Genomic DNA, 55,227 nt, shown 5'->3' with positions numbered 1-55,227 from the left:
GGACGGGGCGGGCCGAGCGGGAGCGTGATGTTGTAGCGGCTGCGCGGTTCGGGGGCTTGGCCGCATCCCGTGCACAGCATGGCGACGAGCAACGGCACCGTCATGGCGCGACGCATGGCGAACATCACTGGAAGCTCCCCGCCCAAATCCCCATATCCGCGGAATGACAGGCAATGCGCGCGGAATCGAGCGAAATTTTCGGCGCGTATCCGACCGCGCGCTCGCAGGCTCGCCAGGATGAACGGCTTTTTGTTGCCCCTGTGGTCGTGCGATGCTAGCGGTGCAAGTCGCTGACGGACCGTGGGGTCCGATCAGCGGTTTTGGATCGTCCCTCGGGGCGATAGTTTCAGGTTGACGCTGCATGAGGCATTTCTCCCCCGCACCGCATTCTGCCCGATGGGCCGGCAATGCTTCGGGCTTGGGGGCGGTTCCGGCACCGATTGCCGGACGTGCGCACGCAGCAACAGCACAGATTTTCATTGCAACCCGGGCGAACGCGACGCGGACCACAGGCTTCCGCGCGCCGTCCCCACAATTTGGCGCGCCGCCGGCCTTGAGTGCCGGCACCGGGCGCGCCCGGAGTATTTTTAATGACCATGCGCATGCTGATCGACGCGCGCCACCGGGAAGAAACCCGCGTGGCGGTCGTCAAGGGAAACCGGATTGAGGAGTTCGATTTCGAGTCCGCCGAGCACAAGCAGCTCAAAGGTAATATCTATCTCGCGAAGGTAACGAGGGTCGAGCCGTCGCTACAGGCGGCGTTCGTCGACTATGGCGGCAATCGCCACGGCTTCCTGGCCTTCAGCGAAATCCACCCCGATTACTACCAGATCCCCAAGGAAGACCGCGAAGCGCTGCTTCGCGAGGAGGCCGAGCACGCCGCCGAGGAAGAGGCGCTGCGCGCCAAAGCCGAGGATGAGGAGGACGAGGCGCACGAGGGCGAGGACAGCGACGAGCATCACGGCGTCGAGGAGGTCTACAATGGCGACCATGGCGACGAAGAGGGTGAGGGCGACGCCGAGGGCAATGGCGAATCCGCCGGCAATGGCGATCGCCGCCGCAGGCGCGGCCGCGCGCAGGCCGATGACGGCGCGGTCGAGGCACTGCGCCAGAAGCGCATGGCGCTGCGTCGCCGCTACAAAATCCAGGACGTCATCCGCCGCCGTCAGGTGCTGCTCGTCCAGGTCGTGAAGGAAGAGCGCGGCAACAAGGGTGCGGCACTCACCACCTATCTCTCGCTCGCCGGACGTTACTGCGTGCTGATGCCCAACACCTCCAACGGGGGCGGGATCAGCCGCAAGATTTCCAATGCCGGCGATCGCAAGCGTCTCAAGTCGATCATGGCCGATCTCAAGCTGCCGAGCACGATGGGCTGCATCGTCCGCACCGCGGGGCTCCAGCGCACCAAGACCGAGATCAAGCGCGATTTCGACTATCTCGCGCGGCTGTGGGACGAGATTCGCGACAAGACGCTGCAATCGAGCGCCCCCGCTTTGGTCTACGGCGACAGCGACCTGATAAAGCGCGCGATCCGCGATATCTACAATCGCGATATCGAGGAAGTGATCGTCGAGGGCGAGGAGGGCTATCGCCAGGCGAAGGACTTCATGAAGCTGCTCATGCCCAGCCATGCGCGGCGTGTAAAACCCTATGCGGATGCGGTGCCGCTGTTCCAGCGATCCAATGTCGAGGATCAGCTCGCCGCGATGTACCACCCGACCGTCCAGCTCAAATCGGGCGGCTATCTGGTGATCAACCCGACCGAGGCGCTGGTGTCGATCGACATCAACTCAGGAAGGTCGACGCGCGAACACGGCATCGAGCAAACCGCGGTCGCGACCAATCTCGAGGCCGCACACGAGATCGCGCGCCAGCTGCGCCTGCGCGACATGGCGGGCCTCGTCGTTATCGACTTCATCGACATGGAGAACAACTCCAATATCCGTAAGGTCGAAAAGGCGGTGAAGGCCGCGCTTTCCAATGACCGCGCACGCATCCAGGTCGGCCGGATCAGCTCGTTCGGCCTGATGGAGATGAGCCGCCAGCGGCTGCGCACCGGCGTGCTCGAGGCATCGACGCGCCAGTGCCCGCATTGCGAGGGCACCGGGCTGGTGCGCACCGCATCGTCGGCGGGCCTCTCGGCGCTGCGCATGCTCGAGGACGAGGCGGCACGTGGACGCGGCAGCAAGCTAACGCTGCGTGCGAGCCAGGAAGCCACGATCTATGTGCTCAACCGCAAGCGTGCCGAGCTTGCCGAGATCGAGGATCGCTACGGCGTCGCCATCGACATCCTGCCCGATGGCGAGACCGAGGGCGCGCGGATGAGCGTCGAATCGAGCGGCCCGCCGCCCGAGCACGCGCCGCGCTTCGAGCCGGTGATCATCGAGGAGGATGAGGATCTTCCGGTCGAGGACGAGGAAGAGTTCGACGAGGAAGAGGAAAGTGAAGGCGGTCGCGAGGAACGTGGCGAGCGGGGCGAGCGTGCCGAGCGCGAGGCTGGCCGCCGCCGCCGCCGCCGTGGCCGTGGGCGCCGCGGTCGCCGCGAGGAAGGGGAGGGCCGCGGCGAGGCCGAGGGTGAGGTTGAGGCCGAGGGCGGTGCCGAAGCCGCCGAAGCCGAAGTGTCGGGCGAAGAGGCCGAGCACGTGACAGCGGAGAGCGAAGCGGGCGAAGGCAAGAAGCGTCGCAACCGCCGTGGTCGCCGTGGCGGCCGTCGCCGGCGCGAAGGCGAAGAGGCGCAGGCTACCGTGGCGGAGCCCGCTGAGGCCCAGGCGCCTGCCGAAGTCGAGGCCGTCCCCGCCGAGGTCGTGGCCGAGTCCGAGCCGGTCGTCGAGGAAAAGCCCAAGCGCACGCGCCGTCGCCCCAAGGCCGAGGCGAAGATCGAGGCTGTTGCCCAGGCTGCTGCCGAGCCGGCGCCCGCTGTCGAAGCACCGGCTGCCGAGGCGGAGCCCGCCAAGCCCAAGCGCACGCGCAAAAAGGCTGCGCCCAAGGCCGAAACCGAGCCTGCCGCCCCCGCTGCCGGAGCTGTGGCGGACGAGCCCGAGGGCGAAGCCGCACCTGCCAAGCCCAAGCGTACGCGCAAGAAGGCGGCGCCCAAGGCGGCTGGCGAAGCGCCCACCGCTGAAGCGCCCGCTGAAGAGGCCGCGGAGCCCGCCGTCGCACCCGCCAACGATGCTGCCGACGAGGGCGAGGATGGCCCGCGCCGCGGCTGGTGGCAGCGGACCTTTGGAGGACAGGAATAGGATCCGGTTCACGGAAGGGTGCGGTCGTCGCGCCGCGCCCTTCCGGAACCCCGCATTTCATCCGGGGTTCATGTGCGGGGGGAGAGGTAGAGGGCAAATGGCCATTCAATTCCGCTCCTTGGTACATGTCGTGCGCGCCGCGGTCGCGTTGCTCGTGTCGCTGGTGCTGCTCGTCCAGCCCGCCATGGCGCAGTCGATCCTGCGCGACGCAGAGACCGAGGCGGTGCTCGACGAAATGTCCGCGCCGCTGATCAGTGCAGCGGGGCTCGATCCCAAGAACGTCAAGGTCGTGCTGGTCGGCGATCCCACGATCAACGCCTTCGTCGCGGGCGGACAGATCGTCTATATCAACTCGGGCACCATCATGCAGGCGGACAACGCCAATGAGGTGCAGGGCGTCATTGCGCACGAGCTCGGCCACATCACCGGCGGCCACATCATCCGCTCGTCCGAAGGGATGAAAACCGCGACGGGCATCACGCTGCTGAGCCTGCTCGCGGGCATTGCCGCGGTCGCCGCGGGTGCGGGCGAGGCGGGCATGGGCATCATGGCGGCGGGTCAGCAGGCCGCGCTCGGCAAATATCTCGCGTTCAGCCGCACGCAGGAATCGTCGGCCGATGCCGCGGGCGTCAGCTTCCTCGAAAAGGCGGGGATCAGCGGCAAGGGTTCGCTCGCCTTCTTCAAGCGCATCCAGAACCTGGAATATCGGCTCGCGATCCCGCAGGACGACAGCTACGGCCGAACCCACCCGCTCAGCGGCGAGCGCCTCGCGGTGCTCGAGCATCAGTACATGGCATCGCCCAACTGGAACAAACCGGTCGATCCGGGGCTCGAGGCGCGCTTCGAACGGATCAAGGCCAAGCTCAAGGGCTTCGCGTCGGAACCCGCAGAGACGCTGCGCGACTATCCCGAGCGCGACAAGACGGAGCCCGCACGCTATGCGCGCGCCTATGCCTGGCACAAATCGGCCTATCCCGACAAAGCGCTCGACGAGGTCAATGCGCTGCTCGCGGCGCAGCCGCACGACCCCTATTATCTCGAGCTCAAGGGCCAGGTCCTGCTGGAGTCGGGCAAGCCCGCAGAGGCATTGCCAGCCTTGCGCGAGTCGGTGGAGCGCACGCGCGCGCAGCCGCTGATCGCGGCGCTGTTCGGCCATGCGCTGATCGCCACCGAGGATCCCAAAAATTTCGACGAGGCGCGCACCGTGCTGCGCGCCTCGGTAACGCGCGACAACGAAAATCCCTTCGCATGGTACCAGCTCGGCGTGGTTTATGAGCGCGAAGGCGATCTGCCGCGCGCGCAGCTGGCCACCGCCGAGCGCTACACGCTCGAAGGGCGTCCGCAGCTCGCACTTGCCAATGCGCGCCAGGCGATGCAGGGGATCAAGGAAGGCACCCCCGACTGGCTGCGCGCGCAGGATATCGCGATGGTCTCGGAAGCCGCCGTACAACAGGAACGCCGCAGGCGATAAACATGTCCAAGGGAAAATCGATCATGATCGCCGTTGCCGCGTTCCTCGCGGGTGCCGCCGGCACCGCGCTCGCCACGGGTGCGCTGTCCTCCGCTCCGCAGGTGAGCGACGCCGAACGCGCCAAGATCGAGGCGGTGGTGCGTGACTATATCCTCTCGCATCCCGAGATCATCCCCGAGGCGATCCAGAAGCTGCAGAACCGCGAGGCCGCAAAGTCGATCGACGCCAGCCGCAAGGCGCTTGAAACCCCGTTCGCCTCGGCCTGGGCGGGCAATCCCAACGGCAACGCCACGCTCGTAGTCTTCTTCGACTATGCCTGCGGTTTCTGCCGCCGCAGCCTGCCCGATATCGAGCGTCTGCTGAAGGAGGACAAGAATCTCAAGATCGTCTTCCGCGAACTGCCGATCCTGAGCGAGGACAGCGAAAAGGCAGCGCGCGTCAGCCTCGCGGCGGCTGAGCAGGGCAAGTTCAAGCATTTCCACGACGCCCTCTATGCGTCCGGCCGGCCGAGCGCTGCGGCAGTCGAAAAGGCGTCGCGCGATGCGGGGCTCGACGTGGCGTCGGTCCAGACCGCGATCAAGTCCGACGCGGTCCAGCGCGAGATCGACAGCAATGTCGCGCTCGCCCGCGCGCTCGGCTTCAGCGGCACGCCGAGCTGGGTCGTTGGTGATCAGGTGCTCAACGGCGCGGTCGGCTACGACACGCTCAAGGAGGCGATTGCCGAGGCGCGCAAGTCCTCGGGCGACTGACGTCCCGTTTGGACCCAGTTACGGGTATGGCGCTTCCGCCCTCTCCCGCTTTCGCGGGAGAGGCAACGGAGACTTGGCCACTTGCGGCCTAGTCGTAGTCGGTGAGGGCTTTTCCGGCCTTACGGCGGGCTCGGCGCGTTGGTGAAAAGGGAAGAAGACCCTCACCCCACCCTCTCCCGCAAAAGCGGGAGAGGGCTCAAGGTCGCGTCCGCTTTCCACCCCATCCACTATCCCGCCAAACGGCAAATGCCTACGCTCAGCTGAAGCTGAAATTGACCGGTGCCGGGTCGGGCTGGCCTTCGAATGCCTGGTCGCCATAGGGGCCCTCGCGATCGACCCAGTGCAGGAAGAGGTGCGCCGACCAGCCATTGGGGTTGGGCGTGATCCGCCCGTGGCGGTGGTGCACCCCCTGATAGAGCACCGCGTCGCCCACCTGCATCGGGATCGCCGCAAAGTCCTCACCGCCGAAATCGAGGTCCACCTTCGCCGAGGGTTCGCTGCGCCGCTTCTCGAGTTCGAGCGGCCATGGTTCTCCGTCGCTGTAATCGAGCGTCAGCGACAGGCTGTGCTCGCAGGCGTGGCGGTCCGAATGCACGTGGCAGACGTCGCCCTCGCGATAGATGCGGAAATAATCATAGGTCGGTAGCAGGTCGCGGCCGGTCAGCTCGCGCATGATCGCGGTCAGGCCCCACAGAAAGAAGCGCATCGGCTTGTAGTGGTTGCCATAGACCTCGAAGGCCGGACGATTGAGCAGGTTCACATGGTTGGTGACGCCGCTCAGCGGGATCGCGCCGGGGCCCATATCGGCTTTCAGATCCTGCAGGAAGGCGCGTGCCACCTCGGGCGGAACAAGGCCCTTGAGATGCGCATAACCCTGCTCGTGATAACCGCTCGCGTTCATATCCCGATCGCTAGAACGGACGCTGGCGCCGCGCAAGTTCAGCCGAACTGCCCGGCGAGAAGGTAGAAGCCGGCGCCGATCGCGGCAGCCGCGGGCAACGTCACCACCCAGGCGACGACGATGCTGCTCGCCACGTTCCAGCGCACCGCCGACAGACGGCGCGATGCGCCGACGCCGACAATCGCGCCCGTGATCGTGTGCGTCGTCGACACCGGCACGCCCAGCCCCATCGCCGTCTGGCATGAGATACCACCCAGAAGGGCACATGGAAGCTGCCGCCGAGCATCCCGGCGCGTCAGGCGTGGTCGATGACGAGACCCTGGATCTCGTTCGCGACGTCCTCGAAACGGTCGGTCACCTTTTCCAGATGGCTGTAGATCTCGCGCCCGACGATGAAGCCCATCGGATGCGTCTCGCCTTCCTTCTTGAAGAGCGCCTTCAACCCCGCCTCGTGGATTTCGTCGGCATGGCCTTCGAGCCGCACGAGCCGCTCGGTAAGGTCGTGCAGCCGCGCCGCATTGTTGTTGAGCGAGCGCAGCAGCGGCATCGCCTCGGCGGTGATGCGCGCGGCCTCGACGATGATCGCGCTCATGTCCTGCATCTGCGGCGCGAATTCGGTGACCTCGAACAGCTGGATTGCCTTGGCGGTCTGGTTCATCTGGTCGATCGCATCGTCCATCACCCCTATCAGCCCGGTGATCGCGCTGCGGTCGAAGGGGGTGATGAAGGTGCGGCGCACGTCCTGTAGCACCTCGCGGATGATGTCGTCGGCCTCATGCTCGCGGTCGAAGATCTCGCGGCAATGCTCGGCCATGTCGGGACCGCCCTTGAGCAGCTTGGCGAGCGCATCGGCCCCCGCCACCAGCGTCGCGGCATGATCCTCGAACTGCTCGAAGAACCGCCCCTGCTTGGGCATCAGGGCCTGGAGCCAGCGCAGCATCGATATTCTTTCTCCCCCCTGGATGCGCAACCACAGAATCGCGCGGGTCAGCGCACTGGGCTCGTTGGGCGGCTCACGAAAAGCCGCAATGATCGATTTGAGATCGGGCTCGTCGACCGCATTGGCGGCGTCGGGCACCGAGAACCAGCGCTGGTCGCGCTGCTCGCGCTCGGGCCAGTCGATCGACTGGTGCGTCACCGCCAGCGGGAAGACGTCGACCGTCGCGGTGCGCGCGCTGCCATCCCGCTGTCGCTTGCGATAGCTGTAGCGGCCGAGCGGGGCGGGGCAGGCGATGCCCCCAATGCCCGCTTCCTCGAACGCCTCATGCTCCGCCGCACGATGCGCCGCCAACCCCTTGATGCGGTTGCCCTTGGGAATCACCCATCGCCGCGTCTCGCGCGAAGTGATCAGCAGGATCCGCATGCTCCCGCTTTCGTCCATCGTATAGGGAAGGGCGGCGATCTGCCGAATGGTCATGACTCCCGTGCTGCAACGGAACTGTCACAAAACCGTCACGCAATTGCAGCATGTGCAACGAGACGCGCGTGCCCGCAAGGGGCAAGTTCGGATGTCGCACAAACAGCCGCGATATGCGCTATTCCTTCTCTGCCCGCCCCTTGAAGCCCTGCGCGATCACATACCATTCGGAGGAATCCTTGCGGCTCGCGGGCGGCTTGGCGTGCTTCACCGTCGTGAAGTTGCGCTTGAGCATCGCGAGCAGCTCGTGATCGGTGCCCCCCGCAAAGACCTTGGCGACATAGGCGCCGCCGGGCTCAAGCACGTCGACCGCGAAATAGGCCGCCGCCTCGACCAGCGCCATGGTGCGCAGGTGGTCGGTCTGTGCATGGCCTACGGTGTTGGCTGCCATGTCCGACATCACCAGGTCGGCGGGGCCGCCCAGCGCATCGTTAAGCATCTCGGGTGCGCGATCGTCCATGAAATCGAGCTGGAAGATGGTGACGCCATCGATCGGATCAGTGGGCAGCAGGTCGATGCCGACCACCGCCGCGCCGGGTGCCTTCTTGCGCGCGACCTGGCTCCAGCCACCGGGCGCGATGCCGAGATCGACGATTCGCCTGGCGCCTTTGAGCAGCCCGAATTTCTCGTCGAGCTCGATCAGCTTGTAGGCCGCACGGCTGCGATAGCCTTCGGCCTTGGCCTTGCGCACATAGGGATCGTTGAGCTGGCGCTCGAGCCAGCGCGTCGAGGCGGCGGTGCGCCCCTTGGCGGTGCGGACTCGCTGCCGCCCGCCGCTCCCTCCACGGCTCATGTCGGTTTTCCGTCGCGTGCCATCAGTCGCCGCAAAATGCCCTCACGAATCCCTCGATCGGCGACGCCTAGCCGCTCGGCGGGCCAGATGTCGATGATTGCTTCCAGGATGGCGCAGCCCGCGACGACCAGATCGGCGCGCTCTGCGCCGATACAGGGCTGGATCTGGCGCTCCGGGAGCGACATGCGTGAAAGCCGGTCGCTGATCTTGCGCATCGCCGCGGCGGGCACGATCAGCCCGTCGATCGCGCTGCGATCGTAGGAACTCAGCTCGAGATAGAGGCTGGCAAGCGTCGTCACCGTGCCGCTGGTGCCGAGCAGCCGGATATCGGCGGGGGGATGCGCGGGCAGGCGCGCCGCAAAGGAGGCGAAGCTTTCATGCACGCGCTGCTTCATCCGCGCATAGGCCGCCAGCCGCACCGACAGGTCTGTATGGCTCGCCTCAGGCTCGTGTTCGGTCAGTGAGACGACGCCCCAGGGGGCGCTCAGCCAGTCTACGATGCGCGGATGCCCATCCTCGGTCTCCACCAGCACCAGCTCGGTCGATCCGCCGCCGATGTCGAAGACCAGCGCGGGCCCGTCGCCGGGCTCGAGCAGCGCATGGCAGCCCATCACCGCCAGTCGCGCCTCTTCCTCGGCGGTGATGATGTCGAGCGCGATCCCCGTCTCGCGATAAACCCGGTCGATGAACTCGCGGCCGTTGGAGGCCCGCCGGCACGCCTCGGTCGCGACCGAGCGCGCCAGCGTCACATGTCGGCGCTTGAGCTTTTCGGCACAGACCGACAGCGCGGCGATCGCGCGCTCGATCGCGGCGTCGCTCAGCTTGCCCGACGCCGCGAGCCCTTCGCCCAGCCGGACGATTCGCGAAAAGGCATCGATCACGACGAAGCCGTCGCCTTCGGGCTTCGCGATCAGCAGCCTGCAGTTGTTTGTGCCAAGATCGAGCGCCGCATAGGCGCGGCGTTGCGGCCACCGCGCACTGGTTGTCCGTCTCGTTGCCGCGCTGCCCGCCGGAAAACTGGCGGGTTGCTGCGGCGATGGCAGGGAACTCTCACCCATTGCCGTCAGTCACTCTTATGTTCTCCGGCAGGGATACCGCCGGTACTTGGCCGTGAGACTATCGGCAGGTTGGATTTACTGCAAGGCGGCGTTGACAGCGTGCGGCGAGCCGCCTATCTGCCGCCTCCGCACTGCCCCGTCGTCTAAAGGTAAGACTACGGACTCTGACTCCGTCAATCGAGGTTCGAATCCTCGCGGGGCATCCAAGCGCTTGACAAATTTCACCAGAGACCGCTTATTTTTGCATTTTGAGCGGTCGAGTGCCGGCTGGCGGCAACACCCCATCTTACCTGCTCGACGATCCGGCTATGCGATTCGCTGGGATCTGTATTGGCGAGTGATGAGGTGTCGCTAGCGAATTCAGTCACTTGTAAGTTTCGACTTGCCGATGTTCCCTGTGATTTCACTGATGATGATGGGCTCGCTCGATGCACTCGGCGATCTTTGACGGGAACAGGAACCTGCTAGCAACTGCGCCGAGTACGGCTCCGACGAGCTGCGCCATTATGAAGGCAGCAGCGTCCTGCGGGGCGATGCCAGCGAAGCTGTTGGATAGGCTCCGCACCATCGTGATCGCCGGATTGGCAAAGCTCGTGGAAGAAGTGAACCAGTATGCGGAGGTGATGTAGAGCGCCACCGTTGCTGGCACCAAGCTGGGGCGATGGCGGACGGTTCCCAAGATTGTGAGAATGAGGCCGAAGGTTGCTACGGCCTCGCCGGTCCATTGGCCGAGGCCAGTCCTCTCTTTGAGTGAGTATTGCCAGATCGGCAGATCGAACATCAGGTGTGCGGCCAAAGCCCCGACGAGGCCACCCAATAGCTGCATGACGATATAAGGAGCGACGTCTTTCCAATGTAAGTCGCCTCGCGCTGCCATAACCAGCGATACGGCTGGATTGAAATGTGCGCCTGAGATCGGGCCGAGCATGGCGATAAGCACGAACAGGATCGCCCCGGTCGCAATCGTATTCGCCAAAAGCGCAATGGCGACGTTCCCGCCTGCTAGTGCTTCGGCCATGATGCCGGAGCCGATGACGGCAGCGAACAAGAAGAAGGACCCGACCGCTTCTGCTGCCAGTCGTTGGCTTCTTGGATGGATCACGGCTCGTTGCCCGGCGCTGCGCTATCACCAGGGCCCAAGGCTCGCTGCATGTAGAGCGTATCCAGCCACCCTCCGAACTTCCGGCCGACTGATCGCATCCGCCCGGCCTCGACAAATCCCGCTTTGACATGAAGGGCCACGGAGGCTGGCTCGGCCCCTCCTATGACGGCGATCATCTGACGAAAGCCCGCTTGTTCGGCCGCCTCCAAGAGAGCAGTTAGCAACTCACTGCCAACGCCCTGCCCGAGATGCGAGGCGGCAACATAGATGCTGTTCTCGCACGTCGAGGCGTAGGCTGGCCTGTCGCGAAACTGCGTGGCGTAAGCGTAGCCCACAACGCCCTCGTCTTCGGCAATCAGGAAAGGCCAGCCGCGTTCATCGCACTCGACGATCTTCGCCACAGTCTCCGCCTCGGTGCGCGGCACCGTGTCAAAGGAGGCAGTGCCATGGGCAACGTGATAGGCATAGATCGCAGTGACAGCGGCGGCATCAGCAACTCGGGCTTGCCGGATGCTCGGAGCCCGCCGTTCAGCCATCAGCTCGCTCGTTCGCTCCGATGCTCGCGCCTGCAATCCTGCCAATCTCGCGTACCTGCTTACGGCCTTCGAGTGTCGCCAGTGCCTCCTCCGGCAAGCTAAGCAGAAGCGAGATGCGGCGCTGTAGGTAGCTCATAGCAGTGACGAAGGCTTGGCGTTGACCTTCCCCCTCGACCACAGCCGGGTCCTCGATACCCCAGTGGGCAGTGGTGGGATGGCCGGGCCAGATCGGGCACGTCTCACCCGCCGCGCTGTCGCAGACGGTTATGATCAGGTCCATCTGCGGAGCATCGGCACCGGCGAACTCCTCCCAGCCCTTGGACCGCAGGTCATCAATCGGGAAGCCTTGCTCGGACAGCAGGGACAGTGCCGCAGTGTGAGGAACGCCCTTGGGCTGGCTCCCCGCGGAGTAGGCGCGAAAGCGGCCAGCGCCGTCGCGGTTCATCAGCGCCTCGGCCAGAATGGAGCGCGCCGAGTTGCCGGTGCACAGGAAGAGGACGTTGCGGATGCGATCGGCCATGGCGATCAACCGCAGCTAGCGTTGCAAGCCGCAACCTTTGGCATCGTTGGCACGCAGCAGGTGTCAGTGGAGGCATTGGGCGATAACGAGGCAAGGAATGGGCTGTCGCCGTAAACGGTTGCCTCCCCATTGGTGTAGAAGGCTTCCCACACCACGCCGTCAGGGTCGCTGATCCAAGACTTCTCGCTCGTCGCATAGCAACACGTAGTCGCGCCCTCCTCAAGCACAGGGCGATCGGCAGCCTTGAGCCGACCATAGACTTCAGTCAGCTCCTCGTTGCTTTCTACCTGGATGCCCAGGTGCTCGATGCCCTTGGCCACATGGTCACCCGCCGAGATGGCGAAGTTCACACGCGGATCTTCCAGCATCCACTTGGCATAGTCTTCCTTGGTCACGGTCGGCTCCGCACCAAACAGCGAGGAGTAGAACCGAATGGACTGGTCGAGGTCCTTCACCCCGACATGGACATGCAGACGCTTCATGCGGATTTCCTTTCAGCGTTTGGGGGGGCCGCAGGAGCGCAATCCGCACCGCCGCAACAGTTCTCCATGAGGTACCCGACCAACGCGTTCATCGCGTCATAGTTGGCGGTATAGATGAGCGAGCGTCCTTCACGCCGCTGCTCGATCAGTCCGGCCCTGTGGAGGTGCGCGAGATGGAAAGAGAGCGACGAGTTCGGGACTGACAGGGCGTCAGCGAGCGCACCAGCCGACATGCCACCTTGGCCCGCTTGGACAAGAAGCCGGAACAGGGCCAAACGATGCTCCTGTGCCAGTGCGCCTAGTGCGTCGATGGCTTTGGCAGATTGCATGGCAACCTCTTGGACGTTTCGAGTTTAATCGAAATGACATGCCGCCCAGCCGCTTGTCAACAACATTTCGAGAGGAGTCGAAAGGTAGTCGTTGGAGCGCCACGCCACGACCCGCATTTGAGCCTCAGCAATGAGGACTTCTGAGCACAAATGGTGCATCAGCGGAAAGTCATGCCTGCGAGTGTTTCAGAAAATCGTACGAAGATGGAAAAAAATTTCGTCCCCTTTGAGGGGTAAGGGATTTGGCTGCGTATTCTTAGGGTGGAATGCAACCTGCGAAAATTGATCTAAACTATTGAAAAAACAGTAAGAATCTGGGTTGACCTGTATATACAACCAGTGCTCTCTGTCCCCAACTAGAAGACGGGACAGGGAGCAATCGCATGAAGAAGAGGACGGCGCTGCTACTCGGCGCGACCATTTTGGGGGGACTGTCGACGCCGGCTTTGGCGCAATCGCAAGCTTCAGAGAGCGATACCGCCGAGAGCGTAAGCAGCGGCGCAGGCGAAATCATCGTAACGGGCTCACGGATTCGCAGGCAGGATCTGGCAGGCGTCGGGCCAGCGACCGTCGTCTCGGCCGAGCAGATCGAGAATACCGGCGTGGTCAACATCGAGACCGTCCTGCAGCGGCTCCCCGCCAATGCCGGCTTCGCGGGCAACCAGAGCTCGGCCTATTGGACGAACAACGGCTACGGCACCGCGCAAGTCAATCTGCGCGGCCTCGGCATCAAGCGCACGCTCGTCCTGCTGAACGGCCGACGGCTTGTGGCAGGCGGTACGGGCGCCAATTCCTCGCCCGACCTCAACATGATCCCGGTCGTCGCACTCGCGCGCACCGATGTGCTGAAGGACGGGGCCTCGGCGATCTATGGCGCGGACGCGATGGCGGGCGTGGTCAACCTCGTCACCCGCACAGATTATGAGGGGCTGGGCGTCAGCGCGCGCTACGGCATCACCGAGCGCGGCGATGGCTCCGACTTCTCGGCCGACCTGATCTGGGGAATCCGCAACGACCGCGGCGGCTTCATGGCCGCGGTCACCTATCAAAAGACGAGCGCGGTTAACATGGCGAGCCGCGCGCCTTGCTCGCTCGCCGAGACGACGCCCGGCACGCTGTCCTGCGTCAACAGCGCCTCCACGATCGGCGGGCGCGCGGTGCTGCCCAACGGCCAGCAGATCAACTTCAACCAGGTGCCGGGCGGCAACGGCAATTTCTTCGAGCCCTACAACGCCGCCAAGCACAACTTCAATTCGGCGCCATTCCTGAATGCGGTGAGTCCGGTCGAGCGCGTCAGCACCGCGTTCTTTGCGGACTATGATCTCACCGACGACATCGCAGCATTCGGCGAATTCCTCTACACCTTCCGCAAGTCGAACCAGATCGCGACGCCGGGTACGCTCAGGAACCTCGCGATCTCGGCGAGCAATCCCACCAATCCCACCGGCCAAAACATCGTCCTCATCCAGCGCCGGCTCGCCGAGCCGGGCCCGCGTCAATTCTTCCAAGAAACCGATACCTGGCAGGGCACGATGGGCCTTCGCGGCACGTTCGCCAATGACTGGGCCTGGGAAGTGGCGGGCAGCTTCGGCCGCAACACCGCGGTCGACGGCTCGACCAACATCGCCAATCTCGAACGCGTGCGCAACACGATCGACACCAGCAAGTGCAGTCTCGCTGCAGGGGCGGCCATTCCCTGCGCCGACTATCTGGGCTTTGGCGATCTGACCCCGCAGGTGCTCGACTATATCCTCTTCACCTCGCGCGATCGCGGCGGCAACGAGCTTGCGACCGCCACTGCCGATCTGACCGGCAGCCTTTTCGAGCTGCCCGCCGGACCCGTCTCGTTCGCGACGGGCGCGGTGTACCGCAAGGAAAAGGGCTGGCGCGATCCCGACCCACTGACGGTGCTCGGCGTCGCCAATACCAACCAGCAGGATCCGATCTCAGGATCGAGCACCGCCAAGGAAGCCTATCTCGAACTCTCCGTGCCCGTGCTCGCCGATGCGCCCTTCTTCAAGGCGCTGACGATGGACGGTGCGGTGCGCTATTCGAACTACAACCTGTTCGGCAGCGACTGGAACTACAAGCTCAGCGCCGACTGGATGATCAACGACGATATCCGTCTGCGCGGTACCTATGGCACTGGCTTCCGCATCCCCAATGTCCCTGAGCTGTTCGGCGGCGTTTCCGAAGGCAATCTGACGACGACCGATCCGTGCAGCCGCTATTCGACCAGCGGCAATGCGACGCTGATCGCCAACTGCCAGGCTTCGGGCGTCCCCGCCAACTATGTCCAGTTGGGCACCACGATCCTGACGACCGTCGGCGGTAACGAGGATCTTCAACCCGAAAGCTCCACCACCTGGACGATCGGAACGGTGATCCAGCCGAAAGGCCTTGTGCCCGGCTTGTCGCTCACCGCCGACTGGTTCGACATCGACATCAAGGACGCGATCCGCGCGATTCCGGGCTCGACCAAGCTGGCGGTCTGCTATGCCAGCACCAATCTCTCGAGCGAATTCTGCGACGATTTCACGCGCAGCCCGCTGACCGGCGAGGTCACCTTCCTATCAGCGCAGCCGATCAACACCGGCCGCGAGCAGATGAACGGGCTTGACCTCGGGCTCGTCTACAACCGGACAATCGGCGATGTCGCGGTGTCGCTCGACCTCAATGTCACCTACCTCAACAAATATGTCGTGCTGCCCTTCCCAGGGGGTGATCCGATCAACTTCGACGGCTTTATCGGCGGCGGCAATGGCGGATATCCGAAGTGGCGCGGCTACGGGGTGCTGACCGCCGAGAAGGATGGCTTCAGCGCGACCTGGTCGACCCAGTGGATCGGCAAGGCAACCGACTTCAACGCGTCGCCCGGCGAGATCGGCTACAAGACGCCCAATGTCTTCTACCACAACGCCCAGCTCGCCTTCGAGGTGGACGAGAAGACCCGCTTCCAGATCGGCGTCGACAACATCTTCGACAAGAAGGCGCCCTATATCCAGAGTTTCACCGATGCTAACACCGACACCATGACCTACGACCTGCTCCGCCGACGGTTCTATGTCGGTTTCCGCACCGCGTTCTGAGGCAAGGAAGACGGACTTGGCAAAGATACGCTGGCCGCTCGTCGTCCGACGGACGCACAAATGGATCGCCCTGTTCATGGGGCTCCAGGTGGTGCTCTGGACGCTGACGGGCTTCTACATGGTGGTCGTTCATATCGACACAATCCATGGCGACCACCTTGTGCAGGCACCCGCCGTGCGAGCCTTCGACCTTGCCGGCCTCGCGCCGCCGTCACGCATTGTGACGGCGGGGCCGGGGACTTCGGAAGTGCGGCTCCTGCGCCATTTCGACAAGCCCGTCTGGCGCGCTGAGACGCCTGAGGGTCCCGCGCTCTACGACGCAAGGACCGGCAACCGTCTCGCGCCGCCCAGCGAGCAGGACATCCGTGTGCTCGCGAGGCGCGTCTACACGGGGCAAGGGGGCATCGTTGCGGTCAAGCTACTGACCGAGGCACCGCGGGAGATGCAGGCGCGCAAGCCGCCTTACTGGCAGGTCGAGTTCGAAGGCTGGAACCGGCCGACATTCTATCTATCGCCCGCGACGGGCGAGCTCATCTCGCGGCGGCACGCGCTCTGGCGCGTGTTCGACTTCGCCTGGATGCTCCACATCATGGACTATGACGAGCGTACCAACGTCAACAATCCGCTCCTTCGGGTCGCAACCTGGAGCGCGTTTGCAATGGCCGTGAGCGGCGCATGGCTGCTCATCTGGTCTTTCCCGCGGCGCAAGAAGAAAAAGAAGGCTACGGCATGAAACGCATCCGTCTCTCCCCGCTGTTCTTCCGCCGCATCCACAAATGGGTGGGGCTGATCCTGGGGCTCCAGTTCCTGCTCTGGGCGCTAAGCGGCTCGGTGATGGCGCTGCTCGACATGGACGAGGTCGGTGGCCATGACATGGCGGCGACGCACGCCCATCCGCTGCCGTCCGATACCGTCTTCATCGATCCGGCGAAGATTGCCGGGCTCGGGCCTATCTCGGGGGTGACCTTGCGCGATCTCGCAGGCCGACCGGTCTATGAGCTTCGTACCGCCAAGGGAATGCGGCTGGCTGACGCCACTGATGGAACACCCGTCACCATCGACGCCGATACGGCGCGCGCAGTCGCGTCGATGATGAACGAAGCGTCGATCCGCGACGTCGAACCCCTCTCCAAGCCCAATCTCGAGGCGCGCGAGCATAAGGGTGCGATGTGGCGCGTGAATTTCGCGGATGCGGCCAACAGCAGCGCCTATGTGTCGGCCGAAACCGGTCGCTTCCTCGTCATGCGCGGCGACACCTGGCGGACCTGGGACTTCTTCTGGATGCTCCACAATATGGACTATGTGAACCGGACCAACTTCAACCATCCGCTCATCATCTTCATGGCTTTCGGCGTACTCTGGCTGTCGGGCACCGGCTTCTATCTGCTTTTCAAGAGCTTCAGTCGCGCGGATTTCCGCTGGCTGCGCCGCCGCAAGCCCCCGGTCGCGAAACCCGTTACCTACATCTAGGCGGTCAGGGCAGGGTCAGGAACTCGATACCGAAAAGCTCGCCGACAGCTCGAAACGGCTCGCCGGATGGGTCAGCCACGCATGCGAGACCAGGCGCGCACGGCTCCACGTCTGGCGGGTGAGACGAAGCACGGGCTCAAGCTCCGCCATGCCAAGCAATTCCCGAGTGCGCTGATCCGGCATGGCTGCGCAAACCCGGTGCTCCACGCGTTCGAGTGGGGCGATTCTGGTCAGATATTCGTTTGGCGTGGTCTGCGTGAAATCCATGTTTCCATAGTCCGGAGCGATCGAGGCGAGCACGAGACGTTCCTCGAGCTGGATGGGAAATTCGGCCTCGTGATGGACGATGATCGAGTGAAAGATTCGCGTGCCCGCGGAAATGCCTAAAAAGGCCGCAGTCTCAGCGGTCGCTTTTTCGGTCAGGTTCTGCACCACGCGGGCGCGATATTCATGCCCCCTCGCGCGAACCTCGTCGGCAATGTTCCGGATCTCGATCATATGGCCGATCGGTCGGGGCTCGGCGACAAAGGAACCGCTGCCCGTCCGGCGCACAAGCACTCCGGCACTCTGCAATTCGCGCAGCGCTCGATTGGCGGTCATTCGCGATACGCCGAAGCGGGATACGAGTTCAGCTTCCGAGGGAACGCGGTCGCCAGACTTGAGCGCACCCGTGCCGATCGCATCGGTGATGAACGTCTTGATCGCGGCGTAGCGTGGCGGGCCACCTGTGCCGTCAGCCGCTATATCATTCTCGGGGCTGCCGTCCGCCGCACCTGTCGTTGCGTTGGATCGATGTCTTGCGGGGGCGGCTGCGGTCAATTTCATGACCTGTCTATACAATCGCAATCCGCGATAAGCCATGTCTTCGCGCGCCACGACCGCCAGATTTGAACCACATCGGCGACATGACGATAACGGCCGCTGTGCCATCCAGGCAGATGGCACAGCGGCACTCGATCATTGCTTGGCGATGGCGGTGATCTCGCCGGCGCCGTCCTTCAGCGCGAGGTCGAATGCAACCTTGTCGCCAGGCTTGACGCTATCGGTGAGTTCGGGCTTCGCCTTGAGGCCCATGGTCATCGCCGGCCAGTTGGCTTCCGGAATCGGACCATGGTCCAATGTAATTGTGCCGGCTGCCTTGTCGACCTCGGTCACCGTGCCGGTCCCCTTGGCCATCTTCGCAGCAGCGCCTTCGGACATGGCCATATTGCCCATGTCCGCCGACGTCTCGTTGACCGACGCATTCATGGCGTCTGCCGTCTCTGCCGCTGCATTTACGGAAGCCGTCTCGCCATTTTCGGCCTTCGGTCCACATGCAGCGACGAGCAAGGCAAGTCCAAGGCCCGCTACAGTGTAGGTATGTCTCATGGTCTTCTCCTTCAGTTTTGACCGGGTTGGGAAACGGGACGCGCCTGCCGCCGGCGCATGAGCAGATAGGCAGCAGGAATGACGAACATCGACAGCAGGGGCGCGGTGACCATGCCGCCAACCATGGGCGCCGCGATCCTGCGCATCACTTCGGAGCCGGCGCCCGAGCCGACGAGGATGGGCAGCAAGCCGGCGATGATCACCGCGACCGTCATGGCCTTGGGCCGCACGCGCAGCAGGGCACCTTCGCGGACCGCAGCGTCGACGTCGGCCGCGGCCGGATCGGGGCCCTTCTCCACCAGCGCGCTCTTCAGATAGATCAGCATCACCACGCCGAACTCGGCAGCGACGCCGGCGAGCGCAATGAACCCGACACCCGTTGCCACCGACTGATGGTAGCCGAGCAGATAAAGGATCCAGAACCCACCAGTCAGCGCGAACGGCAGCGTGCCCATGATCAGCGCGGCTTCGTCGAAGCGGCGGAAGATCAGGAACAGCAGAACGAAGATGATCGCGAGCGTCGCGGGAATGACGAGCTTCAGCCTGTCGAGCGCGCGCTGAAGATATTCGAACTGGCCCGAATAGGCGATGCTGACGCCCTGGGAGAGCTTGACCCGCTGTGCCACGGCTTGTCGCAAGTCGCTGACGACCGAGGCGAGATCACGGCCGCGCACATCGACATAGATCCAGGTCGATGGCCGCCCATTCTCGGTCTTGAGCATTGGCGGGCCGTCGGCGACCGCGATGGTGGCGACTGTTCCGAGCGTGATCTGCTGTCCGGCGGGCGTGAGCACGGGAAGCGCGCGCAGCCCTTCCAGATTGTCGCGCAACTCGCGCGGATACCGCACGTTGATCGGATAGCGCGCCAGCCCTTCCACGGTCTGGCCGACATTCTCGCCACCGATCGCGCCGGCGACAATCGCCTGGACGTCCGCGATGTTGAGGCCATACCGCCCAGCCGCAGTCCGATCGATATCGACGTCGACATAGCGTCCCCCCGTCAGTCGTTCGGCCAGCGCCGAGCTGACCCCTGGCACGGTCTTCGCCACGCCCTCGACCTCACGCGCGATCCGATCGAGCTCGGCCAGATTGGCGCCCGACACCTTGACCCCGATCGGACTCTTGATGCCGGTTGCCAGCATGTCGATCCGGTTACGGATTGGTGGCACCCAGATATTGGCGAGCCCCGGCACCTTCACCGCGCGGTCGAGCTCTTCCACAAGCTTCTCCGGCGTCATCCCCGGCCGCCATTGGTCGCGCGGCTTGAAGCGGATCGTTGTTTCGAACATCTCGAGCGGCGCGGGATCGGTCGCTGTCTCGGCGCGCCCGGCCTTGCCGAAAACACTCTGGACCTCAGGCACGCTCTTGATCATCCGATCGGTCTGCTGGAGCAGCTCGGATGCTTTTGCGGCGGAGAGGCCAGGCAGCGCCGAGGGCATATAGAGCAGATCGCCCTCGTTCATCGCAGGGAGGAACTCGCCACCCAGCCGCGACAATGGCCAGGCAGTCGTTGCAAATACGAGGGCGGCGATGAGAAGCGTGGTCTTGGGTCGCCCCAGCACCCAGTCGATCGCAGGCTTGTACACCGCGGCGAGCACGCGGTTGATGGGATTGGCTTGCTCGGACGGGATCTTGCCCTGGATCAGCCAGCCCATCAGCACCGGCACGAGCGTCACCGACAGGATCGCGGCCGCCGCCATCGTGTATGTCTTTGTGAAGGCGAGCGGCGCGAACAGCCGGCCCTCCTGCGCCTCCAGCGTGAACACCGGTACGAAGGAGAGGGTGATGATGAGCAGGCTGAAGAACAGCGCTGGCCCCACCTCCACCGCTGCCGCAGTGATGACGCCCCAGCGTGTCGCATCGTCGAGCGGAACATCGGGATTGTCATGGTGCCAGCGCTCGATCTGCTTGTGGGCATTCTCGATCATGACGATGGCCGCGTCGACCATCGCGCCGATGGCGATCGCTATCCCGCCCAGCGACATGATGTTCGCATTGACCCCCTGGTACCGCATCACGATGAAGGCGGCGAGCACGCCCAGCGGCAGGGTGACGATCGCGACCAGCGCGGAGCGAACGTGCCACAGGAACAGCGCGCAGACGATCGCGACGACGATGAACTCTTCGACGAGCTTGCGCGTGAGATTGTCGATCGCGCTGTCGATGAGGTGCGATCGATCATACGTCGGCACCAGTGCAACGCCTTGCGGCAGGCCTTTCTTCAGTTCCTCGAGCTTTGCCGTGACGGCCTCGATTGTTGCCCGGGCGTCCGCGCCGGAGCGCAGGATCACGACCCCGCCCGCGACTTCGCCATCACCATCGAGTTCAGCGATGCCGCGCCGCATCTCGGGGCCGAGCTGGACGGTGGCGACATCGCCCAGCGTCACCGGCACGCCGGCTGCTGCGGTTCGAAGCGGGATAGCGCGAAAATCGTCGAGTGTTTTCAGATAGCCCGATGCGCGGACCATGTATTCGGCCTCGCCCATTTCGAGCACCGAGCCCCCCGTTTCCTGGTTGGCCCGCTGAATGGCCTCGACCGCCTGGGCGTGCGACACGCCGTATCCGGCCAGCTTCACGGGATCGAGCACCACCTGATACTGCTTGACCATGCCGCCGATGCTCGCGACCTCTGCGACGCCGGGCAGGCTTTTCAGCTCATAGCGCAGGAACCAGTCCTGGAGCGACCGGAGTTGCGCCAGATCGTGCCGTCCCGTCCGGTCGACCAGCGCATATTCATAGACCCAACCGACGCCCGTCGCATCCGGGCCGATGGCGCTGCGCGCCGTCTCGGGAAGGCGCCCCTGCACCTGGTTGAGATATTCCAGTACGCGCGAGCGCGCCCAGTACAGGTCGGTGCCGTCCTCGAAGATCACATAGACGAAACTGTCGCCGAAGAAGGAATAGGCCCTGACCGTCTTGGCCCCCGGTACCGATAGCATGGTGGTTGCGAGCGGATAGGTGACCTGGTTCTCGACGATCTGTGGCGCCTGACCCGGATAGCTGGTGCGGATGATGACCTGCGTGTCCGAGAGATCAGGAAGCGCGTCGATCGGCGTCGAGCGAAGGGCCAGGATACCCGCCGCCATCAGCGCCAGGGCACCCAGCACAACGAAGAAGCGATTCTGGACCGACCAGTGGATCAGCCGCCCGATCATCGACCGCCCTCGCGCGCCATCGACCGGAGCGTCGGGCCTTGCGGAGACTGATCGAAGGTGAAGCGCACCTGGTCGCCCGTCTTGAAGGCGTGAGCGAGCGCAGGATCGGCAAGGCGGAAGGTCATCGTCATCGCGGGCCATTTGAGCGCAGGCACGGGGCCGTGGTTGAGCGTGACGCTCGCAGCATCGATCTTCTCGATCCGTCCGGCGGCTTCATAGCTCGTCGTCTTTGCCGGTGCGGTCGCCGGCACGCCCGAGATGGGTCGCGCCGCGATCCCTGACAGGCTTGCTTCGGAATCGATCAGGAACTGCCCCGAGGCGACGACCTTCTCGCCTTCGGCGAGGCCAGTGAGAATCTCGGTCTGGCCGCCGGCTTCGGCGCCGACCTGGACCTCGGCGGGCTGATAGCGTCCTCCGGCAAGCGCAAGCATGACGAGCGTGCGTTTGCCTGTGCGGATCAAGGCTTCGGACGGCACGAGCAGCGCGGAGCGGTCGCTGCCACCGAAATCGACGCGTGCGAACATGCCCGGCTTGAGCCGCCCGCCAGGATTGGGAAGCTCGATCCTGACGGTGAGGGTCCGGCTTTCGGGCTGAACATCGGGAAGGATCGCGGCAACTCGCCCGGCGAAGCGCTCGCCTGGAAAGGCGGTGAGCGTCGCACTCGCGCTCTGGCCTGGACGCAATTGCGCGGCCATCGCCTCCGGAGCGGCGGCATTGAGCCAGACGGTGCCAAGGCCATTGACCTCGGCGAGGGTCTGCCCGGCGGTAACGCTCATGCCCGCACGCACCCCGAGCGACTTGATGACCCCGCCTATGGGTGTCGAAACGGTGATGACATTGTGCGGGCGTCCACCGCGCTCGACCGCCGCGATGGTGCCGGCGGGCATGCCGAGCAGCGTCAGGCGCTGGCGCGCGGCGCGGGTCAGGGCAGCATTGCCAGTGCGGCGTACCGCCAGGAATTCAGCCTGCGCGCCCGCCCATTCGGGCACCAGAAGATCGGCGAGCGGAGCCCCCGCGCCGATCACGTCTCCCGGCGCGCGGCGATAGACGCGTTGCACAAAGCCCGCTGCACGTGCCTGGACCACGCCGATGTCGCGCTGGTTGAAATCGATCGTGCCGGTCGCTGCCAGACTCGATCCCAAAGTACCGGTCTGGACGGTGACGACACGCAGTCCCAGATTCTGGGTACGGGCCGGATCGATACTCACACCCGCTTCGCCCCCCGCCTCGTCGGCATATTTGGGAACGAGCTGCATATCCATGAAGGGCGACTTGCCCGGCTTGTCGAAATGCTGGCTCGGCACCATCGGATCGTACCAATAAAGCACCTTGCGGCCATTTTCAGTGGACGCCGGCGCTTCGTCGGCCCGCGTCAGCGTCGCAACGCCAAATCCGGTGGCACCCGCGACGAGTGCGATGGCCACAGCGGCGAGGCCCAACCGACCACGCGAGGAAAGCTCGAAATTCATTGTTCACCCCCATAGGTCAGCACGAGGCGTGCGGCGTCGCGTGCCACTGTCGCTCCGCGGTCGAGCGTCTGCAGCTCTGTGTCGGCCAGCATCGATTGCGCCTGGATGACGTCGAGCAGCCCTGCGCGTCCCGCCGAATAGCTCGCCACCTCAAGGTCGGCCTTGTCGCGTGCAATCGGCAGCAGCGTCTCGCGCGAGCGCACCCACTGCTCATGATGCATGACGTGGTCGGCCAGCCCCGTCTCAAGGTCGGCGGTGAGCGCGCGGCGCATATCCTCCTGCTCGGCGAGTGCTGCTCCGGCGCTCGCCATGCTGGCAGCGATCATTGGATCCTGCCGCTTCCTGGCGAACAGCGGCAGGCTGATCGTCACGCCGGCCGAAACCATGTCGCCATAGCGGTCGGCGCGGCGCTGATAGGCGAGGTCGAATCCCCAATCGGGTCGCTTCTCTGCGCGCGCCAAACCAATATCCGCTTCGGCCTGGCGGGTGCGTGCCGAGGCGGCGTCAAGATCAGGGTGTTTGCCCAGCGCGACGCGCAGATCTGCGGGATCGATCTGAAAATCGGGCGGCTGGCCCTCGATCTTCGGATCCGGATCCCCCGTCCAGCGTGAAAGCACAGCGCGCGCACGCGCCACGTCCGCGGAAATCTCGCTGCGTCGATCTTCAAGACCCGCCAGCCCCTGCCGGATATCGAGGGCCTGCGCAGGGCGTGCGGAACCCGAAGCAATGCTCGAGGCCGACGCCGTGGCGAGCGATCCAAGCCGGGCGACGATCGCATCGAGTGCAGCAAGCCTGCGCTCGGCATAGGCAAGATCGATCCAGGCGAGCGCTGCCGCAACCTTGACGCGCCGCGCCTCGGAAAGGCGATTGGCTTCGGCGGCCGCGACATCGGCCGACGCACGACCCGCACGGGCGTGACGCTTGGCCAGATTGGGCACCTCTTGCGCAATGCCGACCCGCGCCATCGTCATGCTGTCTTGGGCGAAACTGCCGGCCGGCGGTCCCGAGACCGGGAAGTTGTCGAGACCGACGCCAAGCTTCGGGTCGGGCAACTGCGTTGCGGCGATCGCGGCCGACTGGCGGGCCTGAATGTCGAGCGCGCGTGCCCGAAGGGACGGTGCCTGCTCGGTGGCCCGGTCGATGGCTTCGTCGAAGCTGAGCGGCCCGGCAGCAGCGACGCCGGGGATCACCGCAAGCAGCGGCGCGTAGATCAAGAATCGCATCTGATGCTCCTGAGCGGAGGATCAGGCCGACGGCCTTTAGCCGCGGCGGGGCGGGCCGGCGGAACTGTGTGTTCCGCCGGCTCGTCAGCACCGGTCGACAAGAGCCAGCGCGGCCAGATCCGGTCCTAGCCGGCCGACTTGGCTGAAGATGGCATCATCATGCCATGCATGTCCTTCATGCATTCAGCCGGGGTCATCTTCATCATGTCGCACTCGCAATTGGCCTGGCTGACCTGATCGGGCACCCACACACGCTTCTGGACGGGGCCGGTTGCGCGCGGCCCGTACGACGGGACCGTGCGCCATTCATAATGGCCCGAACGCGCGGGCTGATCGGTCTGGGCCGCAATCGCGGGAACCGATGCCGAGATCGCCACGCCAAGCGCGGCAAAGAGAAACAGCGTCTTCATGATACTCATCCTTGGCAAAATCGCTTGAACGGCGGTGTCGCGGACATGCGGCGCAAGCGCCCAAGCAGGGAGCGCTCGCGCTGCCGCGTTCACGGCCGGGGCTGATCAGCCAAGGATGGTCGGCGGATGGGTTTCAGGCGTGATGTCATTCCCGACCAGGACGGCCAAAGCCGGCCAATAAGCCGGTGTCGGGAAGATCTCTGGCGCCGCGGCCGGCGCCACGGGATCACGAAGGACAATCGGAATAACGCAGCCCATCGCCGCGATGCAGTCTAACGTCAGCCCCTTGCAGGGTTTTTCGGCGGGCTGCGGATCCTTCTGCATCATCTCCATGCATTCGGCATCCGTCGTCGATGCGGCTGCCGACGCAACGGGTGCCCGCGGGCCGACCGCATAAGCAGCCGCCTGGCCAAACAGGCCAAGCAGAGCGCCCAGGACGAGCATAAGATGAAGCCTGCGTTTCATCGAACGTGCAGCTTAGTCCAACGCAGGGTCAGTAACAATTGATTGTCCATGGGGATCAGCGGCATGCCCGGCCCATGCCCCTGGGTCACGCCGCACGCAGAATCGGTTGATGAGGCCCCTCACACCTGTGCGGCTCGACAGTAACATGCACGAGCTCCTCGTGGATCGTCACGCGCGAGGCATAGTCGGCTGGCGCCAGAGGATCGGCGGCGACAAGCGAGATCACCGCGGCATATTTGCCGGGGCCGACACGCCACACGTGAAGATCGGTGATCCGCGCATCGCCATCCTCGATCGCCTCTCGGATCTCGGCCTCGAGTTCCGGATTGGCAGCAGCATCGAGAAGGACGGCGCCTGTGTCGCGCAGCAGTCCCCAGGACCAGCGCGCGATGACGAGCGCACCCACGATTCCCATCGTCGCGTCCATCCAGCCCCAGCCGAGATATTGGCCTGCCAGCAGCGCGCAGATTGCGAGCACCGACGTCAGCGCGTCCGCCAGCACGTGAAAATAGGCAGACCGCAGATTATTGTCGTGATGGCCGTGGTCATGATGATGGCTCTCGCCATGATCATGATTATGATGATGCCCGCCGCCGAGCAGGACGGCGCTGGCGATGTTCACGATAAGTCCGAGCGCGGCGATCCATAGCGCCTCGGCATAGGCGACCGACGCCGGAGACATCAGCCGTCCGACCGACTCAATCCCGATGCCGAACGCGACCAAAGCAAGCACGAGAGCGCTGGCAAAGCCCGCAAGGTCGCCGACCTTGCCCGTCCCAAATGTGAAGCGCGGATTGTGCGCGTGACGCCGCGCGAAACCATAAGCGAGTGCTGCGACCCCGAGCGCGCCTGCGTGGGTCGCCATATGCAGTCCATCGGCGAGCAGCGCCATCGAGCCCGTGAGCCAGCCCGCCACGATCTCGACCACCATCATCGCGGCGGTGAGGATGACCACCCACGTTGTCCGCCGGGCATGCGTGTCATGGGCGCTTCCGAGAAATACGTGATCGTGGCTGTGTCGGGCAGAGGTGTCAGCGTGCATGATGCTTCTCAGCTGTTATGGCGTGCGAAGACGCGGCGACCGGCCGGCCCGAACGCGATGACATTGTAAGCCTGGGGCTGGACTCCGGCCACTTCCATGCCAGGCGAGCCGAGGGGCATGCCCGCGACCGCCAGCCCCTTGATCCCCTTGGGACGCTGAGCCAGCACGCGCTTCATGTCGGCAATCGGCACATGTCCCTCGAAGGCCATGCCGTCGACAATGGCCGTGTGGCACGACGACAGATCTGCCGGCACACCGCGGGTCTTCTGAAAGGCAGTGCGCCGTTGATCGTCGATCATGGACACGCGCCGTCCGAACTGCTGACGGACCTGCGCCGCCCATTTTTCGCAACAGCCGCAACCCGGGTCGCGATGGACCAGAATGTCGCTGGCGGCAATCGCTGCGGCAGGCGTGCCAAGCGCGAGCAGCACGGCCAGGAACGTCGGCTTCTTCATCTAGCACCTCCCATTGCTCTTCGGCTTCTCAAAACCAGGCGCGCACACCGACGACGAAGCTCGTGGCCTCGACATCCTCGCCTTCAGCACGCGCGAACCGCGCCGTGTCGCCGATGCGGCGATCCCACGACACGCCGATATAGGGCGCGAATTCGCGTGCGATCTCGTAGCGCAGACGCAGGCCCAGCTCTACGTCACTCAATCCCGAGCCGATACCCGTTTCGGGCACGTCCTGCGCGGCGAAGTTGAGTTCGGCGCGCGGTTGCAGGATCCAGCGCTGTGTAATGCGCTGGTCGTAATAGCCTTCCAGCCGACCGAGCACATCGCCCTTGTCCGAGACGAACAGCGCACCCTCGACCTCGAACCAATAGGGCGCGAGGCCCTCGAAGCCGATGGTCGCGTAGGTGCGCGAGGGATTGGGCTTGAAGTCGTAACGGATGCCGGCCTGGAGATTGAAATAGGGGCCGATCGCACGGGCATAGAGCGCCTGAATCTCGGCATCCTCGACGCCCTCGCCAAAGGCGCCCGAGCCTTCGGATTTCACGACCAGCCTGTTGATGTCCCCACCGAACCAGCCCTCGCCATCCCAGCGGAACCCGTCACGTCCCTTTTTGACCTGATACTCCGCGAGGTTGAACATCACTTGCGAGAATGTGCCGCCGCCATGCTCCTTGCGGAGCTGCCGGCGCGAGCCGGTCATTGCCGCTTCGCCCCAGACAGTATCCGCATAATTTGGCTCGGACGCTGCCGGCGCGGGCGCGCCGCCCGGGGCAAGCGCGGTGCCGCCGGTGCCATGGCCGCGCATCTCCTGACCCGTTTGCGCCATTCCGGACATGTCGTGGCCGGCATGAGGATCATCCGCCTGAGGCACATCCTGACGGATTTCGGGCATGACATGCCCCGCATGCGGATCCTGCGTGGGAGCAGCGTCAGGTTCGCCCTTGGGCATGGCAGACTTGTCATGACCGGCGTGCGGGTCCGCAGTCGGAGCGATCTTGACCTGTGGCGCAGCGGGCTTTTTCGCGGGAGCAGGCGTGCAGTGCCCCATGGCGGCATGTTCGGGTGGACAATCCGTCTGCCCCTGCGCGGCGGGCTTCGCGGGCGCCATGTCCATCTGGCCATGGTCCATGGTCTGCGCCATGGCAGGGGCGGCGATCGCCAGCAGCGAGCCGCCCGCCAGAAGGAGAAGCACCTTCATGCGCCTTCTCCCGTGCGCGGCCGCACAGTCACGACCTGCATCATGCCCGCGTGCATGTGGTAGAGCATGTGGCAGTGGAAGGCCCAGTCGCCGACCGCGTCTGTCGTGACGTCGAAGGTCACCTTGCCGCCGGGCTGGACCTGCACCGTGTGCTTCCTCGGCGCGAACTCGCCGTGCCCGGTCACGAGCTCGAAGAAATGACCGTGGAGGTGGATCGGGTGCCCCATCATCGTGTCGTTGACAAGCGTCACACGGACGCGCTCGTCCTTGAGGAAGGGTATCGGCTCCTTGACCTCGCTCAATTTCTCGCCGTCGAACGCCCACATATAGCGTTCCATGTTGCCGGTGAGGTGGATCTCCATCGCGCGATCAGGCGCACGCACGTCGGGATTGCGCTCGATGGCCATGAGGTCGCGGTAGACCAGCACCTTGTGGTCAGCGTCCTCCAGCCCCTGGCCCGCTTCCCCCGTCCGATCGACGGGCATCGGCGAAATCGTCTGAACGGTGGGGGTGTCCGTCACAGTCGGCGCAAGCGACAAGTCGCGCATGGAATGCTTCATGCCACCTGCGCCATGGTCCATGCCTGCCATGGTCTCCTGGCCTGAGGGCATGGTATGGCCCATCGCGGCATGATCCACAGGCGCTTGCGCCGGCGTGCAATGGCCCATCGCGGCATGTTCGGGCGGGCAGTCGCCGCCGGCGGCCGGCGTTGCGCCGCCTGGGCCATGGTCCATCCCGCCCATGTCGCCCATGCCCATGTCCTTCATCGTTGCGAGCGGGCGCGGGCGAAGCGGCGGAACCTCGGCTGCCATGCCCTCTCGCGGCGCGAGGGTCGCGCGCGCCATGCCCGAACGATCGACGCTCTCGCCGACCAGCGTATAGGCGCGATCATCGGTGGGCTGGACGATGACGTCATAGGTCTCGGCGACGGCGATCTGGAACTCGTCGACGGCGACCGGGCGGACATTGAGGCCGTCGGCCTGGACGATGGTGAGCTTCAGCCCGGGGATACGCACATTGAAGGTCGTCATCGCCGATGCGTTGACGAAGCGAAGGCGCACACGCTCGCCTGGACGGAACAGCGCCGTCCAGTTGTCCATCGGCCCATGACCATTGACGAGGAAGGTGTAGGTCGATCCGGTCACGTCGCTGACATCGGTCGGATCCATCCGCATGCCGCCCCACATCATCCGCTCCTTGAGCGGATGGTCCTTGCCCTGGAGGAGCCCGGTCAGCGTCTGCTTCCTGTAATTGAAATAGCCGCCCTGCAGCTTCAGCTTGCGGAAGATCGCATGCGGATGGAGCTGGCTGTGATCCGACAGCACGATCACATGCTCCCGGTCCGACTGGATGGGGTCCGGGCCGGCCGGATCGATGACGATGGGCCCATAATGGCCCATCTGCTCCTGAAGCCCCGAATGACTGTGATACCAGTAGGTGCCCGCCTGCTGGATCGGGAATTCGTAGGTGAAGGTCGAGTGCGGCTTGATGCCGGGGAAGCTGACACCCGGTACGCCATCCATGTGAAAGGGAACAAGCAGGCCGTGCCAATGGATCGAGCTGTCCTCGTCAAGGTCGTTGGTCACCGAGAGGCGGACCGTGGTGCCTTCCTTCAGGCGAACAAGTGGCGCGGGCACCGTCCCATTGATTCCGATCGCATGGCTTTCGCGTCCGTCGATCGTCATCATCTGATGCGCGATCCTAAGCGAGATATCGGTTCCCGACACGGTGGGCAGCGGCCTTGCGATCCCGGCCGAGAATGGCTGAGCCCAGGCGGGGAACCAGGCCGACAGCGCGGCAGTGCCGCCTGTCAGCGCCGCGCCGCGCAGAAGCGTCCGGCGATCGAGCGTGGAATTGATCATTTTTGTGCGGGCGTCCCTGAGCTTTGCGTATGTCCCATGAAGACCAATACGCAGGCGCGTGCTCAATCCCTCAACATTTCTTCCAGTTTTTTCCGCGCGCGATAGAGGCGCGTTTCGATCGTTTTCTCGCTGACGCCAAGCACTTGCGCGGCCTCCGCCTGGGACAGGCCTTCGATCATGCGCAGCACCAGTGGCTCCCTCAGCGAAGCGGGCAGAGCTGCGATCGCCTCGGCTGCGCGGGCGAGCTCCCCCTGATCGGCGAGCGCGACGTCGATCGGCACCGCAGTGTCGGCAACCTGCTCGGCATCGCTGATCGGTGCGGCGAAGGTCAGGAACTTGCGGACGAGGCGTCGCCGCGCCCAGTCATGGCATTTGTTGAGCGCGATGCGCGAGATCCACAGCCGAAAGGGTCGTGACCCGTCATAGCGCGCGAGTGCCGAAAAGGCCGCGATGAAGCTGTTCTGGGTCACGTCGAGCGCCTCGTCGGCATCGCCGATATTGCCGCGCACGAGCCGGTACACGGCGTCGCGATGGCGTCGCATCAGCTCGGCATAGGCGGCCTGCCGTCCGGTCAATGCGAGTGCCGCCAACTCGCCGTCCGAACAATCGGCGAGGTCTGGCGTCACCGGTCCTTGGCCGTCAGCGCCTTCACCACGGCTTCGTCGAACCTGGCAGCTTGTTCGGGCCTGAGCACGCCGCGCATGGCGAAGATGTGCTCAAGCGTCTCCTTCTGGAGCTGCCCCATCGCCGCATGCGAACGATCGACCGCTGCGCCAACCTTCGGTCCATATCCGCGCTCGGCCTCGATCGCTTCGGCCAGTCGCGCATTGTCGGCCCTGAGCTCGAGTTCAAGCGCGCGCCGCCGTACCGCAAAACGCTTCTCGATCAGCTCGATCTTCGCGTGCTGGGCGTCATCGAGCTTCAACTCCTGGTGCAGCAGTTCATGAAGCTCATTTTCGACCGGTCGCTCGGGCACCACGAACTCGCGGCCGACGACGACGCCCGCAATTGCCGCGACGAAGGCGATCACGGCCATGAGGACGATATATTTGTTGTTCCGGGTCATTCGGTGCCGAGCAGCGTCGAAGGCGCAAGCGCGGGCGGAGCCCCGAAAGGCGAAATCGACGCTGCCTTGACCGGCGTTCCGGGCAGCGCCGAGCCGGCAATGCCGATGACAAGCGCGATCGCGGCCGCCATGCCGAGTCCGCTCGCGCCCAGCGTTGCGGGCACGCTCGCGCGGGCTGCCAGCTCGTCGAAGATGACGGCATCCATCGTCGCGAGACCCGGGTGGACGGGGCTTTCGCGTAAGCGCGCCAGCATGGCGTCAATATCGGTCATGCATCATTCTCCTGTGCATCATTTCCTATACGCAGCCGCGGCGATCTTCCCTCACCGAGTTTTTGCGAAATGTCTTGAGGGATCGTTCCCCAGCCTGCGTATTGAGCATATCGCCCCTGAAGGAGATACCAATGAACTTTGCGCGTACATTCATCGCCTCGGCTTTGCTCGGCAGTCTGGCTGTAGCCTCGCCTGCCCTTGCGCACCCCAAGCTCCTGTCCTCGCAGCCGGCGGCAAATGCCACTATCAGCAAGCCCACGCGCATCACGCTCGTGTTCAGCGAGAAGCTGGTGCCGCAGATGTCGGGCCTGAACGTCGTGATGACGGGCATGCCGGGCATGGCCAACCATGCGCCGATGAAAATGAGCGGATTCAAGACCTCGGTCTCGCCCGACGGCAAGACGCTCATCGCGACCTTTGCGCGTCCGTTGCCCGCAGGCACCTATCAGGCCCAGTGGCATGTCGTCTCGGCCGACACGCACCGTATTGAGGGCAAGGTCGCCTTCACCGTGAAGTAAGCCGTGGGCGACTGGCCGATCATCATCGTCCGCTTCGGGCTTTTCGCCGATCTGGGGCTGTTGTTCGGCATCCCGCTGTTCGGGCTTTACGCGATGGGCGGTTGGGCGGATCGACACGACCTCCTGCCGTTTCGGTCGCTCATCCTCGGACTGGCGGTCGGCGGTATCGGCCTCTCGCTCCTCGGTTTCGCGCTCCAGGCCGCGGCCATGGCCGGCACGTCGCTCGAGGAGGTGGATAGGGCGACGCTCAGCATGCTCCTGACCGAGATGCCTCTTGGCTGGGCGCTCATCGCTCGACTGGCTGCGCTGCTTGTGACAGCGGGATGCGCCTTTGCATTCGGGGCGCGGCCGGTCTGGGCCCTCACGATCGCCTCGGTTGGCGGAGCCATCGCCGTGGCAACGCTCGCCTGGTCGGGTCATGGGGGCGCGACCGAAGGGGCTTTGGGTATCGGCCACCTGTTTTCCGACATCCTCCATCTGCTCGCGGCTGCCGCGTGGCTCGGGGCGCTTCTCGTCTTCCTGATCCTCGTGACGCGCGATCGCACCTGCGCGGACGCCGTCAGCGCCCGTTCTGCCCATCGGGCGCTTGCGGGATTCTCGGTCGCGGGCACGATCATGGTCGCGCTGATCGTGGCAACCGGGCTGGTGAACGGGGCGTTCCTTGTCGGGATCGCTCATATCCGGGACTTGCCGGCGACACTCTACGGCCAACTCCTGCTCGTGAAGCTGGCATTGTTCGCTGGAATGCTGGTCATCGCCACAATCAACCGCTTCCATCTGACACCGGCGTTTGAAGGCGCGATCAAAGCCGGCGACATGCGCGAGGCGACCTGGCGATTGCGGCGCAGCCTCACTGTGGAGACCGCGCTCGCGCTGCTGATCCTCGCGCTGGTCGCTTGGCTCGGGACGCTCGCGCCGCCGGCCGCCGGGCCATAGCGCTCGCATGTGAAATCGCTCTTGACCCTGACATGATGTCAGACCCTAGATCGGCCGGCGTCGAGAGGGAGAAGAGCAAATGACTGAATCGAAGCCAGCGACGCATTCCGCTGCGCACGGCGGTTGTGGCGACGGCGATGGCCATGCTGCACACGTCGTGGTGCACGATCCTGTTTGCGGCATGACCGTTGATCCCGAGCGGACCCCGCATCATGCCGAGCATGCAGGAAGCACATATTATTTCTGCTGCGCCGGATGCCAGGCCAAGTTCGTGGCCGATCCCGAGCGCACATTATCCGACGGCCGCTCGGAGCCCGCTGAGGTGCCGCCCGGTGCAATATGGACCTGCCCGATGCACCCCGAAATCCGGCAGGATCATCCGGGCGCGTGCCCGATCTGCGGAATGGCCCTAGAGCCCGAAATGGTCAGCGCTGACAGTGGCCCGAGCCCCGAGCTTGTCGACATGTCGCGCCGCTTCTGGATCGCGCTCGCTCTGGCCTTGCCGATCCTGCTACTCGAGATGGGCGGTCATCTCTTTCCGGCGCTGCATCACTTCGTGTCGGCCAAGGCTTCGAGCTGGATTCAGTTCGTGCTGGCGACGCCGGTGGTGCTCTGGGCGGGCTGGCCGTTCTTCGAGCGCGGCTGGGCTTCGGTCACGACGCGCAACCTCAACATGTTCACGCTGATCGCAATGGGGACGGGGGTGGCCTGGGCCTACAGCGTCGTCGCCACCTTCACCCCCGGCATCTTTCCCGCTTCCTTTCGGGCAGCGGATGGATCAGTTGCGGTCTATTTCGAGGCGGCCGCGGTCATCACGGTGCTGGTGCTCCTTGGTCAGGTGCTGGAACTTCGTGCCCGCGAGAGGACTTCGGGTGCTATCAGGGCGCTACTCAACCTCGCGCCCAAGACCGCGCGCCGTATCGGTGCGGGCGGGGACGAAGAGGAGATCACGCTCGACCTGATCGGCCTCGGTGACCGGCTGCGCGTCCGTCCCGGCGAGAAGGTGCCGGTCGACGGCGTGGTGGAGGACGGGCGCTCGTCGCTGGACGAATCCATGGTCACTGGCGAATCCATGCCCGTGACCAAGTCCACGGGCGACGTCGTGATCGGCGGCACGCTCAACCAGACCGGCGCGCTCGTGATCCGTGCCGACAAGGTGGGACGCGACACGCTGCTCGCGCGGATCGTCCAGATGGTCGCCGAAGCGCAACGCTCGCGCGCGCCGATCCAGCGCATGGCGGACCGCGTATCCGGCTGGTTCGTACCGCTGGTGCTCGGCGTGGCGGTGGTCGCCTTCATCGTCTGGGGTATATGGGGGCCGGAACCGCGCTTCGCGCATGGTCTGATCGCGGCGGTGGCCGTCCTCATCATCGCCTGTCCCTGCGCACTCGGGCTTGCGACGCCTATGTCGATCATGGTGGGCGTTGGGCGGGGCGCGGGGCTCGGCGTCCTGATCAAGAATGCCGAGGCGCTCGAGCGCATGGAGAAGGTCGACACGCTGGTCGTCGACAAGACCGGCACGCTGACCGAGGGGCGTCCCTCGGTCACGCGGATCGTTGCGGCCGAAGGGTTCGAGGAGGACGAGGTGCTGCGCTTCTCCGCCGGCGTGGAGCGCGCATCCGAGCACCCGCTGGCACTCGCGGTCGTCGCGGCTGCAACCGATCGGAAGATCGCGATACCCGAAGTCGTGGAATTCGACTCGCCGACCGGCAAGGGCGCCCTGGGAACGGTCGAAGGCAAGCGGATCGCGCTCGGCAATGCCGCCTTCCTCAAGGAGGTGGGGGGCGACACGTCGTCGCTGGAAAGCCAGGCCGATGCGCTTCGCGCCGATGGAGCCACGGCGATCTTTGCCGCGATCGATGGTCGTGTTGCGGGAATCCTGGCGATCGCCGACGCGGTCAAGCCGACGACGCCCGAGGCGCTCGCGGCTCTGCGCGAGGAGGGCATTCGCGTGGTGATGCTGACCGGCGACAATCGCACGACCGCGGAGGCGGTTGCGCGGCAGCTCGGCATCGAAGAGGTCGAATCCGAAGTATTGCCCGATCAGAAAGGCGCGGTCGTCGCGCGTCTGAAAGCCGATGGGCGCGTGGTGGCGATGGCGGGCGACGGCGTCAACGACGCGCCGGCGCTGGCGGCGGCGGACGTCGGGATCGCCATGGGCTCGGGTACAGATGTCGCGATCGAGAGCGCCGGCGTCACCCTGCTTAAAGGCGATCTGAACGGAATCGCTCGCGCCCGAAAGCTCAGTGAGGCGACGATGTCGAATATCCGCCAGAACCTCTTCTTCGCGTTCGTCTACAATGCTGCGGGTGTGCCGATCGCCGCCGGATTGCTCTATCCATTCTTCGGCATCCTGCTTTCACCGATCATCGCCGCGGCGGCGATGGCGCTTTCTTCGGTGAGCGTCGTCGCCAACGCGCTGCGACTCAATCGGGCGTCCTTGTGAACATCGGGGCGGCGTCGGAGGCGAGCGGCGTCTCGCAGCGGATGATCCGGCATTACGAGAAGATCGGTCTCATCCCGGCACCGCCCCGCCGCGACAGCAGCTATCGCGACTATTCGGACGCAGACGTGCACCGGCTGCGCTTCATCGCCAATGCCCGTGATCTGGGTTTTCCGATCGAGGAGATCCGCGCTCTGCTGGATCTATGGTCTGATTGCGGGCGAACGAGCAGCGAGGTGAAGCGCATCGCGCTCGCCCGTGCGGATGAGCTCAAGCGAAAGTCCGAAGCGCTCGACGCTTTGCGGCGGACGCTTATGGATCTGGCCGAGCGATGCCACGGCGATTCTCGGCCGGAATGTCCGATCATCGACGAGCTAGCGGAACGCTGAGGAGCCGACTCCCAACTGATGGTACGCCTCTGTGGCCGGACCATGGCCCTGACCACGGGGCGTTGGATGTTGGGCGGGGACGGCAAGCGAGCTGGCCGAGCTTCCTACTTGTTCAGTTAGGCCGCTGGAAGGGGAGAGCCCAGTAGGTCGACATCGGTATAGTCGCCTGCATGATGGATCATGTGCCTCCCCTTGAGCAGCAGGTGGCTGATTGCTGGCAGGACAAAGAGCGTGAGCAACGTTGAGGTAATGAGCCCGCCGATCACCACGATCGCAAGCGACTTCTGCACCTCCGCGCCGGTGCCGGTGGCGAGAGCCATCGGCACGAAGCCGATCGCGGGCACGATGCCCGTCATCAGCACCGCGCGCACGCGTTCGAGCGTCCTTCGGCCACCGTCTGGTCGACGGGCACGCCCGCATCGATCCGCTGGTCGATGCTCGTCATGACGACGAGGCCATTGAGAACGGTGACGCCGGACAAGGCGATGAAGCCGACCGCTGCCGAGATCGAGAAAGGCAGGCCCGTTAGCGCCAGCGCGAAGACGCCGCCCGCCAGCCCCAAAGGAATCGCCGAATAGACCGCGATCGCCTGCCTGGCGCCGCCAAGCGCCATGAAGAGGATGCCGAAGATCGCGATGTACACGATCGGGATGACGATCGACAGGCGCGCGGATGCGGTCTGCAGATTCTCAGCTTCATTCGCCGGGCGCGAGACCTCGGCTTCTCGATCGATCAGGTACGCGCGTTGCTCGACCTCGCCGGTGAGGGCCAGCGCGATTGCAAGTCGGTCGACGCCCTTGCGAAGGAGCATCTGGCTGAGATCGACCACAAGCTCGCCGATCTGATGGCGTTGCGGCGCGAGCTCAGTGCGCTCATTGCGCATGCGAGGGCGGGACAGTTTCAGAATGCCGGATTCTGGAGGCGTTGGGGCCAAGGGCTGGCAACGTGTAGCAACGCGCATTGGCCGTTAGCTGACTGGCAGGTTTCGGACGCTCAGAGGCTTAAGCGGACGCACGGGCGACGCCATGCATGGGCCGCGGACGGCTAATCCCTATCCGATCGCGCTCCATGAGAAGGGTCGCGTGGACGGACGGTTGGGACAATCCCAGCCGGTCCGGTCCCGGTCGCTCTTGTTGCAAACTAGGCGCGCCTGCGCGCAGAGCGTGCGGAACAGACTCTCGCCCGCTTCGCCGAGCTCATCCGGTGTCAGTGCATCTGTCATCACGACAACAGACCTTCAAGGCTTGAGAATAGAAAGCTCATGCAATGCGCCTCAGAAAGGAATGAAACCCCGCCTGTACAGGCGGAGCACCTTGTTGCGGTCGACAAAGTCCCACTCGACCACCTGGTCTCTCACAGGGAAGGACGCGAAGAAGGAATGGTGCTCGACGCCGATGATCGGCCTGCTTCGCGAGAATTGATGAGCGGTCAGGTCGTACAAAAGGCCGCAGACCTCCACCCAGAAATGACGCTCGACCTTTCGCAGCCTTGTCCCGCGGATGATCCGCGCGTCCTTGAGCCCGTATTTCTCTTCCAGCAGGCACAGGAAGATGGCCGCTTTTGTCACTCATCGCTTAGAGCGATGAGCGGTTCTAATTGAAATATGACCCCAAATGAGCGGTTACTGCTGAAAACGGGCCTCCGCTCAGTTCCGAAATATGTTTGTATTTTCAGATGCTTACGTGAGCGGCGTCCGTTGAAATTTGTCAGCGTTTCCAAGCATTGTGCCGCTATCGGCGCCAAGCGCCTGAACTCGGTTGCATGGCCGGGCAATCACGGGGCAATATTGCTGCGTCCAACGCCGGCCAAGCATATGATGCCATTAGGCTTCAATGCGATGGATCGTCGGTTGACCTCCTCCGAAAATCGGCGTGCAGCTGCCGCGGCTAACCATTTTATGCCTGTATGCGGCATGGCGGATCCGCGGGCACGGCAATCTGCATGGCACGATAGCGCGCAATCGACTTCTGCATGTGGCGGCGCGCGGCGCGGCGCGCGGCTGCCGGGTTACCTGCTTCGATCGCGGCATAAATCGCCTGATGGTCGCAGTTGATGATGTGCGCATATTGCTGGTGGTGGTGCTCATCGCTGCCCTGAAGGTAGAGCCGCCGCGACGGGACCAGCCGCACACCCAGAAACTGGGTGAAGCGCACGAAATAGGGATTGCCCGTGCAGCGAGCGATGGCTGCGTGAAACGCGGCATCGGCGGAAACCGACGCATCCACATCGGTGCTGGCCTCCATCGCCGCCAGCGTGCGCCGAAGCTCGGCCAGGTTCTTTTTGCTCCGGCGCCGGGCGGCGAGGTCGGCCATTTCGGCCTCGAAGCCCATGCGCATCTCGAGCAGTTTGAGCACGTCGTCGATTTCGCCGATCTCGTCGGCCGTCACCTGAAAGGCGCGATATTGTGCGCCATCGGGCACATAGGCGCCCGAGCCGCGCCGCGACTCCAGCAGGCCGCGCGCCGCGAGCCGCGAATAGGCTTCGCGCACGACAGTGCGGCTGACGCCAAAGGCTTCGGTGATCGCCTTCTCGGTGGGAAAGCGGGAGCCAGGGGACATTTCCCCAGATTCGATCTGTTCCTCGAAGCGCTGGACCAGATCATCGGCCAGCGACGCCGCCTTGGTTACCGCCATGGATGTAGCGTTACCATCGCGCCGGGATACTGGCTAGGGCCGGAAGTCGGGCCGCTGGGCGTCGACATAGCTGTTCCACTCCTCGCGCGTCGCAAAGTCACCGCCGCGGTCCCACGCCGCGCCGCTGTAATAGACGAAGGGCCGGCCCGGCTCGGCGCGCACGAGGATCAGATAATTGTCGGCATCTTCGGTGAAGCCCGCAAAGGCGCGCGGATCGACGATGATCGCCGCGGCCATGCGGCCCTTGTTGCCGTCGGAGGGCCCCCACCAGCTCATCCGCGCGCCGGTGTCGTCCTTCCTGATTTCTCCCAGCTTGCCGCCGCCGATCGGCCGCTTTGAAATGCCGATGCCGACGATCATCTCGCCGCTCGAGCTTGCGCTGATCGTCGAGGTCATGCGGGTGAAATTGGTGCCGGCGGGCAGGGTGAAGCGCCGCGTCTCGCGCACCGTTCGCGCGGTGTCGACGGGCCAGGGATCGTAATCGACGCTGAAGTCGGCGATGGCAGGTCCGGCGGTCAGGATGCGGGGACGGACATAGTTGCGCGAGGTCCACAGCTTGTTGTCGTACCAGATGCCGAGCCCGCCGACGCCACGCCCGGTGCCGACATTGTAGAAATCGAGCCCCTCGCCTTGGTCGCTGTGCTGGTCGCCGGTCCTGAGTTGCCGGTCCATATAGGGCCAGCGCACGCGCTTGCCCCACGCGTCGATGCCCGAAGAGGAAGGCGGCTCAGCCTTTTCGAGCGCGCGGCCATAGATGCGGTACGCGATGCGGTCATTCTCCCAGAGGAGGTCGTCATAGCGATAATCGGCCACGACCACGGCGGCTCGCGCGCTCTGCTCCTCCGCTGTCGCGGGACGCAGCGGCTGCTTCTCCTGCGCGGCGGCGGGGGCGGTCAGTAATGCCGCAACAAGCAGCACAGTACGCATCACCAGCTCCACATCGTCCCGTCCTCCAGCCGGTTCACCGGCAGGTACGCGCGCTGATAGGGGTGGGTTTCGGCGAGCGCCTCGTCGATATCGACACCCAGCCCCGGCGCGTCGCCCGGATGCAACATCCCTTCGGCAAAGCGATAGGCGTGCGGGAAGACCGCGTCCGTTTCGGGCGTATGGCGCATATATTCCTGGATGCCGAAATTGGGGATGGCCAGCCCCAGATGCAGCGCCGCCGCCATCGTCACCGGCGACAGGTCGGTGGCGCCGTGGCAGCCCGTGCGGACCTGGTACAGATCGGCGAGCGCAGCGATCTGGCGCATATGCGTGATCCCGCCCGCATGCAGCACGGTGGCGCGGATATAATCGATCAGCTGGTTCTCGATCAGTGCCTTGCAATCCCATATCGAGCTGAAAATCTCGCCCACTGCGAGCGGCGTCGTCGTATGCTGGCGGATGAGGCGGAAGGCCTCTTGGTCCTCGGCGGGGGTCGCATCCTCGATCCAGAAGGGCCGGTAGGGTTCGAGATCCTTGCCCAGCCGTGCCGCCTCGATCGGCGTCAGGCGGTGATGGACGTCGTGGAGCAGGTGGACATCCCAGCCCAGCGCCTCGCGCGCCGCGGCGAACAATTCGGGCACGACGCGCAGATATTTGCTCGTCGACCAGATATTCTCGGTCGGCAGGTCGGCATCGGCGGGTTCGTAGAAATAGCGGTCTTTCGACACGCCATAGGTCGACGCCATGCCGGGCACACCGCACTGCAGCCGGATCGCCCTGTAGCCCTGGCGCTGATAATCGAGCGCTGCCTCGATCGTGTCGGCGATCGTTGCGCCATTGGCATGACCATAGACCATGCACCCCTCACGCGAGGCGCCGCCGAGCAGCTGATAGACCGGCAGGCCGGCTACTTTCCCCTTGATGTCCCATAGCGCCATGTCGACCGCTGCGATGGCGGTCATCGTCACGGGGCCGCGCCGCCAGTAGGCGCCCTTGTAGAGATACTGCCAGATATCCTCGATCCGGTGCGCGTCACGCCCGATAAGGCAGGGGAGGACATGGTCGGCGAGGTAGCTGGCGACCGAAAGCTCTCGGCCATTCAGCGTCGCGTCGCCGACGCCAGTGGTGCCATCGTCGCATTCGATCTTGAGCGTCACGAAATTCCGGCCCGGACTGGTCACGATCACCCGGACTGACACGATCTTCGGCATTCCATCCCCTTTGCGCACGCCCGCAAGTTGTGTGACAACCTTATTGACGCGCCTGCGCAAAAAGGAAAGAGTTATGTTACCGGTGTCAGGGGCAAAAGTCCGACAATATAAAGGGAGGGTGAGATGAGGCTGAGCGGTTGGGGCGCGCTGGCAGGCGCTATGATTCTGGCGACATCTATGGTTCCGGCGGACGCGCAGGTTGACGGCGTGGCGGCCGCGGTCGTGGCGGCCGAACCCGCGATGCCCCGCCCGGCCGTGGTCCTCGCCCAAACGCGCCGCGTCGCCGACTGGCAGCTCGCCAACCGCACCAACTGGGCGACGATGCCCGCTGCGCGCAAGAGCGTCCAGAACCCGCGCGACTGGCAGCAGGCGACCTTCTGGGTTGCGCTGACCGAACTCGCCAGTCGCGACCGGCGCTATGCCGCGCCGCTGCTCAAGCTGGGGCGCGATATGGAATGGAAGCTCGGCGACCTGCCCTTCCACGCCGACGACCAGTTGATCGCGCAGGCGTGGGAATGGGCGGCGCGCAACGGCGGCGGCACTGAGGCGCTCGGCCCGGCGCGCACCTATTTCGACAATGTGCTGACCAATCGGCGCACGAACAGCCTCGAGTTTGTCCCGACCCAGCCGGGCGGCGGCTATTCGCTGTGCACCGAACGCTGGTGCTGGTGCGACGCGCTGTTCATGGCGCCGTCAACGATGTTGCGCATTGGCGAGGCGACCGGCGACAAGCGCTACGCCGAATTCGTGCACGCCGAGTGGAAGGCAACGACCGACTATCTCTTTGACCCGTCCGAAAATCTCTATTTCCGCGACAGCCGCTTCTTCGACATGCGCGATGCCAAGGGGCGCAAGCTGTTCTGGAGCCGAGGCAATGGCTGGGTGATGGCCGGTCTGGTGCGCGTGCTGCAGGTGCTCGATCGCGACGACCCGCACCGCCCCTATTACGAAACGCTGTTCCGCGACATGGCGGCGAAGCTGGTGACACTGCAAAAGGCGGACGGCTATTGGCCCGCCTCGCTGCTCGATAATGATCCCGGCACGCCGCCCGAATCGAGCGGCACCGCCTTCTTCACCTATGCCTTTGCCTGGGGCGTCGATACCGGACGCCTCGACCGCGCGACCTATGAGCCCGCTGCAATCCGCGGCTGGCATGCGCTGCTCCGCGCCGTCCAGCCTGACGGGATGCTCGGCTGGGTCCAGCAGGTCGGCGACCGGCCCGACAGCGTCTCCCCAAAGGAAACGCAGTTCTACGGGAGCGGCGCCTTCCTGCTCGCAGGAACCGCCATGTACGATCTCTCAAAAAGGCGCGCGGGCCGCTAGATGAGCTTCGGGCCACGCCGCCATCGCGTCCCGCCCGCCCGGTCAAGGGCACGAGCGATTGACTCGTCCTGCCAGAGTTGTACTACATATTTGAAGTTGTATTACATCTGCAACTTGCGCGACCTGTCGCGCGACGGCGCGCTGGACTCCTGCGGGTCTCGGGTCGCTACGTGATGCGGAGCATGCGCGCCGTACTTTCGCTGGCCTTGACCGTCGTCGCGCCACTCCCCGTTGCGGCGGCGGCTTTCTCCGCGCCCGCCCGTCCCACCTGTCAGGGCAGCGCGGGTTATTCCGCGACTTTCGCCGGCCGCCGCACCTTCACGCTGCGTCCCACGGATCTGGTCGCGATCAAGGCGGCGCTGCCCCATGACGCCCGAATTGCCGGAGCCTATCGCGCTTTCCTCGACCGCGCGGACGCGGCGCTGGCGCGCAAGCCCGGCTCGGTGGTGGCCAAGCGCACCGTTCCCATTTCGGGCGACCGCCACGATTATGTCAGCATCGCCCCCTATTGGTGGCCCGATCCCGCCAATCCCGACGGGCCCTATATACGCCGCGATGGTCAGGTGAATCCCGACCGCGCAACCGACCGTTTCGACCGGAGCGCGCTCGGCAGCATGGCGAACGACGCCGATGCGCTGGCGCTCGCCTATTATTACAGCGGCGAAGCCCGGTATGCTGCCGGCGCCGCGGCTGTCATCCGCACCTGGTTCCTCGATCCCGCGACCGCGATGAACCCCAACATGACCTATGCGCAGGCGGTGCCGGGCCGATCCAGCGGCCGGCCCGAAGGCGTGCTGGAAACCAGCAGCTTCATCAGCGTGATCGATGCGGTGGGGCTGATCGGTCCATCGGCGGCGCTGGCGCCCGCCGAAATGGCGGCGCTCGAAAACTGGTTCTCGCGCTATCTCGACTGGATGCTCGACAGCGCCAATGGACGCGCGGAAGCCAAGGCCGACAATAATCACGGCCTGTGGTATGACGCCCAGATCGCGCGTTTCGCGCTGTTTGCGCGCCGGCCGGATATCGCCCGCGCGGTCGTCGCGGCCTTTCCCGAGGCGCGGATCGAGCGGCAGATCGCACCTTCGGGCGCGCTGCCCGAAGAGCTCATGCGCACGCGCAGCTTCCATTATTCGCTCTACGCGCTGACCGCCGCCTATCATGTCGCGGACAGCGCTGCGTGCCTTGGGGTCGACCTGTATCGCCATCAGGGGCGCTCCAGCGGGTCCTTGCGCAAGGCGACCGACTATGTCGCCGCGTATCGCGGGCGCGCTGCCGCCTGGCCATACAAGGAAATCCGCTGGCCCACCGAGGGCCTCGAAGCGCTGCTGACCCGCGCCGATATCGCCTGGGGCCCGGGTGCCTATCCGCGCAGCGCGAGCGGCGATCTCGTGCTGCGCTATCGTGCAACCGGGAAATGACGATGATCGCACGCCGTGCACTGATCCTCGCCGCGCTGCTGGCAGCGCCCGCCGCCGCGCTGACCCGATCCGTGGGGCTGGACATCCGCGCGATCGAACGCCGCCGCGTGTTGCCACGTGCTACCCTCCTGCTGGGCAAGCCACCGCGCACCATCGCCGCCATACCCGCGCCGCGCAGCCCCGCGGGCTCGCAGGATTATTATTCCGAGGGCGATTACTGGTGGCCCGACCCCGCCCATCCCGCTGGCCCCTATATCCGCCGCGACGGCCGTTCGAACCCCGACAAGTTCGACGGGCACCGCGATGCGCTGATCGCCTTCGGCCGCGACGTTCCGATGCTCGCGGCCGCGTGGAGCCTGACCCGCGATTCGCGCTTCGCCGAGGCGGCGATGTGCCACCTGAACGCCTGGTTCGTCGATCCCGCGACGCGGATGAGCCCCAGTCTCGATCATGCGCAGGCAATCATCGGGGTGAACACCGGCCGTGCGATCGGCGTGATCGACACGCTCCAGATCGTCGAAGTCGCGCGCGCCGCCACGCTGTTCGCGGAGCGCGATGCGCCGGGCTATGCGCGCATCCGGCCGGGGATCGAGGCTTGGTTTACGCGCTATCTCGACTGGCTGACCACGTCGCCCTTCGGCATCGAGGAACGCGAGGAAAGGAACAATCACGGCAGCTGCTGGCTACTTCAGGTGGCCGCCTTCGCCGCCCTACTCGGCAACAAGCAAGCGCTGGACGACGCGCGCACGCGGCTGAAGCGGGTGCTCATCCCGACGCAGATCGAACGCGATGGCCGGCAGCCACTCGAACTCGTGCGCACCAAGCCCTATGCCTATTCGCTCTTCAACATCGACGTGCTTGCAGCCGCGGCCTGGCTGCTGTCCGACGCGTCGGGCGAGCTGATCGCCTGGCAGAGCACTGACGGCCGCTCGATCGCCAAGGCCATTGCGTTCATGGCGCCCTATGTCGCCGACAAGGCGAGCTGGCCCTTCGCGCCCGACATCGAGTATTTCGATGGCTTTCCCGTCCGCCAGCCCAGCCTCTTGTTCGGCGGGCTTGCGCTCGGCCGCGGCGATTGGCTCGCATTGTGGCGGGGGCTCGACCCGGATCCCGTGACAGGCGAAGTCGTGCGCAACTTTCCCGTGCGGCAACCGCTTCTCTGGCTGCCATGAACCCCTCACGCATTGCCGATTTTCGCGTCGATTCCCGCGCGGTGCCGAGCTGCTAGCGGTACCATAGTTGTCATACAATTTTTCCTTGACAGCCTCTTGGTGAGGCGTGATCATGACTGACACCGGTTACCTAAGCCGGGACATAAGAATAAGGGAGAGGGGCTTTGAGGTCGCTTAGACGACGACCTCCTGCATCCTCGGCAAAACAGAAGGGCGAACGGCGGGCGCGCTCAGTTTGTCACAAGAAAAGGGCGGCGCCGCTTCCTGTGTCCATCGGGAAGGCGTCGAAAAACGGGAGGATCAGGATGGCCAATCGGGCAACACGGGGTGCGTATATCTTGGCAAGGCTGGCGGGCGGTGTGTCGTTTGCCGCGCTGGCCATGACGCCGGCTTTCGCGCAGGACGCCGCCGGAAGCGCGGTGCCGCCGGAGGACGAGATCATCGTCACCGGCATTCGCGCATCGCTGGAACAGGCGGCGGACATCAAGCGTGAAGCGCCGCAGGTGATGGACGTCATCACCGCCGAGGACGTCGGCAAACTGCCCGATTCCAACGTCGCCGAGGCGCTCCAGCGAGTCACCGGCGTTCAGATCACTCGCGTGTTCGGCGAAGGCCAGTCGGTGTCGGTGCGCGGCCTGCAGCAGGTCCGCGTCGAGGTCGACGGGCGCACGTTGCTGGGCTGGTCGGCGCGCCTGTCGCCGCCGGAAAATGACCAGCTCGGCCGCTCATCGGGCCTCGATTCGGTGCCGTCCAGCCTGTTCGGCCGCCTCGAAGTGCAAAAGTCACCGCTCGCCAGCCAGGCCGAAGGCGGCCTCGGAGGCACGGTCAACCTTGTCACACCCAAGCCGCTGAACTTCAAGGAGCCGACGATCTCGCTGCGTGCACAGGGCGTCTATTCGGAAAATTCCGACAAGTTCGAACCTGCGATCACCGGTTTCGCGACCACAAAATTCGCTGATGGACGCATCGGCATCATGCTCGCCGGCGAGTACCAGAAGCGCACCTCGACCACCCAGGCGTTCGAGCGCAACAACTTCCTCAACCGCACCTACACGACGCCGACGGGTCCGGTCGTCCGCCCGACGCCCGCGCTGCTGCAATATGAAAATTTCGTCGTCGATCGTTCGCGCCTCGGGCTCAACGGTGCGATCCAGTTCGAGGTCACGCCCGAATTCACCGTGACCGCGGATGCGCTCTATTCGAAGCTGACCACCGGGCGCCATCAGGACTTCTTCTCGTTCCGCCTGCCGACCGGAGCCAATCCGGTCACCAACGCGGTGGTCGAGGACGGCATGGTGATCGCGGGCAACGCCAACGGCACCGTCACAACCGCGGGGCAGATCCGCAACGAGCCGACCAAGAGCTATCTCTACGGTCTCAACGGCAAATATCAGAGCGATGGCCTGACGATTGCGGCCGACGGCTATTACAGCAAGGGCACGATCGACCAGACGATCCAGATCATCACGCTGCAGGCAACGGCGGCGGTGCCGGGCGCGTTCGACTTCCGCGACAATACGATCCCGTCGCTGACGCTGGGCGGGACATTCAATCCGACCAATTACGCGTCCTACAATCCCGCAACCAACGGCGTGCGCAGCAACCGGCTGATCGGCCTGCTCGAGGAATGGACGGGCAAGCTCGACGTCAGCTACGAAACCGACGCTGGCGTCACCGTCTCGGCTGGCGTGCGCTATACCGACCTGCACGCGCGCTCAAACGCCTATCGCAGCCAGGTGACACCGACGCGCACCGAGATCGAGCCGTTCCTCAAGCTGATCGATGGAAACTTCATGCCCGATATTCCGGGCAGCTTCCCGCGCAGCTTCCTGAGCACCGCGCCGACTTTCGACTATGTGTTCAACCGCGCGCAGCAGGCGCAGCCCAACCCCAATTTGAGCGACAAGTCGACGCTGCTTCCCAACTCGCAGCGCGACTATGACTTCAGCGAAAAGACGATCGCGGGCTATCTGATGGTGGCGGGCGAGGGCGAAATCGCGGGCATCCCGTTCCGCGCCAACGCCGGGGCGCGCATCGCCAGCACACGTCTGTCAGTCGACACCTTCCTGAACGTCGGCACCACCAGCACGTTGGTCACCGACAAGAATCGCTATACCAAGGTGCTGCCGAGCGCGAACATCGCGTTCAACGTCACCGACGATTTCCTGATCCGCGTTTCGGGGTCGCAGACGATGCAGCGCGCGTCGATCGCCGACCTCGCGCCGTCGACCTTCTTCAACGCGACCAACCTCTCGGTGACTGGCGGCAACGCCAACCTCAAGCCGCCGATGTCGACCCAGGCCGATATCAGCTTCGAATATTATCACGGCAAGAGCTCGCTGATCTCGGGCGCGGTCTTCTACAAGGACGTGCAGGACTTCATCGCGAGCTTCGTCACGACGGGGATCGATACCGATCTCGACCCGCAGGGCCGCGAACTGGTCTTCTCGCGCCCCGAAAACCTGGCGAGCGCAAAGATCAAGGGCTTCGAGATCGGCGTCCAGCAGTTCATGGATTTCCTGCCCTCGCCGCTCGATGGGTTCGGCATTATCGCCAACTATACCTATTCGGACTCGGAGGATAATGCGGGCTTCCCGCTCGTGGCGGTGTCCAAGAACAGCTACAACCTGATCGGCCTTTACGAAAAGGGCCCCGTCTCGGCGCGTATCGCCTATAACTATCGCGACGAGGCGGTATTCGAATTTTCCGAAGGCCGGCCGAGCTTCATCGGTTCGCGTTCGCAGCTCGACGCCCAGCTCGGCTTCGACATCACCAAGAATTTCACGCTATCGCTGCAGGCGCAGAACCTGATGCCCAAGAAGTCGGCGACCGAGGAATACAGCGTCAACCCGATTGCGCTCAACAGCTACGCGCTGTCCGAGCGGCGCTTCTCGGTGGGTCTGAGCGCCAAGTTCTGACCTGGGGCATGGCGGGGCCATCGTTGCTCCGCCATGTCCTGATATCCGGAAAGCATGAAAATTGTTTGCCGGTGCACGCTGCGTGATGCTGTCGGTCCGACGGCGAAGGAGTGGAGTGGTATGATGAGGCGTAACCGGAAGCTGCGGTCTGTACGTGCTTCGCTGGGACTGGTTCTCGGCGCGGCGCTGGCGCTTCCGGTGCACGCCCAATCCACAAAACCGAAGATCCTCTCCGATCGCGCGACGATGGCGGCAAATCCGCTGCCCGACTTCTCCTATGCCGGATACGGCTTCGGCATTGCGCCGCTTCCGTCGGATACGGGAACGGTCATCAACGTCGTCGATCATGGCGTCGTCCCCGATGACGGGCTCGACGACACCAAGGCGGTGCTGCGGGCGCTGTCGGCTGCCAACGCGGTCAAGGGCAGGGTCACGCTGCGTTTCCCCGTCGGTCGCACGCAGATCACCGAGGTGCTGCGCATCACCCGCAGCGACATCACCCTCGATGGTGCGGGCGATGGCGCGGGCGGCAGCGAACTGTATTTTCCGCGCCCGCTCAAGATCATCGACAAGAGCCACGATTATGACGAGCTGCGCGAATATCTGGTGCGCGAGAAGAAGTACCAGGTCGAGCCCGAGCATAACATCGACTACCTCTTCACCGAATATAGCTGGGCCGGCGGGATGATCTTCGTCGGGCCGAAAAGCACCCGCCCCGTGTCCTATGATGGCACCAGGGACGTGCGCGATCCGGTCCTCGCCAAGGGCATTTGGGGCAAGCAGTTCGGCCGCACACTTGCTGTCGATGACGCCTCGAAGCTGAAGGTCGGCGACGTGGTCCAACTGCAATGGTTTTCGGTCGACGGTCCCAGGAGCAGGATATTGAAGTCGCTCTATGGCGACACCGCGCTGCCGATCGGGTCGCACCACTGGACCTCTCCCAACCGGCCGGTGGTGGTGCAGGCGACGCGCGTGGCGGCGATCCGTGGCAAGACGGTGACGCTGGGCGATCCGCTGCTTCATGATGTCCGCGCCGCCCAGCCCGCGGTGCTCGCACGCTGGGCGCACCTGACCAATGTCGGCATCCAGAATCTGCGCTTCCAGTTCCCCGATGCGCCCGCCTTCGGCCACCATCTGGAGCAGGGCTATAACGGCATCTACATGACCGGTGTCTTCGACGGCTGGGTCCGCAACCTGACCATCGACCAGTCCGACAGCGGCATCCTGACCGACAATGCCGCCAGCCTGACCATCGCCGACGTGAAAACGACGGGCAGCCGCAAGGCGCATTATTCGGTCCATGTCGGCGCGGTCCACAATGTGCTCGTCAGCGACCTGAAGGTCGAAAATCCCGTCATCCACCCGCTCAGCGTCAATACGCGCTCGACGCGCTCGGTTTTCCTGCGCGCCGAGGTCGAGAAGGACGCCATCATCGACCAGCACAGCGGGTCGAACCACCAGAATCTGTTCGACCAGATCACGATGCGGATCGCCCCCGTCCAGACAAACGGCATCTGGCAATATCAGCTATGGGTCGGGGGCGGCGCGCCATACTGGAAGCCCGGCCATGGCCTCTACAACACGCTGTGGAACGCCCGGCTGATCGTCCCCGATAGCGTCCCTGCCGACGCTGCGCTCGTGATCAGCAGCGGGCTTGAAGGCCCCGGCGAACGCATCGTCGGCCTGCACGCCAATCGCGGGATCGAGGTCCGCTACAACCCCGCGCCCTATCTCGAGGCGTCGGGCCAGGCGATCGATGCCGCGCCATCGCTCTACGAATATCAGCTGGCGCATCGTCGCCGGTGAGGTCCCACCATCATCTGACGCCATGCGCGCAAGGGGAAGTAACAAGCATGCAGTCCAGCAGCGACCGCGAAAATGTGGCGAGAGCATTTCTCGCCGCGCGCGCAGAAAAGACACCGCTTACCGCCTATCCGGGTAGGGTGCCGGATACGATGGCGGAAGCCTATGCGATCCAGGACACCGCGATCGCGCTCGACGGCCGGCGCATCGGCGGCTGGAAGGTCGGCCGTATCGCGCCCGAACTGGTTGAGCGCTATGGCGGCAATCGCCTGGCAGGGCCGATCTTCGCCGATGAGATTATCGACGCCGCGGCGGGCGGATCGCCCGTGATGCCCGTCTATTCCCGGGGCTTTGCGGCAGCCGAGGCCGAAATCCTTCTGCGGCTTGGTGATATTGGCGATCGCGACCATGACATCGACACGGTGCGCGATTGCATCACCGAGGTGCGCACGGGCATCGAGATTGCGAGTTCGCCCTTTCCCGATATCAATCGCAACGGCCCCGCGGTCACCGCGTCGGACTATGGCAACAACAAGGGGCTGGTCCTCGGCCCGCCGATCGCCGACTGGCGACAGCGCGACCTTATCCGCTTACCCGTCGCCTTCGGGATCAACGGCGAGACCATCGCGTCCGCGACGATGGAAACGATGCTCGATGGACCCTTTGGATCGGCGCTGTTCCTGATCGGCGCACTGCGCGCGCGCGGTATCCCGATCGATGCGGGCACCTGGGTCTCCGCGGGAGCGATCACCGGCGTGCACGAAATCGGGCCCGGCCAACGCGCCGAAGCCGTGTTTGACGGAAATATCCGGGTCTGCTGCACTATCGCACGCGACTGAGACCGACCGGGAGGAGGGGACTATGGCACAGGCAATTGCAAGCGGGGGCGTAGCGACGCCTGTGTCCAGCGCGGGGCGCCATCGCTGGATGATCGTCGCGCTGCTCTTTGCGGCGACGACGGTCAACTATATCGACCGCACCATGCTCGGTCTGCTCGCGCCCGTGCTCGGAGACGAGCTGGGGTGGAGCGAGAATGACTATGGCAACATCGTAACCGCCTTTCAGGCGGCCTATGCCTTCGGCTTCCTCATCATGGGCTGGCTGATCGACCGCTTCGGTCCGAAAATCGGCTATGCGATCGCGATTTCGATCTGGACGATCGGCCACGTCGCGCACGGCTTCGCCTCGTCGGTCATGTCCTTCATGGCGGCGCGCGTCTTGCTCGGTCTGGGCGAGGCGGGGCATTTCCCCTCGATCGTACGTGCGAGCAGCGAATGGTTCCCGCAAAAGGAACGCGCCTATGCCATCGGCTGGGTCAACAGCGCGACGACGATCGGTGTGATCCTCACCGCGCCGATGATCTGGCTGTTCATGACGTGGATGGGTTTCGACTGGCGCGAAACCTTCTTTTACTCGGGCCTCTTCGGCGTCGCCTTGCTACTGCTCTGGGTCTGGTTCTACAGTAACCCCGGTCAAAGCCCGAAGGTCAGCGAGGGCGAACTCGCCTGGATCGAGCATGATCCGCCCGAAAAGGTCGAGCGCATCGGCTGGGGCAGGATTGTCACCAAGCGCGAGGCCTGGGCTTTCGCCATCGCCAAATTCCTGACCGACCCGGTCTGGTTCCTGATGCTCTTCTGGTTGCCCAAATATTTCAGCAGCACCTACGACGTTGACCTGAAGGTCGTGCTGCTGCCGATGATCATCATGTACCTGCTCTCCGATGTCGGCAGCATCGCGGGCGGCTGGCTGTCCTCAAAGTTGATCCAGAAAGGGCATACGCCGAATTTCGCGCGCAAGGTCACGATGCTGGCCGCGGGCTGCTGCGTGCTGCCTCTTCTCTTTGTCACCGGGCTCGACAATATGTGGCTCGCGGTTTTCCTGATCGGCATCGCGCTCGCGGGGCACCAGGCCTTTTCATCGAACCTGTTGTCGCTCCCGCCCGACATGTTCCCCAAGCGCGCGGTGGGCTCGGTGATCGGGCTGGGCGGCTTTGCGGGGGGTATCGGCGGCATGATCATGGCGAAATCGACCGGGCTCGTGCTCGATGCGACCGGCGGCAACTACACCATCATCTTCGCCGTCTGCACAACCGTCTATTTCTTGGCGGTACTCGCCATCCACCTGCTGAGCCCGCGCCTGTCGCCGATCACTGGCGATGGGGAGGCAGCAGCGGCGCCCGCATAGGATAGCACACAACCAATGGTTGGGCGCTTATCATGGCTCGCGTTACCCCGGCGGACGATGAACAGTGTTCGACGAAGCCTTCGCGACCCGGTGGTGCGGCAGTCGACTGGCATGCCGCCTGCAAGGTCGGCGGGGTTAGTTCTATCGGTGTCAGCTTTCGCAGCTTTCCGCCCACAGGCCCATGATCGACGTCCTGCCAATGATAGCAACTGCACGAATGGAAGGTTTCGGGAACCGGCATTCCGGGTCGGAACGACCGTAATTGGCGCGGAACCGGCCATCAACCGGCGGAGTTCGCTGATATCGATTGGCGCGAGATACGCCTCAGTTCCGATGGCGTATGGCCGGTGACGCGGAGGAAGCTCTGCGTCAGTCGGTCCGGGTCGCCGAAGCCGACGAAGCGCGCGATCTCATCGAATGTCTGTCGCCCATCTTCCACCATGGGGCGCGCCGCTTCGACGCGCAATCGTTCGATAGCCTTGGCCGGTGTCATGCCGGTGGCAGCGGCAAAGGCTCGGCCGAACTGCCTGACGCTCAGGCCGCAAATATCCGCAAGATGCTCGACCGAGAGATCCGCCGTCAGATTCTCCCGCGCGTAGCTCAGCGTCTTGCGGATCCTGTCGGAGCCCGGATCGAGATCGACAAGCGAAGAGAACTGGTACTGGCCGCCCGGGCGCCGATAATAGACCACCAGCATGCGCGCGACAGCCTGGGCAATCTGCTTGCCCAGATCCTCCTCGATCAATGCAAGCGTCATGTCTATGCCAGCGGTCATGCCCGCCGAGGTCCACACGCCGTTATCGCTCGTGAACAGCCGGTCCCCGTCGACGCGAACCGTTGGATATTCGGCCTGCAGCTTGGGCGCATAATACCAGTGCGTGGTAGCCGGGCGTCGGCTCAGAACGCCGCTCTCGGCCAGGAGAAATGCGCCCGTGCAGACGCAAGCGGTGCGGCGCGAACGCCCGGAAACATCTCGGATCGCCGTTGCCAGTTCGTCCACCCAAGGCCCCTCAGGCGGCCCCCGCGCACCCGCGACAATGAAGGTGTCGACCGGCGTGAGTGGCAGCGGCTCGGTGGCAATCTCGACGCCGCTGGAACTGCGCACCAACCCGCCCCGAAGCGAAGCCACCTTTAGCAGATAGCCTCCTGCCGACATCTCGCTGGCTATCGACAGCGCTTCGACCGGACCGCTGAGGTCCAGCAGGACGAAGCCTGGATAGACGACCAGAACCACCTGACGCGATATGGCCGAAATCCCGGGATCATCGTCCTTCACGACATCACACCCCTGCGGTAATTTTCTCTCAGCCTAACAAACTGACGGAAAATATCGAGGCGGGAGCAGATCCGTTCCCCGCCGGGCACTTCCGCCGACAGCAGGAGGTAAATCAATGTCTGGATACAAGGTAAAAGCGCGGAGATCAGGTCTCAGGACAATCGCGGCAACTCTGGCGGGCGTGGCACTGCTCGCGTTCGGCAGCGGCGCGGCCACCGCGCATCCGGTCGCCGATCTCTATAGTGATCCCGTCAATCCGGGTCTGGTCAAGGGCAATATGAAGCTTGATCCTTCCCGGGCGGCGCTTGTCGTCATCGACCCGCAGAACGACTTCATGAGCCCGAAAGGCGCTGCCTGGTCGGTCCTGAGCGAAAGCGTCACCGAGCATCAGGTCGTGCCGCATCTCGATCAGCTGTTCGCTGCCGCGAAGCAGGCGGGCATGGTCGTCGCCATCTCTCCGCACCATTATTACAAATGGGATCATAGCTGGAAGGTGCAGGGGCCGCTGGAAGTTTTCCAGCACGAGCTGGGCGTATTCGACAGGAAGGGCCCTTACACGCTGGAGGGATTTGAGGGCTCGGGCGCGGATTTTCTGCCACAGTACAAGAAGTATATCGAGGACGGCAAAACGATCATTGCCTCACCGCACAAGCTCTATGGGCCCCAGCTCAATGACCTGACATTCCAGCTGCGCAAGCAGGGGGTGACGCAGATCGTCCTCGCCGGGATGCTCGCCAATATGTGCGTTGAATCGCATCTTCGGCAATTTCTCGAAGAAGGGTTCGAGGTGGCAGTCGTCCGCGACGCGGTGGCGGCGCCCAAGATCCCGGAAGGCGATGGCTACCATGCAGCGCTCATCAACTTTCGCTACATGGCAAACGGGCTCTGGACGACCGAGGAGGCGGTCGGAAAGATGAAGCAATAGTCACTTTCAGTCTTGCCTCCAATAAATGTGGCGGGCGGCAGTTTTCAGGAACTGCCGCCTCGACCAACCCTGTATCGGCGTATCGCCGCGCGAAGTGGCGCCGTCGAGGCAATAGCTGTCATTCACAACGAAGATTAACGACTGACCGCTCTTGGGGATGTCCAAATTGTCGCTGAACGACCGAGATTAAGGCGATAGCTGCCGCTTTCAAAGCTGATCTACCATGACGGAAGCGCGCCCAATCCTTGCTGTTCAAATGGGTTCGCAGTTTCCCGACCTCCCCATTTCGTGTGGATTAGCAAAGATCGGGCTAGCCGCGATGGTGACGAGTTGGCAGAGTGGGTGAATGCCTGTCACCACCGTAGCCCTGCTCACCGCAGGCGGTCTCGCCCCCTGCCTCTCCTCCGCCGTCGGCGGCCTGATCGAGCGGTACACCGAAGTCGCGCCGGACGTGAGGATCATCGCCTATCGCAACGGGTACGCCGGCCTGCTCACCGGCGACTCCGTGGAGGTGACCGACGAGGTGCGAGCGGCAGCCGGGCGGCTGCACGCGTTCGGGGGCAGCCCGATCGGCAACAGCCGGGTCAAGCTCACCAACGTCGATGACTGCGTCAGGCGCGGTCTCGTTCAGCCCGGGCAGGACCCACTGCACGTGGCTGCCGAGCAACTAAGCCGCGACCGTGTCGACGTCCTGCACACGATCGGCGGCGACGACACCAACGGCACCGCCGGCGACCTCGCGGCGTACCTGCGCAGCAACGGTTACCAGCTGACCGTGGTCGGGTTACCCAAGACCATCGACAATGACGTGGTGCCGATCCGGCAGTCGCTCGGCGCGTGGACCGCCGCCGAGCAAGGCGCCCTGTACGCCCGCAACGTCATCGCCGAGCATTCGACGAACCCGCGAATGCTCGTCGTCCACGAGGTGATGGGGCGCAACTGCGGGTGGCTTACCGCGGCCACCGCGCTCGCGCACCACAAGTGGGTGCAGGACGCGCAGTTCGCCGAGTGGCTGGAGAACTCCGCTGCCCGCTGGGACGTCCACGCCGTCTTCGTGCCGGAGCGGCCGTTCGACATCGCCGAGGAGGCGGAACGGCTGCGGACGATCATGGACGAGCAGGACAGCGTCAACCTATTCATCTCCGAGGGCGCCGGAGTCAGCGAGATCGTCGCAGCGATGGAGGCCGCGGGCGAGGACGTGCCGCGCGACCCGTTCGGCCATGTCCAGCTCGACAAGATCAACCCGGGCCAGTGGTTCGCCAGGCAGTTCGCCACCGCGCTCGGCGCCGACAAGGTGCTGGTCCAGAAGAGCGGCTATTTCTCGCGCTCCGCCGCAGCGAACGACGCCGACCTTGCGCTGATCCGGACCTGCACGACGTACGCGGTGGACGCGGCGCTGCGGGGTGAGTCCGGGGTGGTGGGTCAGGACGAGCAGCGAGGTGACCAGCTCCGGGCGATCGAGTTCGAACGGATCGCGGGTGGCAAGGCGTTCGACGTCTCGGTGCCATGGTTCACCGACCTGCTGCGCGACATAGGCCAGGCCTGACCGGTTCGGTGCCGGGACTGGGGGTCATGTCGCGCTGCCGGTCGCGACGAATCCGCCGGCCCGGACGCGTCCACCTCTGTATGAACAGCTGCGAGCAAGACCTCCGGCTCTACGAGACCCCGCCGGGCTGTTCGCGACCGCTGCGGGTCGGCGCGCGTCTCAATAAAGAGGAAATATCAGCGTTCGCAATGGTGTCATCTCGCTACCCCTCAGCCACACGCTCCATCGACGAACTCGCTTAGTTCAAACGGGTCTTGTTGGCCAACCTCCGCTGATCACCCTGTATTGCGGATAGCCGGCGCGCGATCTGCCACATTCGCTCGCGAGCAGCAGGCTCTCTGAACGAACTTCCGCTTTTCGGCGGTAACTTCGCGGACCTGTATGTCTTGTCTGGATGGCTCCCGCGTTGCAAGGCTTGATTTGAGTGTTGGCGTTGGTCGGATGCAGTCTTGTCTTCGGCCTGT

General features: G+C 64.5%; 50 protein-coding genes, 1 tRNA gene and 1 pseudogene. 21 read left to right on the top strand and 31 right to left on the bottom strand.

The window, feature by feature from the left end; all coding sequences use genetic code 11:
- Window positions 1–590 precede the first annotated feature (590 nt).
- From AC3WJD_RS12575 to AC3WJD_RS12565, 3 genes are all read left to right on the top strand, one after another.
- Entirely contained in the window at window positions 591–3,239 is a 2,649-nt protein-coding gene (locus tag AC3WJD_RS12575) for an Rne/Rng family ribonuclease (protein ID WP_492746992.1), read from the top strand.
- A gap of 97 nt (window positions 3,240–3,336) precedes the next feature.
- On the top strand, window positions 3,337–4,710 hold the full coding sequence (locus tag AC3WJD_RS12570) for a M48 family metalloprotease (protein WP_492746991.1): 1,374 nt from the start codon (window positions 3,337–3,339) through the stop codon (window positions 4,708–4,710).
- Between the two features lie 2 nt (window positions 4,711–4,712).
- Window positions 4,713–5,459, top strand: a complete 747-nt coding sequence (locus tag AC3WJD_RS12565) for a DsbA family protein (protein WP_492746990.1) — start codon at window positions 4,713–4,715, stop codon at window positions 5,457–5,459.
- A gap of 256 nt (window positions 5,460–5,715) precedes the next feature.
- Here the strand turns inward: AC3WJD_RS12565 and AC3WJD_RS12560 are convergent, their stop codons facing one another.
- The 5 genes and pseudogenes from AC3WJD_RS12560 to AC3WJD_RS12540 form a co-directional block, all read right to left on the bottom strand.
- Complete coding sequence (locus tag AC3WJD_RS12560; protein ID WP_492746989.1) at window positions 5,716–6,360, bottom strand: hypothetical protein; 645 nt, start codon at window positions 6,358–6,360, stop codon at window positions 5,716–5,718.
- A 38-nt stretch (window positions 6,361–6,398) separates the two neighbouring features.
- Window positions 6,399–6,649: pseudogene (locus AC3WJD_RS12555) on the bottom strand (inorganic phosphate transporter); the annotation flags it as partial.
- Window positions 6,650–6,655: 6 nt separating this feature from the next.
- Window positions 6,656–7,771 (bottom strand): DUF47 family protein, encoded by a 1,116-nt coding sequence (locus tag AC3WJD_RS12550; protein ID WP_492746999.1) that lies wholly within the window; start codon window positions 7,769–7,771, stop codon window positions 6,656–6,658.
- A gap of 124 nt (window positions 7,772–7,895) precedes the next feature.
- Complete coding sequence (locus tag AC3WJD_RS12545) at window positions 7,896–8,570, bottom strand: RlmE family RNA methyltransferase (RefSeq protein ID WP_492746988.1); 675 nt, start codon at window positions 8,568–8,570, stop codon at window positions 7,896–7,898.
- Window positions 8,567–9,628: a Ppx/GppA phosphatase family protein gene (locus AC3WJD_RS12540; protein WP_492746986.1), complete on the bottom strand. Its 1,062-nt coding sequence runs from the start codon at window positions 9,626–9,628 to the stop codon at window positions 8,567–8,569. The genes AC3WJD_RS12545 and AC3WJD_RS12540 overlap by 4 nt, the downstream gene beginning before the upstream one ends.
- A gap of 132 nt (window positions 9,629–9,760) precedes the next feature.
- Here AC3WJD_RS12540 and AC3WJD_RS12535 point away from each other — a divergent pair.
- A tRNA-Gln gene (locus tag AC3WJD_RS12535) sits at window positions 9,761–9,834 on the top strand.
- Window positions 9,835–10,031: 197 nt separating this feature from the next.
- Here the strand turns inward: AC3WJD_RS12535 and AC3WJD_RS12530 are convergent.
- From AC3WJD_RS12530 to AC3WJD_RS12510, 5 genes are read right to left on the bottom strand one after another with little or no spacing between them, the layout of a single operon-like run.
- A complete protein-coding gene (locus tag AC3WJD_RS12530) occupies window positions 10,032–10,727 on the bottom strand; it encodes an MIP/aquaporin family protein (protein WP_492746998.1) in 696 nt (231 codons plus the stop codon).
- The gene (locus AC3WJD_RS12525; RefSeq protein ID WP_492746985.1) at window positions 10,727–11,266 is read right to left on the bottom strand and encodes a GNAT family N-acetyltransferase; all 540 of its coding nucleotides are present in this window, start codon (window positions 11,264–11,266) and stop codon (window positions 10,727–10,729) included. Before AC3WJD_RS12525 ends, AC3WJD_RS12530 begins: the two co-directional genes overlap by 1 nt.
- Complete coding sequence (locus AC3WJD_RS12520; RefSeq protein ID WP_492746984.1) at window positions 11,259–11,786, bottom strand: arsenate reductase ArsC; 528 nt, start codon at window positions 11,784–11,786, stop codon at window positions 11,259–11,261. The genes AC3WJD_RS12525 and AC3WJD_RS12520 overlap by 8 nt, the downstream gene beginning before the upstream one ends.
- A gap of 5 nt (window positions 11,787–11,791) precedes the next feature.
- On the bottom strand, window positions 11,792–12,268 hold the full coding sequence (locus tag AC3WJD_RS12515) for an ArsI/CadI family heavy metal resistance metalloenzyme (RefSeq protein ID WP_492746983.1): 477 nt from the start codon (window positions 12,266–12,268) through the stop codon (window positions 11,792–11,794).
- Window positions 12,265–12,597: an ArsR/SmtB family transcription factor gene (locus AC3WJD_RS12510; protein WP_492746982.1), complete on the bottom strand. Its 333-nt coding sequence runs from the start codon at window positions 12,595–12,597 to the stop codon at window positions 12,265–12,267. The genes AC3WJD_RS12515 and AC3WJD_RS12510 overlap by 4 nt, the downstream gene beginning before the upstream one ends.
- Window positions 12,598–12,980: 383 nt before the next feature.
- Between AC3WJD_RS12510 and AC3WJD_RS12505 the strand changes: the two genes are divergently transcribed.
- From AC3WJD_RS12505 to AC3WJD_RS12495, 3 genes are read left to right on the top strand one after another with little or no spacing between them, the layout of a single operon-like run.
- Window positions 12,981–15,686 carry a TonB-dependent receptor domain-containing protein gene (locus AC3WJD_RS12505; RefSeq protein WP_492746981.1) on the top strand — a complete coding sequence of 902 codons (2,706 nt, stop codon included), beginning with the start codon at window positions 12,981–12,983 and terminating at the stop codon, window positions 15,684–15,686.
- 16 nt (window positions 15,687–15,702) lie between these two features.
- On the top strand, window positions 15,703–16,419 hold the full coding sequence (locus AC3WJD_RS12500) for a hypothetical protein (RefSeq protein ID WP_492746980.1): 717 nt from the start codon (window positions 15,703–15,705) through the stop codon (window positions 16,417–16,419).
- Entirely contained in the window at window positions 16,416–17,156 is a 741-nt protein-coding gene (locus AC3WJD_RS12495) for a PepSY domain-containing protein (protein WP_492746979.1), read from the top strand. The genes AC3WJD_RS12500 and AC3WJD_RS12495 overlap by 4 nt, the downstream gene beginning before the upstream one ends.
- A 15-nt stretch (window positions 17,157–17,171) precedes the next feature.
- Here the strand turns inward: AC3WJD_RS12495 and hutC are convergent, their stop codons facing one another.
- The 14 genes from hutC to AC3WJD_RS12425 all read right to left on the bottom strand — a co-directional run bounded on the left by hutC (window position 17,172) and on the right by AC3WJD_RS12425 (window position 31,141).
- A complete protein-coding gene (hutC, locus tag AC3WJD_RS12490; RefSeq protein ID WP_492746978.1) occupies window positions 17,172–18,032 on the bottom strand; it encodes a histidine utilization transcriptional repressor HutC in 861 nt (286 codons plus the stop codon).
- Between the two features lie 81 nt (window positions 18,033–18,113).
- Entirely contained in the window at window positions 18,114–18,539 is a 426-nt protein-coding gene (locus AC3WJD_RS12485) for a copper-binding protein (RefSeq protein WP_492746997.1), read from the bottom strand.
- Entirely contained in the window at window positions 18,536–21,679 is a 3,144-nt protein-coding gene (locus AC3WJD_RS12480; RefSeq protein ID WP_492746977.1) for an efflux RND transporter permease subunit, read from the bottom strand. The genes AC3WJD_RS12485 and AC3WJD_RS12480 overlap by 4 nt, the downstream gene beginning before the upstream one ends.
- Complete coding sequence (locus AC3WJD_RS12475) at window positions 21,676–23,148, bottom strand: efflux RND transporter periplasmic adaptor subunit (RefSeq protein WP_492746976.1); 1,473 nt, start codon at window positions 23,146–23,148, stop codon at window positions 21,676–21,678. Before AC3WJD_RS12475 ends, AC3WJD_RS12480 begins: the two co-directional genes overlap by 4 nt.
- Complete coding sequence (locus AC3WJD_RS12470; RefSeq protein WP_492746975.1) at window positions 23,145–24,371, bottom strand: TolC family protein; 1,227 nt, start codon at window positions 24,369–24,371, stop codon at window positions 23,145–23,147. The genes AC3WJD_RS12475 and AC3WJD_RS12470 overlap by 4 nt, the downstream gene beginning before the upstream one ends.
- A gap of 125 nt (window positions 24,372–24,496) precedes the next feature.
- A complete protein-coding gene (locus tag AC3WJD_RS12465) occupies window positions 24,497–24,781 on the bottom strand; it encodes a hypothetical protein (RefSeq protein WP_492746974.1) in 285 nt (94 codons plus the stop codon).
- A 105-nt stretch (window positions 24,782–24,886) separates the two neighbouring features.
- Window positions 24,887–25,225 (bottom strand): hypothetical protein, encoded by a 339-nt coding sequence (locus AC3WJD_RS12460; RefSeq protein WP_492746973.1) that lies wholly within the window; start codon window positions 25,223–25,225, stop codon window positions 24,887–24,889.
- Between the two features lie 106 nt (window positions 25,226–25,331).
- Complete coding sequence (gene dmeF / locus AC3WJD_RS12455) at window positions 25,332–26,288, bottom strand: CDF family Co(II)/Ni(II) efflux transporter DmeF (protein ID WP_492746972.1); 957 nt, start codon at window positions 26,286–26,288, stop codon at window positions 25,332–25,334.
- A gap of 8 nt (window positions 26,289–26,296) precedes the next feature.
- Window positions 26,297–26,743, bottom strand: a complete 447-nt coding sequence (locus AC3WJD_RS12450; RefSeq protein WP_492746970.1) for a DUF411 domain-containing protein — start codon at window positions 26,741–26,743, stop codon at window positions 26,297–26,299.
- Window positions 26,744–26,771: 28 nt separating this feature from the next.
- Window positions 26,772–27,941, bottom strand: a complete 1,170-nt coding sequence (locus AC3WJD_RS12445) for a copper resistance protein B (protein WP_492746969.1) — start codon at window positions 27,939–27,941, stop codon at window positions 26,772–26,774.
- Entirely contained in the window at window positions 27,938–29,800 is a 1,863-nt protein-coding gene (locus tag AC3WJD_RS12440) for a copper resistance system multicopper oxidase (protein WP_492746995.1), read from the bottom strand. Before AC3WJD_RS12440 ends, AC3WJD_RS12445 begins: the two co-directional genes overlap by 4 nt.
- Before the next feature lie 65 nt (window positions 29,801–29,865).
- On the bottom strand, window positions 29,866–30,429 hold the full coding sequence (locus AC3WJD_RS12435; protein WP_492746968.1) for an RNA polymerase sigma factor: 564 nt from the start codon (window positions 30,427–30,429) through the stop codon (window positions 29,866–29,868).
- Window positions 30,426–30,869, bottom strand: coding sequence for a periplasmic heavy metal sensor (locus AC3WJD_RS12430; protein WP_492746967.1), 444 nt, complete (start codon window positions 30,867–30,869; stop codon window positions 30,426–30,428). Before AC3WJD_RS12430 ends, AC3WJD_RS12435 begins: the two co-directional genes overlap by 4 nt.
- Window positions 30,866–31,141 (bottom strand): hypothetical protein, encoded by a 276-nt coding sequence (locus AC3WJD_RS12425; protein WP_492746966.1) that lies wholly within the window; start codon window positions 31,139–31,141, stop codon window positions 30,866–30,868. The genes AC3WJD_RS12430 and AC3WJD_RS12425 overlap by 4 nt, the downstream gene beginning before the upstream one ends.
- Window positions 31,142–31,272: 131 nt before the next feature.
- Here AC3WJD_RS12425 and copC point away from each other — a divergent pair, with 131 nt between their 5' ends.
- From copC to cueR, 4 genes are all read left to right on the top strand, one after another.
- Entirely contained in the window at window positions 31,273–31,659 is a 387-nt protein-coding gene (gene copC / locus AC3WJD_RS12420; protein WP_492746965.1) for a copper homeostasis periplasmic binding protein CopC, read from the top strand.
- A gap of 3 nt (window positions 31,660–31,662) precedes the next feature.
- A complete protein-coding gene (gene copD / locus AC3WJD_RS12415) occupies window positions 31,663–32,595 on the top strand; it encodes a copper homeostasis membrane protein CopD (protein ID WP_492746964.1) in 933 nt (310 codons plus the stop codon).
- Between the two features lie 79 nt (window positions 32,596–32,674).
- Window positions 32,675–35,041, top strand: a complete 2,367-nt coding sequence (locus AC3WJD_RS12410; protein WP_492746963.1) for a heavy metal translocating P-type ATPase — start codon at window positions 32,675–32,677, stop codon at window positions 35,039–35,041.
- Complete coding sequence (cueR, locus tag AC3WJD_RS12405; protein ID WP_492746961.1) at window positions 35,038–35,427, top strand: Cu(I)-responsive transcriptional regulator; 390 nt, start codon at window positions 35,038–35,040, stop codon at window positions 35,425–35,427. Before AC3WJD_RS12410 ends, cueR begins: the two co-directional genes overlap by 4 nt.
- 116 nt (window positions 35,428–35,543) lie before the next feature.
- On the opposite strand, the gene AC3WJD_RS12400 is transcribed toward cueR, so the two are convergent.
- Both AC3WJD_RS12400 and AC3WJD_RS12395 read right to left on the bottom strand, forming a co-directional pair.
- On the bottom strand, window positions 35,544–35,798 hold the full coding sequence (locus tag AC3WJD_RS12400) for an efflux RND transporter permease subunit (RefSeq protein WP_492746960.1): 255 nt from the start codon (window positions 35,796–35,798) through the stop codon (window positions 35,544–35,546).
- The gene (locus AC3WJD_RS12395; RefSeq protein ID WP_492746994.1) at window positions 35,783–36,238 is read right to left on the bottom strand and encodes an efflux RND transporter permease subunit; all 456 of its coding nucleotides are present in this window, start codon (window positions 36,236–36,238) and stop codon (window positions 35,783–35,785) included. The genes AC3WJD_RS12400 and AC3WJD_RS12395 overlap by 16 nt, the downstream gene beginning before the upstream one ends.
- Between AC3WJD_RS12395 and AC3WJD_RS12390 the strand changes: the two genes are divergently transcribed.
- Complete coding sequence (locus AC3WJD_RS12390) at window positions 36,125–36,475, top strand: MerR family DNA-binding protein (protein WP_492746993.1); 351 nt, start codon at window positions 36,125–36,127, stop codon at window positions 36,473–36,475. The two genes, AC3WJD_RS12395 and AC3WJD_RS12390, sit on opposite strands and share 114 nt — an antisense overlap.
- Before the next feature lie 225 nt (window positions 36,476–36,700).
- Here the strand turns inward: AC3WJD_RS12390 and AC3WJD_RS12385 are convergent, their stop codons facing one another.
- The 4 genes from AC3WJD_RS12385 to manD form a co-directional block, all read right to left on the bottom strand.
- Window positions 36,701–36,994 (bottom strand): hypothetical protein, encoded by a 294-nt coding sequence (locus AC3WJD_RS12385; protein WP_492746959.1) that lies wholly within the window; start codon window positions 36,992–36,994, stop codon window positions 36,701–36,703.
- Between the two features lie 328 nt (window positions 36,995–37,322).
- Window positions 37,323–38,060 carry a FadR/GntR family transcriptional regulator gene (locus tag AC3WJD_RS12380; protein WP_492746958.1) on the bottom strand — a complete coding sequence of 246 codons (738 nt, stop codon included), beginning with the start codon at window positions 38,058–38,060 and terminating at the stop codon, window positions 37,323–37,325.
- Window positions 38,061–38,093: 33 nt separating this feature from the next.
- Window positions 38,094–38,987 carry a DUF4861 family protein gene (locus AC3WJD_RS12375; protein WP_492746957.1) on the bottom strand — a complete coding sequence of 298 codons (894 nt, stop codon included), beginning with the start codon at window positions 38,985–38,987 and terminating at the stop codon, window positions 38,094–38,096.
- Window positions 38,987–40,198: a D-mannonate dehydratase ManD gene (gene manD, locus AC3WJD_RS12370; protein WP_492746956.1), complete on the bottom strand. Its 1,212-nt coding sequence runs from the start codon at window positions 40,196–40,198 to the stop codon at window positions 38,987–38,989. Before manD ends, AC3WJD_RS12375 begins: the two co-directional genes overlap by 1 nt.
- 177 nt (window positions 40,199–40,375) lie before the next feature.
- On the opposite strand from manD, the gene AC3WJD_RS12365 reads away from it, so the two are divergent.
- From AC3WJD_RS12365 to AC3WJD_RS12335, 7 genes are all read left to right on the top strand, one after another.
- Window positions 40,376–41,521: a glycoside hydrolase family 88/105 protein gene (locus AC3WJD_RS12365; RefSeq protein WP_492746955.1), complete on the top strand. Its 1,146-nt coding sequence runs from the start codon at window positions 40,376–40,378 to the stop codon at window positions 41,519–41,521.
- Window positions 41,522–41,703: 182 nt separating this feature from the next.
- Window positions 41,704–42,939 (top strand): alginate lyase family protein, encoded by a 1,236-nt coding sequence (locus AC3WJD_RS12360; RefSeq protein WP_492746954.1) that lies wholly within the window; start codon window positions 41,704–41,706, stop codon window positions 42,937–42,939.
- A 2-nt stretch (window positions 42,940–42,941) separates the two neighbouring features.
- Window positions 42,942–44,111 carry an alginate lyase family protein gene (locus AC3WJD_RS12355; RefSeq protein WP_492746952.1) on the top strand — a complete coding sequence of 390 codons (1,170 nt, stop codon included), beginning with the start codon at window positions 42,942–42,944 and terminating at the stop codon, window positions 44,109–44,111.
- A 305-nt stretch (window positions 44,112–44,416) separates the two neighbouring features.
- Window positions 44,417–47,029 carry a TonB-dependent receptor gene (locus AC3WJD_RS12350; RefSeq protein WP_492746951.1) on the top strand — a complete coding sequence of 871 codons (2,613 nt, stop codon included), beginning with the start codon at window positions 44,417–44,419 and terminating at the stop codon, window positions 47,027–47,029.
- Between the two features lie 120 nt (window positions 47,030–47,149).
- Window positions 47,150–48,835 (top strand): hypothetical protein, encoded by a 1,686-nt coding sequence (locus tag AC3WJD_RS12345; RefSeq protein ID WP_492746950.1) that lies wholly within the window; start codon window positions 47,150–47,152, stop codon window positions 48,833–48,835.
- A gap of 47 nt (window positions 48,836–48,882) precedes the next feature.
- Window positions 48,883–49,671 (top strand): 2-keto-4-pentenoate hydratase, encoded by a 789-nt coding sequence (locus tag AC3WJD_RS12340; RefSeq protein WP_492746949.1) that lies wholly within the window; start codon window positions 48,883–48,885, stop codon window positions 49,669–49,671.
- A gap of 22 nt (window positions 49,672–49,693) precedes the next feature.
- Window positions 49,694–51,016, top strand: a complete 1,323-nt coding sequence (locus AC3WJD_RS12335; protein ID WP_492746948.1) for an MFS transporter — start codon at window positions 49,694–49,696, stop codon at window positions 51,014–51,016.
- 280 nt (window positions 51,017–51,296) lie between these two features.
- Here AC3WJD_RS12335 and AC3WJD_RS12330 read toward each other — a convergent pair whose 3' ends face one another.
- Complete coding sequence (locus AC3WJD_RS12330) at window positions 51,297–52,250, bottom strand: GlxA family transcriptional regulator (RefSeq protein WP_492746947.1); 954 nt, start codon at window positions 52,248–52,250, stop codon at window positions 51,297–51,299.
- 157 nt (window positions 52,251–52,407) lie between these two features.
- On the opposite strand from AC3WJD_RS12330, the gene AC3WJD_RS12325 reads away from it, so the two are divergent.
- A complete protein-coding gene (locus AC3WJD_RS12325; protein ID WP_492746946.1) occupies window positions 52,408–53,217 on the top strand; it encodes an isochorismatase family protein in 810 nt (269 codons plus the stop codon).
- Window positions 53,218–53,563: 346 nt separating this feature from the next.
- Window positions 53,564–54,763: a pyrophosphate--fructose-6-phosphate 1-phosphotransferase gene (locus AC3WJD_RS12320; RefSeq protein ID WP_492746945.1), complete on the top strand. Its 1,200-nt coding sequence runs from the start codon at window positions 53,564–53,566 to the stop codon at window positions 54,761–54,763.
- Window positions 54,764–55,227 lie beyond the last annotated feature (464 nt).

Source organism: Sphingobium sp. FW306-1B-F04DB, assembly GCF_058781925.1.
The sequence above is the reverse complement of the archived record's forward strand: the minus strand, read 5'-3'. Positions and strand labels throughout refer to the sequence as shown.

Excerpts from the sequence above, each read along its gene's own strand:
- AC3WJD_RS12575 (WP_492746992.1), top strand. The coding sequence starts at position 591 with ATGACCATGCGCATGCTGATCGACGCGCGCCACCGGGAAGAAACCCGC.
- AC3WJD_RS12570 (WP_492746991.1), top strand. The coding sequence starts at position 3,337 with ATGGCCATTCAATTCCGCTCCTTGGTACATGTCGTGCGCGCCGCGGTC.
- AC3WJD_RS12565 (WP_492746990.1), top strand. The coding sequence starts at position 4,713 with ATGTCCAAGGGAAAATCGATCATGATCGCCGTTGCCGCGTTCCTCGCG.
- AC3WJD_RS12560 (WP_492746989.1), bottom strand. The coding sequence starts at position 6,360 with ATGAACGCGAGCGGTTATCACGAGCAGGGTTATGCGCATCTCAAGGGC.
- AC3WJD_RS12545 (WP_492746988.1), bottom strand. The coding sequence starts at position 8,570 with ATGAGCCGTGGAGGGAGCGGCGGGCGGCAGCGAGTCCGCACCGCCAAG.
- AC3WJD_RS12540 (WP_492746986.1), bottom strand. The coding sequence starts at position 9,628 with ATGGGTGAGAGTTCCCTGCCATCGCCGCAGCAACCCGCCAGTTTTCCG.
- AC3WJD_RS12525 (WP_492746985.1), bottom strand. The coding sequence starts at position 11,266 with ATGGCTGAACGGCGGGCTCCGAGCATCCGGCAAGCCCGAGTTGCTGAT.
- AC3WJD_RS12520 (WP_492746984.1), bottom strand. The coding sequence starts at position 11,786 with ATGGCCGATCGCATCCGCAACGTCCTCTTCCTGTGCACCGGCAACTCG.
- AC3WJD_RS12515 (WP_492746983.1), bottom strand. The coding sequence starts at position 12,268 with ATGAAGCGTCTGCATGTCCATGTCGGGGTGAAGGACCTCGACCAGTCC.
- AC3WJD_RS12510 (WP_492746982.1), bottom strand. The coding sequence starts at position 12,597 with ATGCAATCTGCCAAAGCCATCGACGCACTAGGCGCACTGGCACAGGAG.
- AC3WJD_RS12505 (WP_492746981.1), top strand. The coding sequence starts at position 12,981 with ATGAAGAAGAGGACGGCGCTGCTACTCGGCGCGACCATTTTGGGGGGA.
- AC3WJD_RS12495 (WP_492746979.1), top strand. The coding sequence starts at position 16,416 with ATGAAACGCATCCGTCTCTCCCCGCTGTTCTTCCGCCGCATCCACAAA.
- AC3WJD_RS12480 (WP_492746977.1), bottom strand. The coding sequence starts at position 21,679 with ATGATCGGGCGGCTGATCCACTGGTCGGTCCAGAATCGCTTCTTCGTT.
- AC3WJD_RS12475 (WP_492746976.1), bottom strand. The coding sequence starts at position 23,148 with ATGAATTTCGAGCTTTCCTCGCGTGGTCGGTTGGGCCTCGCCGCTGTG.
- AC3WJD_RS12470 (WP_492746975.1), bottom strand. The coding sequence starts at position 24,371 with ATGCGATTCTTGATCTACGCGCCGCTGCTTGCGGTGATCCCCGGCGTC.
- AC3WJD_RS12465 (WP_492746974.1), bottom strand. The coding sequence starts at position 24,781 with ATGAAGACGCTGTTTCTCTTTGCCGCGCTTGGCGTGGCGATCTCGGCA.
- AC3WJD_RS12460 (WP_492746973.1), bottom strand. The coding sequence starts at position 25,225 with ATGCTCGTCCTGGGCGCTCTGCTTGGCCTGTTTGGCCAGGCGGCTGCT.
- dmeF (WP_492746972.1), bottom strand. The coding sequence starts at position 26,288 with ATGCACGCTGACACCTCTGCCCGACACAGCCACGATCACGTATTTCTC.
- AC3WJD_RS12450 (WP_492746970.1), bottom strand. The coding sequence starts at position 26,743 with ATGAAGAAGCCGACGTTCCTGGCCGTGCTGCTCGCGCTTGGCACGCCT.
- AC3WJD_RS12445 (WP_492746969.1), bottom strand. The coding sequence starts at position 27,941 with ATGAAGGTGCTTCTCCTTCTGGCGGGCGGCTCGCTGCTGGCGATCGCC.
- AC3WJD_RS12430 (WP_492746967.1), bottom strand. The coding sequence starts at position 30,869 with ATGACCCGGAACAACAAATATATCGTCCTCATGGCCGTGATCGCCTTC.
- AC3WJD_RS12425 (WP_492746966.1), bottom strand. The coding sequence starts at position 31,141 with ATGACCGATATTGACGCCATGCTGGCGCGCTTACGCGAAAGCCCCGTC.
- copC (WP_492746965.1), top strand. The coding sequence starts at position 31,273 with ATGAACTTTGCGCGTACATTCATCGCCTCGGCTTTGCTCGGCAGTCTG.
- AC3WJD_RS12410 (WP_492746963.1), top strand. The coding sequence starts at position 32,675 with ATGACTGAATCGAAGCCAGCGACGCATTCCGCTGCGCACGGCGGTTGT.
- AC3WJD_RS12395 (WP_492746994.1), bottom strand. The coding sequence starts at position 36,238 with ATGCTCCTTCGCAAGGGCGTCGACCGACTTGCAATCGCGCTGGCCCTC.
- AC3WJD_RS12380 (WP_492746958.1), bottom strand. The coding sequence starts at position 38,060 with ATGGCGGTAACCAAGGCGGCGTCGCTGGCCGATGATCTGGTCCAGCGC.
- AC3WJD_RS12375 (WP_492746957.1), bottom strand. The coding sequence starts at position 38,987 with ATGCGTACTGTGCTGCTTGTTGCGGCATTACTGACCGCCCCCGCCGCC.
- manD (WP_492746956.1), bottom strand. The coding sequence starts at position 40,198 with ATGCCGAAGATCGTGTCAGTCCGGGTGATCGTGACCAGTCCGGGCCGG.
- AC3WJD_RS12365 (WP_492746955.1), top strand. The coding sequence starts at position 40,376 with ATGGTTCCGGCGGACGCGCAGGTTGACGGCGTGGCGGCCGCGGTCGTG.
- AC3WJD_RS12360 (WP_492746954.1), top strand. The coding sequence starts at position 41,704 with ATGCGCGCCGTACTTTCGCTGGCCTTGACCGTCGTCGCGCCACTCCCC.
- AC3WJD_RS12355 (WP_492746952.1), top strand. The coding sequence starts at position 42,942 with ATGATCGCACGCCGTGCACTGATCCTCGCCGCGCTGCTGGCAGCGCCC.
- AC3WJD_RS12350 (WP_492746951.1), top strand. The coding sequence starts at position 44,417 with ATGGCCAATCGGGCAACACGGGGTGCGTATATCTTGGCAAGGCTGGCG.
- AC3WJD_RS12345 (WP_492746950.1), top strand. The coding sequence starts at position 47,150 with ATGATGAGGCGTAACCGGAAGCTGCGGTCTGTACGTGCTTCGCTGGGA.
- AC3WJD_RS12340 (WP_492746949.1), top strand. The coding sequence starts at position 48,883 with ATGCAGTCCAGCAGCGACCGCGAAAATGTGGCGAGAGCATTTCTCGCC.
- AC3WJD_RS12335 (WP_492746948.1), top strand. The coding sequence starts at position 49,694 with ATGGCACAGGCAATTGCAAGCGGGGGCGTAGCGACGCCTGTGTCCAGC.
- AC3WJD_RS12325 (WP_492746946.1), top strand. The coding sequence starts at position 52,408 with ATGTCTGGATACAAGGTAAAAGCGCGGAGATCAGGTCTCAGGACAATC.
- AC3WJD_RS12320 (WP_492746945.1), top strand. The coding sequence starts at position 53,564 with ATGCCTGTCACCACCGTAGCCCTGCTCACCGCAGGCGGTCTCGCCCCC.